54 protein-coding genes and 2 tRNA genes (2 of these 56 running past the window's edge) are annotated in these 55,530 nt (G+C 65.8%); 24 read left to right on the forward strand and 32 right to left on the reverse strand.

The genetic code is table 11. From position 1 onward, the window contains the following. Both gyrA and gyrB read right to left on the reverse strand, forming a co-directional pair. A protein-coding gene (gyrA, locus tag D3D02_RS12915) for a DNA gyrase subunit A (RefSeq protein ID WP_121570411.1) crosses the window boundary here: on the reverse strand, window positions 1-1,710 show its 5' portion. 846 nt of this gene lie to the left of the window's left edge; the window shows 1,710 of its 2,556 coding nt (coding positions 1-1,710); its start codon is at window positions 1,708-1,710; its stop codon lies beyond the left edge, outside the window. Then, window positions 1,711-3,660 (reverse strand): DNA topoisomerase (ATP-hydrolyzing) subunit B, encoded by a 1,950-nt coding sequence (gene gyrB / locus D3D02_RS12920; RefSeq protein ID WP_121570412.1) that lies wholly within the window; start codon window positions 3,658-3,660, stop codon window positions 1,711-1,713. A 295-nt stretch (window positions 3,661-3,955) separates the two neighbouring features. On the opposite strand from gyrB, the gene D3D02_RS12925 reads away from it, so the two are divergent. The 3 genes from D3D02_RS12925 (at window position 3,956) to D3D02_RS12935 (ending at window position 5,531) form a co-directional block, all read left to right on the forward strand. Further along, window positions 3,956-4,303, forward strand: coding sequence for a ferredoxin (locus D3D02_RS12925; RefSeq protein ID WP_121570413.1), 348 nt, complete (start codon window positions 3,956-3,958; stop codon window positions 4,301-4,303). 75 nt (window positions 4,304-4,378) lie between these two features. Beyond that, window positions 4,379-4,463, forward strand: a tRNA-Leu gene (locus tag D3D02_RS12930). A 240-nt stretch (window positions 4,464-4,703) separates the two neighbouring features. Beyond that, on the forward strand, window positions 4,704-5,531 hold the full coding sequence (locus D3D02_RS12935) for a PKD domain-containing protein (protein ID WP_121570414.1): 828 nt from the start codon (window positions 4,704-4,706) through the stop codon (window positions 5,529-5,531). A gap of 88 nt (window positions 5,532-5,619) precedes the next feature. On the opposite strand, the gene D3D02_RS12940 is transcribed toward D3D02_RS12935, so the two are convergent. After that, window positions 5,620-6,054: a universal stress protein gene (locus tag D3D02_RS12940; RefSeq protein ID WP_121570415.1), complete on the reverse strand. Its 435-nt coding sequence runs from the start codon at window positions 6,052-6,054 to the stop codon at window positions 5,620-5,622. Window positions 6,055-6,240: 186 nt separating this feature from the next. Between D3D02_RS12940 and D3D02_RS12945 the strand changes: the two genes are divergently transcribed. After that, window positions 6,241-7,902 (forward strand): TraB/GumN family protein, encoded by a 1,662-nt coding sequence (locus D3D02_RS12945; RefSeq protein ID WP_121570416.1) that lies wholly within the window; start codon window positions 6,241-6,243, stop codon window positions 7,900-7,902. Between the two features lie 114 nt (window positions 7,903-8,016). Continuing rightward, entirely contained in the window at window positions 8,017-8,652 is a 636-nt protein-coding gene (locus tag D3D02_RS12950; protein ID WP_121570417.1) for a metalloprotease, read from the forward strand. Window positions 8,653-8,673: 21 nt separating this feature from the next. Here D3D02_RS12950 and D3D02_RS12955 read toward each other — a convergent pair whose 3' ends face one another. Next, window positions 8,674-8,946 (reverse strand): hypothetical protein, encoded by a 273-nt coding sequence (locus D3D02_RS12955; RefSeq protein WP_121570418.1) that lies wholly within the window; start codon window positions 8,944-8,946, stop codon window positions 8,674-8,676. Between the two features lie 292 nt (window positions 8,947-9,238). Here D3D02_RS12955 and purM point away from each other — a divergent pair, with 292 nt between their 5' ends. Further along, a complete protein-coding gene (gene purM, locus D3D02_RS12960; RefSeq protein ID WP_121570419.1) occupies window positions 9,239-10,255 on the forward strand; it encodes a phosphoribosylformylglycinamidine cyclo-ligase in 1,017 nt (338 codons plus the stop codon). A 31-nt stretch (window positions 10,256-10,286) separates the two neighbouring features. Next, window positions 10,287-11,669: a cytochrome P450 gene (locus D3D02_RS12965; RefSeq protein ID WP_121570420.1), complete on the forward strand. Its 1,383-nt coding sequence runs from the start codon at window positions 10,287-10,289 to the stop codon at window positions 11,667-11,669. Between the two features lie 37 nt (window positions 11,670-11,706). Here the strand turns inward: D3D02_RS12965 and D3D02_RS12970 are convergent, their stop codons facing one another. Then, window positions 11,707-12,249 carry a CBS domain-containing protein gene (locus D3D02_RS12970; RefSeq protein ID WP_121570421.1) on the reverse strand — a complete coding sequence of 181 codons (543 nt, stop codon included), beginning with the start codon at window positions 12,247-12,249 and terminating at the stop codon, window positions 11,707-11,709. A gap of 85 nt (window positions 12,250-12,334) precedes the next feature. Continuing rightward, window positions 12,335-12,706: a DUF555 domain-containing protein gene (locus D3D02_RS12975; RefSeq protein WP_121570422.1), complete on the reverse strand. Its 372-nt coding sequence runs from the start codon at window positions 12,704-12,706 to the stop codon at window positions 12,335-12,337. Window positions 12,707-12,995: 289 nt separating this feature from the next. Between D3D02_RS12975 and D3D02_RS12980 the strand changes: the two genes are divergently transcribed. Further along, window positions 12,996-13,181 (forward strand): hypothetical protein, encoded by a 186-nt coding sequence (locus D3D02_RS12980; RefSeq protein WP_199723090.1) that lies wholly within the window; start codon window positions 12,996-12,998, stop codon window positions 13,179-13,181. Between the two features lie 287 nt (window positions 13,182-13,468). Continuing rightward, window positions 13,469-14,200: an archaeal proteasome endopeptidase complex subunit beta gene (gene psmB / locus D3D02_RS12985; protein WP_121570423.1), complete on the forward strand. Its 732-nt coding sequence runs from the start codon at window positions 13,469-13,471 to the stop codon at window positions 14,198-14,200. A gap of 53 nt (window positions 14,201-14,253) precedes the next feature. On the opposite strand, the gene D3D02_RS12990 is transcribed toward psmB, so the two are convergent. Further along, complete coding sequence (locus tag D3D02_RS12990) at window positions 14,254-15,786, reverse strand: hypothetical protein (protein ID WP_121570424.1); 1,533 nt, start codon at window positions 15,784-15,786, stop codon at window positions 14,254-14,256. Between the two features lie 115 nt (window positions 15,787-15,901). Here D3D02_RS12990 and ligA point away from each other — a divergent pair, with 115 nt between their 5' ends. Continuing rightward, on the forward strand, window positions 15,902-17,761 hold the full coding sequence (gene ligA / locus D3D02_RS12995) for an ATP-dependent DNA ligase LigA (protein ID WP_121570425.1): 1,860 nt from the start codon (window positions 15,902-15,904) through the stop codon (window positions 17,759-17,761). A 100-nt stretch (window positions 17,762-17,861) separates the two neighbouring features. Here the strand turns inward: ligA and D3D02_RS13000 are convergent, their stop codons facing one another. The 9 genes from D3D02_RS13000 to D3D02_RS13040 form a co-directional block, all read right to left on the reverse strand. Then, window positions 17,862-18,773 carry a bifunctional hydroxymethylpyrimidine kinase/phosphomethylpyrimidine kinase gene (locus D3D02_RS13000; protein ID WP_121570426.1) on the reverse strand — a complete coding sequence of 304 codons (912 nt, stop codon included), beginning with the start codon at window positions 18,771-18,773 and terminating at the stop codon, window positions 17,862-17,864. Beyond that, complete coding sequence (thiM, locus tag D3D02_RS13005) at window positions 18,770-19,612, reverse strand: hydroxyethylthiazole kinase (protein WP_121570427.1); 843 nt, start codon at window positions 19,610-19,612, stop codon at window positions 18,770-18,772. The genes D3D02_RS13000 and thiM overlap by 4 nt, the downstream gene beginning before the upstream one ends. After that, entirely contained in the window at window positions 19,609-20,295 is a 687-nt protein-coding gene (gene thiE, locus D3D02_RS13010; RefSeq protein WP_121570428.1) for a thiamine phosphate synthase, read from the reverse strand. The genes thiM and thiE overlap by 4 nt, the downstream gene beginning before the upstream one ends. 149 nt (window positions 20,296-20,444) lie before the next feature. After that, on the reverse strand, window positions 20,445-20,750 hold the full coding sequence (locus tag D3D02_RS13015) for a HalOD1 output domain-containing protein (protein ID WP_121570429.1): 306 nt from the start codon (window positions 20,748-20,750) through the stop codon (window positions 20,445-20,447). Between the two features lie 128 nt (window positions 20,751-20,878). Then, window positions 20,879-21,973: a DNA topoisomerase IV subunit A gene (locus D3D02_RS13020; protein ID WP_121570430.1), complete on the reverse strand. Its 1,095-nt coding sequence runs from the start codon at window positions 21,971-21,973 to the stop codon at window positions 20,879-20,881. A 6-nt stretch (window positions 21,974-21,979) separates the two neighbouring features. Then, window positions 21,980-24,388: a DNA topoisomerase VI subunit B gene (locus D3D02_RS13025; RefSeq protein ID WP_121570431.1), complete on the reverse strand. Its 2,409-nt coding sequence runs from the start codon at window positions 24,386-24,388 to the stop codon at window positions 21,980-21,982. 214 nt (window positions 24,389-24,602) lie between these two features. Then, window positions 24,603-25,139 (reverse strand): peptidylprolyl isomerase, encoded by a 537-nt coding sequence (locus D3D02_RS13030; RefSeq protein ID WP_121570432.1) that lies wholly within the window; start codon window positions 25,137-25,139, stop codon window positions 24,603-24,605. 59 nt (window positions 25,140-25,198) lie between these two features. Next, window positions 25,199-25,597 carry a nuclear transport factor 2 family protein gene (locus D3D02_RS13035; protein ID WP_121570433.1) on the reverse strand — a complete coding sequence of 133 codons (399 nt, stop codon included), beginning with the start codon at window positions 25,595-25,597 and terminating at the stop codon, window positions 25,199-25,201. A gap of 71 nt (window positions 25,598-25,668) precedes the next feature. Next, a complete protein-coding gene (locus D3D02_RS13040; RefSeq protein ID WP_121570475.1) occupies window positions 25,669-26,742 on the reverse strand; it encodes an anthranilate phosphoribosyltransferase in 1,074 nt (357 codons plus the stop codon). 127 nt (window positions 26,743-26,869) lie between these two features. On the opposite strand from D3D02_RS13040, the gene D3D02_RS13045 reads away from it, so the two are divergent. Next, the gene (locus D3D02_RS13045) at window positions 26,870-27,916 is read left to right on the forward strand and encodes an Lrp/AsnC family transcriptional regulator (protein WP_121570434.1); all 1,047 of its coding nucleotides are present in this window, start codon (window positions 26,870-26,872) and stop codon (window positions 27,914-27,916) included. 78 nt (window positions 27,917-27,994) lie between these two features. Here D3D02_RS13045 and D3D02_RS13050 read toward each other — a convergent pair whose 3' ends face one another. Both D3D02_RS13050 and D3D02_RS13055 read right to left on the reverse strand, forming a co-directional pair. Next, complete coding sequence (locus tag D3D02_RS13050) at window positions 27,995-28,774, reverse strand: PHP domain-containing protein (RefSeq protein ID WP_121570435.1); 780 nt, start codon at window positions 28,772-28,774, stop codon at window positions 27,995-27,997. Between the two features lie 80 nt (window positions 28,775-28,854). After that, entirely contained in the window at window positions 28,855-29,940 is a 1,086-nt protein-coding gene (locus tag D3D02_RS13055) for an NAD(P)/FAD-dependent oxidoreductase (RefSeq protein ID WP_233560653.1), read from the reverse strand. Between the two features lie 105 nt (window positions 29,941-30,045). Here D3D02_RS13055 and D3D02_RS13060 point away from each other — a divergent pair, with 105 nt between their 5' ends. The 4 genes from D3D02_RS13060 to msrB all read left to right on the forward strand — a co-directional run bounded on the left by D3D02_RS13060 (window position 30,046) and on the right by msrB (window position 32,339). Further along, window positions 30,046-30,621, forward strand: a complete 576-nt coding sequence (locus D3D02_RS13060; RefSeq protein WP_121570436.1) for an HAD family hydrolase — start codon at window positions 30,046-30,048, stop codon at window positions 30,619-30,621. Window positions 30,622-30,743: 122 nt separating this feature from the next. After that, entirely contained in the window at window positions 30,744-31,448 is a 705-nt protein-coding gene (locus tag D3D02_RS13065; RefSeq protein WP_121570437.1) for an ATPase domain-containing protein, read from the forward strand. Window position 31,449: 1 nt separating this feature from the next. Next, complete coding sequence (locus D3D02_RS13070) at window positions 31,450-31,866, forward strand: hypothetical protein (RefSeq protein WP_121570438.1); 417 nt, start codon at window positions 31,450-31,452, stop codon at window positions 31,864-31,866. 65 nt (window positions 31,867-31,931) lie between these two features. Beyond that, complete coding sequence (msrB, locus tag D3D02_RS13075; RefSeq protein ID WP_121570439.1) at window positions 31,932-32,339, forward strand: peptide-methionine (R)-S-oxide reductase MsrB; 408 nt, start codon at window positions 31,932-31,934, stop codon at window positions 32,337-32,339. A gap of 98 nt (window positions 32,340-32,437) precedes the next feature. On the opposite strand, the gene D3D02_RS13080 is transcribed toward msrB, so the two are convergent. Next, the gene (locus D3D02_RS13080; protein ID WP_121570440.1) at window positions 32,438-32,872 is read right to left on the reverse strand and encodes a universal stress protein; all 435 of its coding nucleotides are present in this window, start codon (window positions 32,870-32,872) and stop codon (window positions 32,438-32,440) included. Between the two features lie 180 nt (window positions 32,873-33,052). On the opposite strand from D3D02_RS13080, the gene D3D02_RS13085 reads away from it, so the two are divergent. Further along, complete coding sequence (locus D3D02_RS13085; RefSeq protein ID WP_121570441.1) at window positions 33,053-34,636, forward strand: spermidine synthase; 1,584 nt, start codon at window positions 33,053-33,055, stop codon at window positions 34,634-34,636. Window positions 34,637-34,726: 90 nt separating this feature from the next. Here D3D02_RS13085 and D3D02_RS13090 read toward each other — a convergent pair whose 3' ends face one another. The 6 genes from D3D02_RS13090 to D3D02_RS13115 all read right to left on the reverse strand — a co-directional run bounded on the left by D3D02_RS13090 (window position 34,727) and on the right by D3D02_RS13115 (window position 40,190). Continuing rightward, the gene (locus D3D02_RS13090; protein ID WP_121570477.1) at window positions 34,727-35,482 is read right to left on the reverse strand and encodes a hypothetical protein; all 756 of its coding nucleotides are present in this window, start codon (window positions 35,480-35,482) and stop codon (window positions 34,727-34,729) included. A 215-nt stretch (window positions 35,483-35,697) separates the two neighbouring features. Next, window positions 35,698-35,892 carry a cold-shock protein gene (locus tag D3D02_RS13095; RefSeq protein ID WP_049987241.1) on the reverse strand — a complete coding sequence of 65 codons (195 nt, stop codon included), beginning with the start codon at window positions 35,890-35,892 and terminating at the stop codon, window positions 35,698-35,700. A 232-nt stretch (window positions 35,893-36,124) separates the two neighbouring features. Then, window positions 36,125-36,778 carry a TrkA family potassium uptake protein gene (locus D3D02_RS13100; RefSeq protein WP_121570442.1) on the reverse strand — a complete coding sequence of 218 codons (654 nt, stop codon included), beginning with the start codon at window positions 36,776-36,778 and terminating at the stop codon, window positions 36,125-36,127. A gap of 2 nt (window positions 36,779-36,780) precedes the next feature. Then, on the reverse strand, window positions 36,781-38,235 hold the full coding sequence (locus tag D3D02_RS13105) for an APC family permease (protein WP_121570443.1): 1,455 nt from the start codon (window positions 38,233-38,235) through the stop codon (window positions 36,781-36,783). A 251-nt stretch (window positions 38,236-38,486) separates the two neighbouring features. Next, window positions 38,487-39,317, reverse strand: a complete 831-nt coding sequence (locus D3D02_RS13110) for a ZIP family metal transporter (RefSeq protein ID WP_121570444.1) — start codon at window positions 39,315-39,317, stop codon at window positions 38,487-38,489. 129 nt (window positions 39,318-39,446) lie between these two features. Next, window positions 39,447-40,190, reverse strand: coding sequence for an SDR family oxidoreductase (locus tag D3D02_RS13115; protein WP_121570445.1), 744 nt, complete (start codon window positions 40,188-40,190; stop codon window positions 39,447-39,449). Between the two features lie 136 nt (window positions 40,191-40,326). Here D3D02_RS13115 and D3D02_RS13120 point away from each other — a divergent pair, with 136 nt between their 5' ends. From D3D02_RS13120 to cruF, 3 genes are read left to right on the forward strand one after another with little or no spacing between them, the layout of a single operon-like run. Further along, window positions 40,327-41,829 (forward strand): NAD(P)/FAD-dependent oxidoreductase, encoded by a 1,503-nt coding sequence (locus D3D02_RS13120; protein WP_121570446.1) that lies wholly within the window; start codon window positions 40,327-40,329, stop codon window positions 41,827-41,829. A 2-nt stretch (window positions 41,830-41,831) separates the two neighbouring features. Continuing rightward, entirely contained in the window at window positions 41,832-42,668 is an 837-nt protein-coding gene (locus D3D02_RS13125) for a prenyltransferase (protein WP_121570447.1), read from the forward strand. Then, window positions 42,661-43,599 carry a bisanhydrobacterioruberin hydratase gene (cruF, locus tag D3D02_RS13130; protein ID WP_121570448.1) on the forward strand — a complete coding sequence of 313 codons (939 nt, stop codon included), beginning with the start codon at window positions 42,661-42,663 and terminating at the stop codon, window positions 43,597-43,599. Before D3D02_RS13125 ends, cruF begins: the two co-directional genes overlap by 8 nt. A gap of 106 nt (window positions 43,600-43,705) precedes the next feature. Here cruF and D3D02_RS13135 read toward each other — a convergent pair whose 3' ends face one another. The 3 genes from D3D02_RS13135 to D3D02_RS13145 form a co-directional block, all read right to left on the reverse strand. Then, window positions 43,706-44,740 carry a phytoene/squalene synthase family protein gene (locus D3D02_RS13135; protein WP_121570449.1) on the reverse strand — a complete coding sequence of 345 codons (1,035 nt, stop codon included), beginning with the start codon at window positions 44,738-44,740 and terminating at the stop codon, window positions 43,706-43,708. Window positions 44,741-44,925: 185 nt separating this feature from the next. Continuing rightward, on the reverse strand, window positions 44,926-45,120 hold the full coding sequence (locus D3D02_RS13140) for an HVO_2523 family zinc finger protein (RefSeq protein ID WP_121570450.1): 195 nt from the start codon (window positions 45,118-45,120) through the stop codon (window positions 44,926-44,928). 133 nt (window positions 45,121-45,253) lie between these two features. Continuing rightward, complete coding sequence (locus D3D02_RS13145) at window positions 45,254-48,412, reverse strand: adenosylcobalamin-dependent ribonucleoside-diphosphate reductase (RefSeq protein WP_121570451.1); 3,159 nt, start codon at window positions 48,410-48,412, stop codon at window positions 45,254-45,256. Between the two features lie 502 nt (window positions 48,413-48,914). Here D3D02_RS13145 and D3D02_RS13150 point away from each other — a divergent pair. After that, window positions 48,915-49,127 (forward strand): hypothetical protein, encoded by a 213-nt coding sequence (locus tag D3D02_RS13150; RefSeq protein ID WP_121570452.1) that lies wholly within the window; start codon window positions 48,915-48,917, stop codon window positions 49,125-49,127. Window positions 49,128-49,165: 38 nt separating this feature from the next. Here D3D02_RS13150 and D3D02_RS13155 read toward each other — a convergent pair whose 3' ends face one another. From D3D02_RS13155 to trpD, 4 genes are read right to left on the reverse strand one after another with little or no spacing between them, the layout of a single operon-like run. Then, on the reverse strand, window positions 49,166-49,882 hold the full coding sequence (locus tag D3D02_RS13155; RefSeq protein ID WP_121570453.1) for an aminodeoxychorismate/anthranilate synthase component II: 717 nt from the start codon (window positions 49,880-49,882) through the stop codon (window positions 49,166-49,168). Further along, the gene (trpE, locus tag D3D02_RS13160; RefSeq protein WP_121570454.1) at window positions 49,879-51,621 is read right to left on the reverse strand and encodes an anthranilate synthase component I; all 1,743 of its coding nucleotides are present in this window, start codon (window positions 51,619-51,621) and stop codon (window positions 49,879-49,881) included. The genes D3D02_RS13155 and trpE overlap by 4 nt, the downstream gene beginning before the upstream one ends. Beyond that, window positions 51,618-52,301, reverse strand: coding sequence for a phosphoribosylanthranilate isomerase (locus D3D02_RS13165; RefSeq protein ID WP_121570455.1), 684 nt, complete (start codon window positions 52,299-52,301; stop codon window positions 51,618-51,620). Before D3D02_RS13165 ends, trpE begins: the two co-directional genes overlap by 4 nt. Window positions 52,302-52,305: 4 nt before the next feature. Next, a complete protein-coding gene (gene trpD, locus D3D02_RS13170) occupies window positions 52,306-53,328 on the reverse strand; it encodes an anthranilate phosphoribosyltransferase (RefSeq protein ID WP_121570478.1) in 1,023 nt (340 codons plus the stop codon). 267 nt (window positions 53,329-53,595) lie between these two features. Between trpD and D3D02_RS13175 the strand changes: the two genes are divergently transcribed. The 4 genes from D3D02_RS13175 to D3D02_RS20950 form a co-directional block, all read left to right on the forward strand. Further along, window positions 53,596-53,670, forward strand: a tRNA-Val gene (locus tag D3D02_RS13175). 200 nt (window positions 53,671-53,870) lie between these two features. Next, a complete protein-coding gene (locus D3D02_RS13180) occupies window positions 53,871-54,269 on the forward strand; it encodes a hypothetical protein (protein WP_147435614.1) in 399 nt (132 codons plus the stop codon). Between the two features lie 250 nt (window positions 54,270-54,519). Continuing rightward, window positions 54,520-55,038 carry a hypothetical protein gene (locus tag D3D02_RS13185; protein WP_121570457.1) on the forward strand — a complete coding sequence of 173 codons (519 nt, stop codon included), beginning with the start codon at window positions 54,520-54,522 and terminating at the stop codon, window positions 55,036-55,038. Next, a protein-coding gene (locus tag D3D02_RS20950) for a hypothetical protein (RefSeq protein ID WP_199723091.1) crosses the window boundary here: on the forward strand, window positions 55,035-55,530 show its 5' portion. Its footprint extends 143 nt past the window's final position; only the first 496 of its 639 coding nucleotides appear in the window; it begins with the start codon at window positions 55,035-55,037; its stop codon lies off the right edge, out of view. Before D3D02_RS13185 ends, D3D02_RS20950 begins: the two co-directional genes overlap by 4 nt.

The raw sequence follows: 55,530 nt of genomic DNA on the forward strand, positions 1-55,530 counted from the left end.
ATCGTGAGTGCTCGCGACGTACACCGAGGAGACCCGGTCGCCTTCCTTCAATTCGGTGCCGATGATCCCCTTCCCGCCGCGGTGCTGGGCGCGGAAGCTGTCCAGCGGCATCCGCTTGATGTAGTCGTCCTCGGTAACGACGACCACGACGTCCTCCTCGGCGATGAGGTCCTCGTGTGTGACCGTGCCGGTGTCTTCGATGATCGACGTCCGCCGGTCGTCGTCGTATTCGTCTTTGATCTCCGACAGTTCGTCTGTGACGACGGCGTCGAGTTCGTCGGGGTCCTCGAGGATCGTTTCGAGGCGCTCGATCCGTTCTTGGACCTCCCCGTACTCGGATTCGATCTCGTCGGCTTCCATCGCGGTGAGCGAGCCGAGCTGCATCGCGACGATGTGGTCGGCCTGTGCTTCCGAGAAGTCGAAGGACGGCAGCGGCTCGCCGTCAGCCTCGACGACGTGCTCGCCGCGCAGTGCGGCTTTCGCGTCGTCACGGCTCTCGGAGTTTCGGATGACGGAAACGACGTCGTCGACGTTCTCTAGAGCTTGCAGTCGGCCTTCGAGAATGTGTGCGCGCTCTTTTCGCTCGTCGAGTTCGTACGCCGAACGGCGACGGACGACGTCGCGCCGGTGCTCGACGTACTCTGCGAGCGTCTCTTTCAGCGTGAGGACCTTTGGTTGGCCGTCGACGAGCGCGAGGTTGATGACGCCGAACGTCGATTCGAGGTGGTGTTCCAGCAGTTGGTTTTTGACGATCTCGGCGTTGGCACCGCGCTTGAGCTCGACGACGACGCGGATACCGTCGCGGTCGGACTCGTCGCGCAGATCGCGGATGCCCTCGATCTTCCCTTCGTTGACGTCGTCGGCGATACGTTCGACGAGCCGCGCTTTGTTCTCCTGATACGGGAGTTCGGTGATGACGATTCTGTCTTCCTGGACCTCGAACTCGGCACGGACGCGGACCCGACCGCGACCCGTCTTGTACGCCTTGTGGATCGCGTTGCGGCCGACGATGTTCGCGCCGGTCGGGAAGTCCGGTCCCTTGACGTACTCCATCAGATCCTCGACGGTGGCGTCGGGGTTCTCGATGAGGTGAGTCGTCGCGTCGATCACCTCACCCAGGTTGTGCGGTGGGATGTTCGTCGACATCCCGACTGCGATCCCCGAAGAGCCGTTGACCAGGAGGTTCGGGAACGCCGAGGGCAAGACCTCGGGTTCCTCCAGCCGGTCGTCGTAGTTCGACTGGAAGTCGACGGTGTCCATCTCGATGTCGTCGAGGAGTTCCTCGGCGATGGGAGCCATCCGCGCCTCCGTGTACCGCATCGCCGCCGGCGGGTCGCCGTCGACGGAGCCGAAGTTCCCCTGGCCGTCGACGAGCGGGTAGCGCATCGAGAAGTCCTGCGCCATCCGTGCGAGCGTGTCGTAGATCGCCGAGTCGCCGTGCGGGTGGTAATCACCCATCGTCTCGCCGACGATCGAGGACGACTTTCGGTGCGAGGAGCGGGCGGTGATGCCCGACTCGTGCATCGCATAGAGGATGCGCCGGTGGACGGGTTTGAGGCCGTCCCGGACGTCCGGGAGTGCCCGCCCCGCGATGACCGACATCGCGTAGTCGATGTAAGACTGTTCCATCTCCTGTTCGATCCGTGCGGTCTCGACCTCCGCGGCGATGCCCGCCCCGGGATCGAAGGCCTCTGGTGCGTCAGAACTCATCTATATGTCCACCCATTCGGCTTCGGTCGCTCGGTCTTTGATGAACTGCTTGCGCGGTTCGACGGCGTCGCCCATCAGCACGGAGAACATCTTGTCCGCCGCAGCGGCGTCATCTACGGTGATCTGCTTGAGAACCCGGTTCTCGGGGTTCATCGTCGTATCCCAGAGCTGATCGGGGTTCATCTCACCGAGGCCCTTGAACCGCTGGACCTGCGTGGGGTTGCCGTTGCACTTCTCTTCGATGATGCGGTCGCGTTCGGCCTCCGTCATCGCGTCGTAGGTCTCCCCGCGGTAGCGGACGCGGTACAGCGGCGGCTTGGCCGCGTAGACGTAGCCTGCTTCGACGAGCGGCCGCATATGGCGATACAACAGCGTCAGAAGCAGCGTCCGGATGTGTGCGCCGTCGACGTCGGCGTCCGTCATCAGGATGATCCGCTCGTAGCGGACGTCCTCGATGTCGAACTCCTCACCGACACCCGCGCCGATCGCGGTGATGAGCGCTCGCACTTCGTCGTTCTCCAGCACGCGGTCGAGCCGGTGTTTCTCGACGTTCAGGATCTTCCCTTTGATCGGGAGGATGGCCTGGAAGCGGCGGTCGCGGCCCTGCTTTGCGCTACCGCCCGCGGAGTCGCCCTCGACGACGAACAGCTCGGACTCGGCGGGGTCGCGGCTCTGACAGTCCGCGAGTTTGCCCGGCAGCGACGTCGACTCCAGCGCGGACTTCCGGCGGGTGAGTTCCTCGGCCTGCTTCGCGGCCTTGCGGGCCTTCGCGGCCTCGACCGCCTTACTGACGATCGCTGTGGCAGTGTCGGGATGCTCCTCGAAGTACGTCCCCAGTTTCTCGTGGGTGACGGATTCGGTGATCCCGCGCACTTCGCTGTTGCCGAGTTTCGTCTTCGTCTGTCCCTCGAACTGTGGATCGGGGTGTTTGACGGAGATGACTGCTGTCAGTCCCTCGCGGACGTCCTCGCCCTTCAGGGAGTCGAGGTCGTCCAGCAAGTCGTGCTCGCTGGCGTAGTCGTTGACGACGCGGGTCAGCGCCGTCTTGAAGCCGGTGAGGTGGGTGCCGCCCTCGCGGGTGTTGATGTTGTTCGCGAAGGCGTGAATCGAGCCCTGCAGTTCCTCTGTTGCCTGCAGCGCCACTTCGACCTCGATGTCGTCCTCACTGTCTGCGTAGTAGATGACGTCGTCGTGGAGGACGGTCTTCGTCTCGTCGAGATAGCGGACGAACTCGCGGATACCGCCCTCGTAGCAAAACTCGCGGGAGCGGCCCTCGGGGACGGTCTCGTCGTCTTCGTCACCGACGGCGCCGGGTTCTTCGACGAGTCGGATCTCGACGCCGGAGTTGAGGAAGGCGAGTTCGCGAAGTCGGTTTTCGAGCGTCGAAAACTCGAAGTCGACCGTCTCGAAGATGTCCTCGTCGGGCCAGAAGCGAACGGTCGTGCCCGTCTCCTCGTCATCGCCGAGGTCGCGGACGCGCTCGAAGGCGCCCGCCTCGGGTTCGCCGTGGTCGAAACTGTCTCGCCAGAGCGCGCCGTCGCGCTTGATCTCGACTTCGAGGCGGCTCGACAGGGCGTTGACGACGGAGACGCCGACGCCGTGGAGCCCGCCGGAGACCTGGTAGGATTTGTTGTCGAACTTCCCGCCGGCGTGGAGAACGGTCATAATGACCTCGACGGCAGGGCGATCGTACTGCTCGTGGGTGTCGACCGGGACGCCTCGGCCGTTGTCGGAGACCGACACCGAGCCGTCGTCGTGGAGCGTGACTTCGATGTGGTCGCAGTACCCCGCGAGCGCTTCGTCGATCGCGTTGTCGACGACCTCGTAGACGAGGTGATGTAACCCTCGCGAGTCCGTCGACCCGATGTACATCGCCGGGCGCTTCCTGACGGCTTCTAAGCCTTCGAGGACCTGAATCTGCCCGGCCCCGTACTCAGTATCGCGTGACATTGAACGTGTCTTCGTTAAGCTACCTCCATTCTTAAACCCTCGCACGCGCGGGCGCGAAACTACGTATGATACCACGCCTCGGGAGAGCAGTTTCACAGATCGCTCGATCGAGCGCACCACGGCGGTCAGTAAGGGCATCCTACTGGGGCTGATACTGTCGGACAGAACTGTGTGAAGCGTATCGGCACCCTGTGGGTGCCAACACAGTTCACGAACTGCTGTCCGACAGTATGAGACCGCGTGCCGACCTCGATGAACCGACAGCGCAAAGGCGACCCCGCGGCTACGAGCGGGTATGAGCGACGCCGAGGACGAGCCGCTGAAGCCCAGCGACGTCGGCGACGAGTCGAACGCCCCGCCGATCTCCGAGAAGCCCTACAAGATCATCTTCGAGGGGAACAAATGCATCGGGGCCGGCCGCTGTGCGGAGGTCGCCGACAACTGGGAGATGGACATCAAATCCGGTCTCGCAAATCCGAAATCGTACTTCATCGGCGAGGACGAACTCGAGGAGAACATCCGCGCTGCGGAGGTCTGCCCCGGGAAGAAAGACAAAGGCGTCATCCACGTCGTCGACCGCCGGACCGACGAGGAGATCGCACCGGATCCGCACGGCGACGGGACGCTCAGCGTCGACTGGTAGGTGAACGTCGACGTGCGTTCCGCCCGACAGGCGAAGCGAAACCACTAACCGGCCGTCCGCGGAATGCCCGCTTGCGCGGGGGTGGCTGAGCTAGGCCAAAGGCGGCGGACTTAAGATCCGCTCCCGTAGGGGTTCGTGGGTTCAAATCCCATCCCCCGCACTGCGTGTCCGAGCGTTAGTGAGGACCGCTCGTTTACGGTGGGATTTGAATCAGGGAGCAACTTCGTTGTGACCGTGGTTCAAATCCCATCCCCCGCATTGTGTGTCCGAGCGGCAGCGAACGGCCTGTTTCTATCGTGGAGTTGGACAAGGGAGCACAGCGGTCGTGGGTCAACTGTTCCCGGACCCCGGTTGGAGGTGTTCTCTGAACTACTAAGTCACGGACCTCCGAACGACCGGTATGAACCGGCGCACGGTAATTCGGAGTTTACTCCCTGTTGGGATTGCAAGCCTGGGGGGTTGTGCAGGGCAATCTGGTTCACAAGAAACTGCAAGTGTCTCCGATTCGGAGGCCGGCGAGATACCAATAATTCAGATCAATCCGAACAACCCACGCGTCGGGACACCTGTTGCGTTCACCGCAAACATTGAGGACGGTAGCAGCTACTTTTATTTCTGGGCGTTTGGCGAGGGAGTAACGATCGAGGGTCGGGGGCGCTCTACGACACGAGCATTCGACGGGGCGGGTAGTCACGTGGTCAAGCTATTAGTAGTCGATCCGGATGTCGTCGAGACACATCTGGGGGGCGATCCTTCACGGGCAGATACGTTCGGCGATGTTACTGGCAAAGCAGACTATAGTAGCAACTACGCCCAGCACTCGACCGTCGTAAACGTCGAAGAACTCCCGAGAGAGCAGTTGAATATCGAGACCGGATTCGTGAACATATACCTCCGGGGGAACCGTCGGAACGTGTCAGCGGATGAGCCGGCACGGCTGGAGTTCAGTGCGTCGAACCTCGCCGGCGAGAGACGCCTCGTCGTCGTATTACTCCTGCAGGTGCCCACTGGGTTGGCTGTCCGTGGGACCTCTTTCGACGAGGGAAGTGGCCAGTACACGACACGATACGAGGTCGGTCCCGGGGGAACGAAAGGTGAGTCTATCGAACTCGTCGCGAACGAAAGCGGACGGTACCGCATTCGTGGCCGCGCAGTGTACTACTTCGATGACGCTCCCGACGAGAGAACGAGCAAATCTACAAAGCTGACGCTGAACTTCAGACAGTAAACGACGACTGAACCGCCGCCCACGACGTCGTATGCGTTGATTCAATCCTCGCTTGAGGCTGTCTGCCCCTCACGGCCCTCCGCACTGCTCATTGCTCTGCGGGCGACGTCCGAACCGTGAGGACCGGCACGTCGGAGTGCTGAACGACGCGCTCTGCGACGCTGCCGAGCAGGACGTGCGGGAGGCCCGTGCGTCCGTGCGTGCCGAGGACGACGAGGTCGACGTCGTTCTCGTCGGCGTACGCGAGAATCTCCTGATGCGGCGTCCCATACTGGACCGCGGTGACCGCGTAGATACCGACGTCGACCGCTCGGTCGTGAATCTCCGCGACGGAGGTTCGCCCGGCTTCCTCTACCCCTTCTTGAACGGACTGGCTGTGCGCGTCGAGCGGAACAGTTGAGGTGTCGACGACGTGGAGAACGTGCAGCGTCGCTTCGCTCAACCGCGCGAGGTGGATCGCGTGTTCGACCACGCGCGCCATCCCGTCGCTTCCGTCGGTCGGGACCAGAATGGTGTCGTACATCACCGCTAGTTCGTCGGGTGCACACTAAGGTAGTGAGTCCGTACGGATGCTGAGGAGGGGCTACGGTTGCTCCCGGGGGTACGGCTACTCACGGGGCCACGGCAGGTCACTGCGTCGTATCGCGCGCCGTCGAACCCCGGTCGAATCTCCGACAGGGGTAAAAACCACGGTGCGGTAGAAAGACCAATGAGTCAGGAAGCGGCCGAGAAGGGTCGCGTCCGCGTCGTCGGCACTGCGCACGTCTCCGAGGAGAGCGTCCGCGAGGTGGAAGAGACGATCAAGGCGGAACGCCCCGACGTCGTCGCCGTCGAACTCGACGAGGGACGATACCGGCAGATGAAGGGCGGCGAGCCCGACGATATCGAGCCCGGGGATCTGCTCCGCGGCAACACGGTGTTTCAGTTCATCGCCTACTGGATGCTGTCGTACGTGCAGGCGCGCCTCGGCGAGGAGTTCGACGTGACGCCCGGCGCGGATATGCTCTCGGCGGTCGACACCGCCGAAGAACACGGAATCGACGTCGCGCTCGTCGACCGCGACATCAACGAGACGATGCAGCGCTTCTGGTCGCAGATGGGGATCGTCGAGAAACTCCGGATGGTGGGCGGCCTCGCTTTCGGTATCGGCGACAGCCGCGGCGTCGGTCTCGCCGCGGGCGTCGTCCTCGGTGTGATCTTCGGCCCGCTGGTGGCGATCTTCGGCGGGAGCGTCGGCATCGGGCTTCCGCTGCTCTCGCGTGTCACTGGCGGCGTCATCCTCGCAGTCGGCGTCGCAGCCGCGATCTGGACGTTCGGCGCGTCGCTTCTCTCCGCCGAGGATCGTCTCGTCGCAGCGCTGGCCGCGGGCGTCGCAATCGGCGGTATCGGCGGCGTCGGCTTCGGTCTCGCCGCACCCGCCGTCGATCTCCTGGGATCGTTCGTCGTGCGCGTCGTCGGCAGTATGGCGGTCGGCATCGTCGGCGGCGTCCTCGTCGGCGGCGTGCTCGGGCAGTTCGCCTCGACGTTCGGCTACGGAGAAGTCGAAGACGTCGAGGAGTTCGATATGTCCGAGATGACCGACACCGACGTCGTGAGTGCGATGATGGAGGAGTTCCGGCAGTTCTCGCCCGGCGGGGCGGCAGCGCTCATCGACGAGCGCGACGCGTTCATCGCGCACAAACTGGTCGCGCTCCGGCAATCTGGCGCGAACGTCGTCGCCGTCGTCGGCGCGGGCCACCGCGAGGGGATCGAGCGCTACCTCGAGCACCCCGAGGAACTCCCGCCGATGTCGTCGCTGACTGGGACGGACGGCGGCGGCGTCCCCTGGGCGAAAGTCGTCGGGACGGGCATCTCGCTCGTCGTGGTCGGGTTCTTCGCGTTACTCGCGCTCTCGTCGGCCGGCAACGACACGCTCTTGCGACTGTTCGGCGCGTGGTTCCTCGTCAACGGTCTCTTCGCGGCAGGGCTCGCGAAGGCGGCGGGCGCGCGGTGGTCGTCCTCGCTCGTCGGCGGCGCGGTCGCGTGGATGACGTCGATCAATCCATTCCTCGCGCCGGGGTGGTTCACGGGCTACATCGAACTCCAGCACGACCCCGTGAACATCTCCGACATCGGCACGCTCAACGAACTGCTCGCCGACGAGGAGAAACCGATTCCGGACCTGATGAACGAGATGTTCGCCGTGCCGCTGTTCCGCCTCATCGTCGTCGTCGCGGCGACGAACATCGGCAGCATCGTCGCCTCGGCGCTGTTCGTCGCGTACCTGCTCCCGCTGTTCGCGCTCGATCTCGGGGGGGCGGCGGGCGTGACCCAACTGCTCTTCGAGGGCGCGAAGAACGGCTGGGAGATCCTCTGGAACGCGATCGGGTGACGTGACGTCCTGTGAGTCCGCTCGCGCGGATCGCCTTTCGGGGCCGTCCATATTTCGGCCCGCTCACTGCAACCCACAAGGGCCAACACCCCACGCCCCGTACGCCCAGTCGGAATGAACACGTCTCGAATCTCCTTCAGCTCGAAGGAGCTGCAAGATCTGGCGCTGGCGTGGATCGCCCTCGGCGTCGCCTTCGCCATCTTCTTCGCCGGTGGTGGCCAGCGCGCAGTCGCCGGCATTCTACAGGGCGGCGTCGTCGCCCCCATCCTGCTCAGCCTCTTGACTGCTGGCGTCGGCTTTCTCCTCCACGAAATCGCCCACAAAGTCGTCGCCGTCCGTTTCGGCCAGGTCGCAGAGTTCCGCGCGGACTACGGAATGCTCTTTCTCGCCGTCGTCAGTTCGCTCGCCGGCTTCATCTTCGCGGCTCCCGGCGCGGTCTATCACCGCGGTCGACTGACTTCCCGCGAGCACGGCCTCATCGCGATCGCCGGCCCCGTAACGAACGCCCTTCTCGCCGTCGTCTTCCTGCCGGTGTTCTTCGTCGGCGTGCTCGTCGGCTCCGACTTCCTCGCACTCGCGGGGTCGCGCGGACTCACGATCAATCTCTTCTTGGCGACGTTCAATATGCTCCCGTTCGGCCCGCTCGACGGGAAGACCGTGCTGAACTGGAGTAAAACCGTCTTTGCGGGGTTCTTCGTGCCCTCGCTGTTGCTGACGATCGGCGCGTTCGTGGTCGGATTCGGGTTCTGACCCGGCGGCAGCGTCCGACAGTCACTCGGCGCTCGACGCTGGCTCGTGGCCGTGCCCGAGTACGAACGCGAGCACGTTGAGAGCGACCAGCCCGGCGAAGAGGAGGGCTTCGCCGCCGGTCAGGCCGCCGAAGATGAGCGGGAGGTACGTGAACGGCAGTACGATGGCAGCCCAGAAGCTCGCCGCCGCCGTACTGCGGAGGCCAGCGCGAGTAGCTGCACCGACGACACCGAGACCGCGACGGAGGGCGTCGCGCGCGAGGGTCGGTTCGAGAGAGTGGGGGACACTGGACATCTGTGTTTCCTCACTTCCTCGTAGAACTGGCACCCATATATAACGCGACGAGCGTTCAGTCGTTTCGTGACCGTTTACCGGGGTTCGAGGACGTTTCAGGGACGTTTTATGAGCTATCCAAAAGCGCTTAGACCGTTCATACTCTGATATGTGGGCGTATCTCCAGGTAGCTACTCCCGCGATCGCGGGTGTCGGTATCGCAGTGACGAGGACATCGGGTGGACTCTCTCGTCAAGTGCTGGCCCGCCCGGAGACCGGACGTATTTTCTTGCCCCGACGCGGGCATTCGGATATGACTGACGACGACTCGGGAGCGGATCCGGATGGGAACGCCGAGCCCGAATCTGACGACGAGGAACTGACGTACGCCGAAGCGGGCGTCGACATCGAAGCGAGCGAGGCCGCGACGGCGGCGCTTATCGGCGCGGTCGGCGAGAGCGAGGGCGACTACGCCGGACTACTCGATATCGGCGACCGATACCTCGCACTCGCCACCGACGGCGTCGGGACGAAACTGCTCGTCGCGGAAGCGCTCTCGGACTACTCGACGGTCGGTATCGACTGCATCGCGATGAACGCAAACGACCTCGTCGCGGCCGGCGTGCGCCCGGTGGCGTTCGTCGACTACCTCGCAGTCGACGACCCCGACGAGACGTTCGCCGAGCAGGTCGGCGAGGGCCTTCGGGCCGGCGCCGACGAGGCAGACCTCGAACTCGTCGGCGGCGAGACGGCCGTGATGCCGGAAGTCATCCGTGGCCTCGACCTCGCGGGGACCTGCGCCGGCCTCGCCGCGAAGGACGCCATCTTCCCCGGCGAAGCGGACCCGGGCGACGCACTCGTCGGCTTCCGGTCCTCGGGCATTCACTCGAACGGCCTCACGCTCGCCCGCACGGCCGTCACGCGCGGCCACGAGTACACTGACGCCTGCCCGTTCGACGACTACGACACGCTTGGCGAGGCGCTGCTGGAACCGACCCAGATCTACACGCACCTCCTCGATCCGATGCGCGAACACGACGTCCGCGCCGCCGCGCACGTCACCGGCGGCGGGTGGACGAACCTCGAACGGATGGGAGACTACCGCTACGTCGTCGAGGACGCCTTCGACCCCCAGCCGGTATTCGAGTTCGTTCAGTCCGAGGGCAACGTCTCCGACGAGGAGATGCACCGGACGTTCAATATGGGCACGGGCTTCGTCTGCGCGCTCGCACCCGAGGACGCCGAAGCGCTCGCCGACGCCACCGACGGACGCGTGATCGGCCGCGTCGAGGAGGGTCAGGGCGTCTCGATCCGCGGTCTCGAACTCTGATCGCGACTCGATTCCACTATCTATCCGGACAATGAGTGATTCCAGCGGCGATCCGTCAGAGAAGCCGCGGGGCGGCGTCGGCGACGAACGCCGCCCACCCGCACCGGCGGGCCTCCCGCTCCTCGGCAACGCCGTCGGGTTCGCGCGGGATCCGTTCGAGTTCACCGTCGACGCCGTCGAGGAGGTCGGCGACGCATTCCGCATCGACCTCCCCGTCGGGGACCGCTACGTCCTCGCGCATCCGGACTATGCAGAGCGCGTCCTCGTCACCGACCGCGACGCGTTCGCGAAGACCGACGACTTCCCGCTCGCGTTCGGTAACAGCGTCATCGCCGTCGAGGGCGACGACTGGCGCGAGCAGCGTGATTTTCTGGATCCGTTCTTCTTCGCATCGCGGATTCAGTCGTTCCTCCCGACGATGCGCGAGCAGGTCGTCCGCCGCGCCGACTCGTGGACCGACGGCCAGGAGATCGCGCTTCTGTCCGAGATGCAAGAACTAACCTTCGACATCCTCGCGACGACGCTTCTCGGCATCGACGCAGGCGCTGACCGCGACGGTTTGCGGGCGGCCGCAGACGATCTGAACGCCTACTTCGAGCCGGTGACGTGGATGCTCCCCGACTGGCTGCCGACACCTGCTCGGCGTCGCTTCGATGCAGCCAAGGCGACCCTCCGCGAGGAGGTATATTCGCTGCTGGAGAACGCCGACAGAACAGCTGCAGACGACCCAGCGGAGGGCGTCGACCTCGTGGCGACGCTCGCGACGGCGCTGAACGCCGACGCATCGGACGACGCCGATAGCTACCCCCGCGAGACGGACGCCGCTATCGATCAACTGATCGGTCTCGTCTTCGCCGGTCACGAGACGACTGCGCTCGCGCTGACGTTTACGCTGTACTGTCTCACAGAGAACCCCGAGGCGTACCGACGCGTGGAAGCCGAACTCGACGACGTCCTCGGTGACGACCCGATTCGGTGGGAACACCTCGACGACCTCCCGACGCTCGCGCGCGTCGTCGACGAGAGCCTCCGCCTGTATCCGCCAGTCCACGCGCTCCCGCGAGAAACGAAGCACCCTGTGAGGTTCGATGACGACGTCGTCCCCGAAGGCGCCGAAGTGCTCGTTTCGGTCTTCGCGATGCATCACGACGAGCGTTTCTGGGACGACCCGACGACGTTCGATCCGACGCGGTGGCGTGACCGAGACCGCTCGGCGGACGCGTATCTCCCATTCGGTGCGGGCCCGCGGCGGTGTCTCGGTGCGACCTTCGCGCGCGTCGAAGCGCGGGTCGCGCTGGCGGAACTCCTCCGGCGGTTCCGATTCGAGCGCGTCGGGGACGGAGCACTGTCGCTCTCGCCGCAGATGACGACCCAACCGGCGGGTGAAGTGCCGATGATCGTTCGTCGGCGCTAGCGCCGGTGGCGCAGCAGAAAACCGAAACGGTGACAGTCTACACGCGGGCCGCGACGTCGGCCTCAGTCACGATGCCGATCGTTTCGCCGCTCTCGACGACGAGGACAGCCGAGTGGTGATCGAGCGCGGCGTCGATCTCCTCAAGCGTCGCCGAACGCTCGACTGTCGTGACCGACTCGCGCATCACGTCGGCGACGGGGAGCGTCCCGACGTCGTCGTTCTCCTGTGCGTGCCGGATGTCGCTGTTCGAGATGATGCCGACGGGGCGGCCATCGCGGATGACGGGCAACTGTGAGAAGCCCTCGTCGAGCATCACGTCGCGTGCGAAGTGGACCGAGTCGTCGGGCGCGACGCTCGTGACGTCCTCGTTCATCAGGTCGTCCGCGCGGACGACGCTGCCTTCGGCCTCTTCGAGCGCGTTCACGATCCGACGGAGCGTCGAGAGCCGCGGATCGACGTCGCCGCCTTCGATCCGCGCGATGAGCGGCTGGGAGACGCTTGCCATCTCGGCGAGCGTGCTCTGCGTCAGGTCCAACTCCGTGCGGCGTTGGCGCAGATCCTGCGGGGTCGGAAGTTCCATAGCACTAATTACCCGAGGTTATAGGAAAGTGTTTCGGGGTCGTCGCCGGGGACCCCAAGTAGGCCAGCGGACGGTCCGGATCGGGTTAGCGGTCGTCGCGGTCGTCCTCGTCGGCTTCGGTCTCGATAACGTCGATGACCGAGAGCGGGACGTCACGGAGCGCGCCGCCGACTTCGCTCTTGGCGATACGCGACGCGTGTTCCTCGCTGTCGGCGTTGAACACGTCGATCTCGAGTAGTAGCCCGACGAGCGCAGTGTTCGCAGCGATGAACGCGGAGTCGAACGGTTCGCCACAAGCCGGACACGGCGTCGCCCCGACTTCGACCTCGACGTACTCTTTGTCTTTGTCGTTGAGTCGCTTTCCGGCCTCGCTGACCGCGACGCCGATAGCGTCGTCGATGTCCTCGACGTCGCGGACCAGCCACGCGGCCTCCATCGCGACGAGATAGTTGCTCATACGCTGAGGACGCACTGCGGGGTTTCGTGTCTTGTGGTTCGCACGCGCCAGTGCGAGTGATTGTCACCGATTCGCCCCGGTGTCGGGCGCGTACGCGACGACAATACTGCGCATAACTTATGCCGACGAACAGTGCGGATGACCGCGTTCGTACGACGTGACCCCGGCTTCGGACAACTGTTCTTGTGGTGTCGCAAAGTCGGCTTGAATCGCACGACAGCGTGGACGTCTACCTCTCCGTCGACGAGGAAGATTTATATACTACCGTCGCCGCCAGCACGCTAAGGCGATGATGACAGACCTGCACCGGGGCGCGGCCTTCCTGCTGTATCAGACGACGCTCCTCTTCGGCATCCTGGCGATGCCGATCGCGCTGTTCGCGCGGCGACTGGGGCTCACCCTGCCCGTTCGACCACTCATCGAGTCCGCCGAGCGGACCTACGAGCGCGCCGAGGGACGCGGCCAGCGCCGCTAAACGGATCGGGATTTTGGGCGTCCAGAACGGTTCTGAGTGGCAACGCGACGCAGTTCTCGCAACGACTATAGTAGCATTTGCACGTCTTCACGCATCGGACCGTACGCTGTCGTGCGATTAGATGAGCAATCAGTTGCAAATGCTACTATGGCTTGGTTGACGGTGTCACGCGGGCGGAAACGACGATCGACACAGAGACACCTGCCGATGTGTCGCCGTCGCGGTCGATACTGGCAACAGCAGTGGGAAGGGTGGCATTTATCAGCGGTGGGCGACAACACCGGGTAATGCGTACTCCTACGAGTGATGACGTTTCGGGGCGTCTCGATCCGCTGAACGGTGAGCACTCCGACGTCTTTTCGCCGGAACTTGGCGAGTTCTCAAACGCCGAACAACGAGCCGAACAGATGGGCGACAAAGAGACCAAGACGGGAACGACGACCGTCGGTCTGAAAACGTCCGAGGGAGTCGTCCTCGCGACGGATATGCGCGCCAGCCTCGGTCGGATGGTCTCCTCGAAAAACGTCCAGAAGGTCGAAGAGATCCACCCGAGAGGCGCGCTGACGATCGCGGGCTCCGTCTCGGCCGCACAGTCGCTCATCAGTTCGATCCGCGCCGAAGTGCGACTTTACGAGTCCCGACGTGGCGAGGATATGAGTATGCAGGCGCTCTCGACGCTCCTCGGGAACTTCCTCCGCTCGGGCGCGTTCTTCATCGTCCAGCCGATCCTCGGCGGCGTCGACGAGGACGGCCCCCACATCTACAGCATCGACCCCGCCGGGTCGATTCTCGAAGAGGAGTACACCGTCACGGGCTCCGGTAGTCAGTACGCCCTCGGTGTCCTCGAACAGGAGTACAACGAGGACCTCTCGATCGAGGAGGCCAAGTCCGTCGCCGCGCGCGCCATCAAAAGCGCCGTCGAGCGCGACCTCGCGTCCGGTAACGGGATCAACGTCTGTGTCGTCACCGAGGACGGCGTCGACATCACCCAGCACAAGGACTTCGACGAGGTCCTGTAAGGCCGAGCGTTCGGGACTCGCCCCCGATCGATCTTCGACCCGTCTCGCTTCTCCTACAACCAGTCCGCGAACGACCCGTCCAGCAGTGTCTCCCGCTGTTTCCGGACGTAGTCGCGCTGCATCTCCGCGACGGCGTCGGCGAATGAGTCGCCGTCGGCGAGGTACTCTCTGACCCGATCGACCTTCCAGTCGGCCGGCGTCGTCTCGTGTTCGACGCGCGCACGGAGGGGGTCGACGTACTTCTCGGCCTCCGCTTCCGAGCAGCCAGCAGCGGTGAGCCCGTCGACCGCGTGTGCGAAGATGTCGTCGTAGACCGTCTCGGGGTCCATCGTCTCGACACCGTCGTTACAGATCCACCGCTGGCCGCTGTCGAGTCCGTCCCGCATCGCCGCATAGAAGTTCTCCCTGGCGGTCGACCACGGCTGATCCGTCGCGGGGTGGCGACGTCGCGGGAGACTCTCCATCAGTCCGGCGAACGTCGCCTGGAACGCGATCGAGTCGCGGACGGTCGGCTGTGCCGCGATCGGTCGGAACTCGATGCGCGCGTTCGCCGAAGACCGCGACGCGCCGTCGAAGACTGGGCGGACCCAGCGCCAGTAGGTGCCGTGCTTGCGACGGAGCGTGGCGAACTCGTCGTCGAAGCGATTCCCTTCGGGGACGGGCATCGGGACCATCGTCGCATCGCTCGCGACCCGGTCGACCGCCTGCTCGACGGTGTCGAGGTCCTCGGGGAAGCACACTTTCTTCACGTCCTCCGTGTTGAGGACGGACTCGAACACGAGGATGCGGTGCTCGGCGTAGCCGTCGGCGAGGATCTTCTGCGCGCCGACGTCGTCGTAGAGGTCCGGCGGGAAGAACGGGGAGTTGACGCCGAGCGCGAGGAGCGGTCCGGCGATCCGGAGCCCGTAGTTGAAGTACGTCGGGAGATCGGCGGCGTGTGCGACCTGGTAGTGCGGCTGAATCGAGGTGATGAGTGACTCCGGCATCACGGTGTCGGCCGAGAGCGTGACGTTGGGTGCGTCGATCGTCATCTGCTCGGGCGACGCCGGGCCGTTCGCCATCGCGTGATACCGGACCGAGCCGCTCATATTCGTCGCGATCCGGATGCCGTCGGCCTCGACGCTGTCGGTGAGGTACTCGCGGGCCGTCTCGCCGGCCGGCGGGATCGTCCACAGGCCGTCGCTCACGAGGCGGATCCCCTCTGCCCCGGTACAGTCGAGCGCCGCGCCCAGTCGCGCACGGACTTCCGATTCCTGCGCACGGAGGCCGTCGGGGTTCAGGGGCTGCGGACTGGTCGTCATCTCGGCGTTGTGGAGGCCGAGTTCCTTCTCGAAGCCGATGAGTTCGAGCAGCCGACGCGGCACGCGCATCAGCGCGTAGACGTCGGCGTCGTCGGAGGCCGCCCATCGGCCGTCGGCGACGGCGTAGAACTCGTACTCCAGGCCCACGATCGACTGGTGGTTGTCGAAGGTTCCCTCCCTGAGTTCGGACTTCACCACCTCGGCGTCCGTCCGCGCCTGCGCCTCGAACTCCTCGGGGTCGACGGCGAGCGCGTCCCGTACCGACGCCGCCAGGTCCTCAGTCATAGCCCACCCTGGGCGGGCGGACGGCTTCAAACCCGTGGCTTCCAGCGGGAACCGGCGCCGACATCTTCGTCCCGAGTCGGCGGACTCTTGTCGGCGTGGCGGCTACGCTCGCCCGATGCAGTTCGCCGAGTTCGCCGCACGCGCTGCCGAAATCGAGGACGAGCCGGGGGATCTAGCGACTGTCGACCACGTCTGTGACCTCCTCGGCGACGCTGGCACGGACCTCCCGGTCGTCGTCCGGTTCCTCCAGGGTCGGGTGTTCCCCGCCTGGGACGCGACGACGCTCGATATCGGTCCGGCACTCCTCCACGAAGCGATCGCCCGCGCCGCGGGGCAGAACGTCGACGCCGACGACGTCGAGGCGGAACTCGCTGACGTCGGTGAGATCGGCGCGGTCGCGGCGACCTACGAGTTCGGCGGCCAGCGCGGCCTCGGCGCGTTCTCCGGCGGCGGGCCGGACGAGTTGACCGTCGCAGAAGTCGACGAGCAACTCCGCGAGATCGCGGCGACGATCGGCGCGGGCAGCGAGCGCAGACGGCTCGATACGCTGTTCGGGCTGTTCAACCGGGCCTCCGCCACCGAGGCGAAGTTCCTCGCCCGGTTGGTCCTCGGCGAGATGCGGATCGGCGTCGGGGAGGGAACGGTCCGGGACGCCATCGCCGAAGCGTTCCTCGATATCGACGTAGAGGACGCAAACGCGGACGGAGAAGAGGTGATGGACGCAAACGCCGACGAACTCACAAACGCGGATCCGGATCCGGACGACACGGATGGCGACGGCGACCCCGCCGATAGTGACACACCCGACAGCACGAGCGGCGCAGGCGACGATAGGGACGACCCCGTCGCTGCCGTCGAGCGCGCCCTCCAAGTCTCGAACGACTACGGGATGGTCGCGCGCGTCGCTCGCGAGGCGGGCCGCGAAGGTCTCGCCGACGTCGGCCTCGAAGTCGGTCGCCCGGTGCAGGCGATGCTCGCGCAGGCCGGCAGCGTCACCGAGGCGATCGACGAGTGGGGCGAGGCGCTCGTCGAGACAAAATTCGACGGCGCACGGGTCCAGGTCCACTACGACGGGGAGACGACAGCGCTCTTCTCGCGGAATATGGACGACGTGACCGACCCGCTCCCGGAGGTCGTCGAGTTCGTCGAGTCGGCGGTCGACGTGCCTGTCGTCCTCGACGGCGAAGTGGTCGCGGTCGACGACGACGGCGCGCCACTCCCCTTTCAGGAGGTACTGCGTCGCTTCCGCCGGAAGTACGACGTCGAACAGATGCGCGAGGAGGTCCGCGTCGAACTGCGCGCGTTCGACTGTCTGCACGCCGACGGCGACGACCTGCTCGACACGCCGCTGACCGAGCGCCACGAGCGACTCGCGGAACTGCTCGACGACACCGACGCCGTCTCCGACATCGGCGCCGCAGCCGACCCCGACGAGGTCGCGACGATCGAGGAAGCGGCCCTCGAAGCGGGCCACGAGGGGATTATGCTGAAGGATCCCCAGTCGACGTACGCGCCCGGCAAGCGCGGCCGGAACTGGCTGAAGCGCAAGCCCGACGTGGAGACGCTGGATCTTGTCGTCACCGGCGCGGAGTGGGGCGAAGGCCGCCGGGCGAACCTCCTGGGGACGTTTCTGCTGTCGGCGCGGGCGGACGGTGCAGACGACCGAGCCGGCGGCGGTACTGCCGGCGACGACGCCTACGTCACACTCGGGAAAGTCGCGACCGGGATCACCGACGAGGCACTCGAATCTCTGACCGAACGACTGACCCCGCATATCGAACACGAAGACGGTCAGACGGTGTCGATCGAGCCAGCGGTCGTCTTCGAGGTCGGTTACGAGGAGATCCAGCACTCGCCGACCTACTCGTCGGGCTACGCCCTCCGGTTCCCGCGATTCGTCGGCGTCCGCGAGGACAAATCGCCGGCCGACGCCGACAGCCTCGGCCGCGTGGAGCGACTGGCAGACGAGCAGTAGTCGCACGACAGACGAACAGTCGTCACGCGGCAGACGAACAGCCGTCGCAGTGGCCGGCCCTCGACTGTCGTTGTCGCGGTGGCCGGCCCTCGACTGCCCGCTAGTCGCGCTGAGAAGCGTCGTCGCAGTCGCCCTCGATGCTACTCCGCGCTCCGCTCGGCGCGAGGTGGTTCACGCTCCCCGATCCGCCGATGGCTGCCGACCGTTCGATGGCGGCGCGGGTGAACGCGACACCCTGTTCGACGGCCTCAGCGAGGGGATCGCCGTGAGCCACCCGCGCCGTGATCGCACTCGCGAGTGTGCACCCCGATCCGTGAGTTTGTGCGTTCTCGATCCGCTCGTGCTCGAACGTCGCTGTCGGGAGGCGGTCGCCCGTTCCCGAGTCCGCCGCCGTGTAGAGGACGTCGCGGACGACGGTACCGCCTTCGTCGCCCTCGTCGGCGTGTCCGTCCGCCGCCTCGTGCACGTGCCCGCCTTTGAACAGCACGGCGTCGGCCCCCCACTCGAAGAACTGCGCGGCGGCGGACGCCCGCGACTCGGGTCCATCCGGCCAGATTCCGGTGAACGCCTCGGTTTCGTCGGCGTTCGGCGTGACGAGCGTCGCGCGAGCGAACAGGTCGGTGTAGGCGTCCACGGCGTCTGCCGCGAGGAGTCGGTCGCCGGCGGTCGCGACCATCACGGGGTCGATCACGACGGGGCCGTCGTAGTCCGCGAGGCACTGATCCACCGTTCTGACGGCGTCCGCTGTCGCGAGCATCCCGAGTTTCACCGCGTCGACGTCGACGTCGCCCGCGACGGCGTCGAACTGCGCGCGGACGTCCGCGGGCGGGAGGACGTGGGTCGATTCGACGCCCTGTGTGTGCTGGGCGGTGACGGCGACGACGACCGAACCGCCGTACGCGCCGAGTCGCGTCAGCGTCTTCAAATCGGCCTGCAGACCCGCGCCGCCGCTGGAATCGCTCGACGCGATTGTGAGCGCGTAGGGGGGTCGCTGCGGATCTGCTCGGGTCATTCGTAATGCGTCTTTGCGGTGGGCACGCGCGCGATGCGGTCCTTTGCATTCGAGAGCGACGCAGGGTCGAGTCCAGCCACGGCGTCTTTGAATGCGACCTCGTAACTCGCCGGCCCCGCGTAGTCGCCGTACTCGCCTGCGGCCGCCGCTTCACCGGCGAGGCCGAACGCGACGGTGCCGGCCAGCGCCGCCGACAGCGGATCCTCGACCGCGCCGCAGAACGCGGCGAGCGTGCCGCCGAGGAGACACCCGGTCCCGACGACCTCACCCATCAGCGAGTGGCCGACGTCGACCTCGAACGCCGCCTCGTCGGTGGCCACGACGTCCGTCTTCCCCGAGGCGACGACGACCGCGTCCGTCTGGCGCGCACACGCCATCGCGGTCTCGGCGATGTCCGCGTGTTCGCCGGTGGATTCGACGCCGCGAACGTCGCTGTGCTCGCCCGCGAGGGCGGCGATCTCGCCGCGATTTCCCTTGATGACGTCGACCGCGAGATCGCGCGTCAAGCGCTCGGCGACGCGCGAACGGGTCGGCGTCGCCCCGGCACCGACGGGGTCGACGACGAGCGCAGACCCGTGCGCTGACGCGGCGCGTCCAGCAGTCACCATCGTCTCCTCGCCGGCCTCGCTGACGGTGCCCATATTGAGCAGGCACGCCTGGGAGGCGGCGACCATCTCCTCGACCTCCCGGACGTCGTCGGACATCACCGGGAGGCCGCCCCAGTGGAGGATGACGTTCGCGACCGCGTTCACGGTCACGTCGTTCGTGATCGCGTTGACCAACGGCGTCGCCGCCTCGACTGCGGCGAGCGCCTCTTTGGGACCGACGGCCTCGCTCATCGCTGCCGGGCCTCCGGGGACTCGGCGGCCGACCGGACGCGCTGGCGCAACTGCCGGGTGGCCGCCTCGGGGTCGGCGGCGGCCGTGATCGCAGAGACGACCGCGACGCCCGCAGCACCTGCTTCGATCACTGGGGCGGCGTTTTCGGGCGTGACGCCACCGATCCCGACGGTCGGAACGTCGACCGCGTCGGCGATCGCCGCGACGGTTTCGGTCCCGATCTCTGCGCTGTCGCCGTCGACGTCCTTCGTATCGGTCCCGTAGACGGCACCGACGCCCAGGTAGTCCGCACCGGCCCGCTCGGCGTCGCGCGCCGCGGCGGGCGTCGAGACGGACCGGCCGACGATGGCCGCCGAACCGAGAACGTCGCGGGCGGCCGCAACCGGGAGGTCGTCGTCGCCGAGGTGGACTCCGTCGGCGTCGAGGGCAGCGGCCAGATCCACGCGGTCGTTCACGAGGAACGGCACGCCTGCTTCACGAGTCCGCTCGCGGACCGCCTGGCCCAATTCGTAGCGCTGGCGAGCGCTCGCGTGCTTCTCACGGAGTTGCACGACGTCGATGCCCCCTTCGATGGCAGCGTCGACGACCTCGATTGTCGACCGGCCAGCGGCTCGATCGGCTTGGGTGACGAGATACGTCCGAAGCGACGGAACCGCCTGAGTAGGTCCTGAACCTGAATCCATTATCTGGTAGTACCACAAACTAATACAAGAAAAAGGTTCTGTGACTTCTCGCTGGCTGGGTACAGCGCGTCGATAACAGCGCAGGGATAGACGCCGCCCACGGGGGGTCAGAGTTCGTTTCGGAGGGTCCGGCAGGACGTGAAAACTGGCTACTCGGCGGTTTCGTCGGCGTCGTAGACTTCGATATCGTCGACTGTGATCACGACCGGGTGGCCCCAGATGATCGTCGACAATGCCACGTCGTCACGGGCCGATTCGAACAGCGCGTCGAGGGCATCGAGGTCGATCCACTCGTAGAGCGGATCGCGTCCCGAGAGGTCGACGTCGAGCGGCGTCGTCGCGAATGCCGAGACGATGGCGTCGACGAAGTTTTCGTCACCGTCGCGGGCGTACGTGACCACCGGCGCAGAATCCGTGAGTTCGGCCATCGTGGTGCCTCGCTTGGTGGTACTCATACGTTGCTCCACCGCGTCGGGTGATAAAAAGACAACCGCTCGAATATCGCATTCGATATTTTACACTCCGGATCCCGAACTCGGTCACGCAGAAGTTCGATCGACCGAGAACGCGAGTGTGACCGACCTTACAGCACGCCCATCGACGAGAGGCGCTCGGGAAGGTACGTCTCGGTGACGAAATCGAGCCCGCGGGCGGCGAGCGCCTGCTGTTCGGCCTTCTTTTCGAGGTCGAGTTGCAGTTCGATCTGCTCGGTCCAGTAGTCCCTCTGGAAGCGCGGGTCCTCCAGTTCGGATTCGAGGGCGTTGATGTCGGAGTCTGCCAGCGGATCGGTCGGGAGGTCGTACTCGACGATGTCCTCCGGTTGGATTCCCACGAACCGCGCCTCCGGCGTCGCGAGGTACTCCGAGAGGTGCGCGGACTTGATCGAGCCGTAGGCGACGGAGCCGTAGATCCGGTAGGACCACGGGTCGCCGTCTGTGAACACCACGACCGGCAGGTCGAGTTCGTCGTGGAGTCGCTTCGTGATCCGCCGCGTCGCTCGCGCGGGCTGGCCCTTCAGGTGAACGACGAGGCAGTTGTACTCGTCGTCGAAGCCGTTCTCCACGAGGCGGTCGCGCATCCCACCGGTCTCCACGCAGAGGACGAAGTCGATGTCGTGATCGAGGAAGTCGATCGTGTCTGGGTTGTTCGGGATCTGATAGCCGCCCTCGCCGACGTCCTTCTGACAGTGGATCTCGCGCTCGCCGCGGCGGGTCTGCTCTCGAAGCTCCAGCGGCCCCATAAGCGTCGCGCCCGACTCCTCGGGCCGCATGTGGAAGTCCTCGCGGGTGACCTCCGAGACGATTTCGAGGTCTTCGACCAGTTGGTTCGACTCGTCTTGGCTCTTGAACTGCGCCTCCTCGTTGTCCCACGACTCAGAGAGGTAGTACAGCTCACGCAGCGTCGAGGAGCGATCCTCCTCTAACTGATTGACGAGGAACTCGATCGTATACGACGCCTTCAGCAACTTCCGAGCGCCGCGGACGCTGTTGGCCGTGCGGGTCGACGTTCGGTCGCCGTAGACCCACACGTTCGAGTCCTCGTCGAAGACGATGTTCGATTTCGTCCGCGTGGGGATGTCCATATGCGGTACCTCGCCCGCCGCGAACTGGTCGTAGAACTCCGCGGCGAGGTCGACGAGGCGTTCCTGTGCGAGTTCGTCGTCCTGTTTCGTGCTCATAGTAGCTTAGGCGTTGATCGTCAGTTTCTCGGTCTCGACGCCGTCGACGTCGACGTCGAACGACGCGTCTCCCGAAACCGTGTATGTCAGTTCGACCGACTCGCCCGCCGGCACCGACGGCTCCCACGAGACGAACCACTCGCCGTCGAGGTCGACGACGCTTGCGTCCTCGGGGAGGTCCGACGGCTCGGCGGAAACGATGTCGGTGATCTCCGGCTCCTCGGTCCGGTCGGAGTGATTCTCGACGACGAGCGTGACGGCGTCGCCGTCGACCTCGCGCTCGACGCTCACGTTGTTCATAATCCGGGCGAGCGCGCCGTCGATGTTCGGCCGCGGCCGGCCCGTGACCTCCGAGAGCTTGTCGGCCATCTCGGGCAGAATCCGTCCGAGAACGTCCTGTTTCTTCCGGCGCTTCTGCATCGAGCGCCGCTTGTTGAGGTAGGATTTGAGGTCGCGGGCGGCCTCCCGAATCGCGAGTTCGATCTCGTCTTCGATCTCGGGGATGTTCGCGATGGCGTCTTTCGACTCGCTCGTGAACGGCACGTTCGTCGAGGCAACGTGGATCATAATCACCGCCGGGCCGTTCGGCATCCCGGAGCCGCCGGGCTGGTCGAGCCCGTAGTTGCGCCAGCCGATGGTCTTCACCACGTCGGTCGTCGCACACGCCCCGCGCTGGTAGACCAGTGGGACGCGGTTCGCGAAGCGGAGCAGGTCGACCGTTCCGTCCTGGAGTTCGCCGCCGTAGGCGATGCCGGCTTCGACGATGAAGGGGTCGCCGCCGTGAACCTCCGCATCGCGAGTCGCCGCCGCGTAGAAGTCGGCGTCGAACTCCTTTTTCAGGCCGGCCTCGACGAGTTCGGCCGTGATCGGCGAGAGGCAGTTCGTCGGCGGTGCGAGGATGTCGGTCTCGCGCATCGCCTCCAACAACTCGGAGGCGACGTCGCGGTCGTCGGCGATCGCCCGTACCTTCGGGACCTCGTCGGGGACGGTGCGCATCGCAGTCCAGATAGCGTCGACGACGTTCTCGCGGGCGGTGTCGCCGAACGAGACGTCCTCGGAGACCAGCCGATCCGCCGAGCGGTCGACGTAGTCGCGGAGTTCTGCGTACGTGGCGCGGTGGCGGGGATCGCCGCCGCGGAATTTGTCGGCCAGCCGATCGGCCAGCCCAGAGACGGTCGCGTCGTCCTTCCGAGTGCTCGTGGCGTCGTCGACGAGCGGATAGAGGTCGGCTTCGAGACCGGAGGTGAGGACGTCCCACGCGGCCTCGACGGCGTTCTCTCGGACTGTGCTCCCGAACGTCGCCCCGAACTCCTCACCGACGTCGTCGGCGACGGTGTCGACGATGTCCGTGAGCTCTGCGTGCGTCGTCCGCTCACGCGAGGTGAGCGTGTCGTCGACGCGTGCGGCGAACGTCGCGGTCGCCTCCGCGCCCTTGTTGGCGACCGCGTCGTCGATCACGTCTTCGAGCGACGTCTCGGGATCCCGCGGCGCGGCCCAGCCCATCTCGCGACCGAAGTGCCGATCCCGGAAGTTGTTCAGGACCTTCTCGGCCGTCTTCGCGCCGACGCGGGTGAACTCCTCCTGTAGGAACCCCGACACCGAGTACGACTCGGTCGCGCCGAGCATCTTGATGAGCGTCCCGAGTTCGACGCCGTGGGGGTGCGGACGGATCTCCTCCGTCTCGGCCGGGAGGTCTGCGCCCTCGACGCGCTCGTAGTGCCGCGGTTCGTCCAGTCCGGGCTCGTTGAGAACGAGCCGCGCGTGGGGATTGACGACGGCCGTGTGCTTCACGTAGTCGTGGAGCTGTTGGCGCGCCCGCATATTCGCCTCCATCTCCATCTCGATGCGCGTCCCGTGCGTCGGCGAGAGATCGGACTCGCCCGGCGCGCGCTCCTCGTCGACCTGGATCTCCGGCTCGTTGGTGTCGGTGTCGATGATGAGCTCGAAGTACTGGGCGGTTTCGGAGCGCTGCGTGCGGGAGGTGATCTTCGCGGGCTTCCCGGAGGTCAACTGCGAGTACAGAACTGCCGCGGAGATCCCGATCCCCTGCTGTCCGCGGGACTGTTCGCGGGCGTGGAAGCGCGACCCGTAGAGCAGTTTCCCGAAGACTTTCGGGATCTGTTCGCGCGTGATGCCCGGGCCGTTGTCCTCGACGATCAGGGTGTAGTAGTCGCCGGATTCGCGGATTTCGATCGAGATGTCGGGCTTGATTCCGGCTTCCTCGGTGGCGTCGAGCGCGTTGTCGACCGCCTCCTTGACGGCGGTGACGAGCCCTCTCGCGCCCGAGTCGAAGCCGAGCATATGTTTGTTCTTCTCGAAGAACTCGGCGATCGAGATCGCGCGCTGGCCTTCCGCCAGCTCCTCGGCGATCCCGCCTCCTTCCTCCTCGCCGAGCGTCGACTGAAACGAGGTCATTCTGTGGACTGTCGTACCCAACGAACGGTTAAGAAGGGTTCGGCAGCGGGGTAAAAGTGAAACGGTCGAGGTACTGCCGCGAGCGCGGTCGCACACGCGGAAAATCGGGGAACGACCCCGTTCGGACGGACCGCCGGCTCAGGAGTGGTCACTGCCTACGCGATCGAAAGAAGAACTGCAGCATAACGAGCCGCCCCAGAGCGGGGCCGACTACTTACTCGACGTCGATCGATTCGATTTCGATGTCTTTGACGGGCTTGTCGTTGCTATCGGTCGGGACGTTTCCGATCTCCTCGACGACGTCCATTCCCTCGACGACGTGGCCGAAGACCGCGTGGCGGCCGTCGAGATGCGGCTGGGCGTCGAGCGTGATGAAGAACTGCGAGCCGTTCGTGTTCGGACCGCGATTGGCCATCGAGAGGACGCCCGCGCCGTCGTGGTTCAGGTCCTCGTGGAACTCGTCGTCGAAGGTGTAGCCGGGGCCGCCGCGGCCCGTTCCCTCGGGGTCGCCGCCCTGGATCATGAAGCCGTCGATGATCCGGTGGAAGATCGTTCCCTCGTACAGGGAGTCCGTGCGAGTCTCGCCCGTCTCGGGGTCGCTCCACTCCTTCTCGCCGGTCGCGAGACCGAGGAAGTTCTCGACGGTGCGGGGCGCGCGCTGCTCGAACAGTTCGAGCGTGATGTCGCCCGTCGTTGTGTGCAGCGTCACGACCGGGTTCTCGGAGTTCTCCAGTTCGGAGTCGTCGACCATACCCACGAGAGGAGCGACTGATACAAAACGGTGTCCTCTCAGTCTGATCCGGGAAGACGTCACTCTGCGAGCGGTCCGTCGGGGACCGCGCTCACGTGCATCCCGACGAACAGCCACTCGTTTCCCTCCCGTTCGAGCGTCCCGCTCCACCGACTGTCGAAGTCGTATTCGCGGTCCGCCCCGACGTCGTGCCACGCCAGCCGCACGTCGTCGGAGAACCACGCGTGACCGTCGCGTTCGACGACCCGGAGGTGCCGGCTCTCGGCGGTCCAGTCTGCGGTCGTCGCCGTCTGCTCGCGAAGTCCCGCTTCGACCTCCTCGTACCCGGTCAACCGCTCGGTAATTCCGAACTTCACGACGTCGGGGCGGTCTGCGAAGAAGGGGTACAGCGGCTCTCCGTTCCGCAGCGCCTCGTAGTACTCGCGGATGCGTGCCTCGGCAGTCGTCTCGGCGGCCATACCGGAAATAACGCGCGTACGAGAAAAACACCTGTCGACGGCCGAAACGGGGACCGACGCCCGAGCCGTGCTTAGAACGCGCGGAGATCTTCGAGGACGGCTTCCGCCGCGCCCGAGTCGATGCTCTCGCGGGCCATCTCCAGGCCCTCATCGAGCGTCTCGGCGTCTTCGCGGGCGTAGATCCGGAACGCGGCGTTGAGTGCGACGGCGTCCGCGAAGTGGTCCTCGCGTTCGCCCGCGAGGATCTCCTCGGTCAACCGGGCGGAGTCGCCGGCGACGTCGTCAGGGTCGACTTCGAGGTCTTCGTACTCGAAGTCCATCCCGTACTCCGGCGTTTCGATCTCGTAGTCGCGGAACTCGCCGTCGGTCCACTCGCCGACCTTCGTGTAGCCCGGTCGGATGTCGTCGTAGCCCTCCATCCCCTGGAACATCACGACGCGGTGGGGGCTCTGGGACGCCATCTGCTCGAAGGTGTCCGTGATCTTCTTCGCGAACGCGAGGTGGTAGAACGAGCCGAGGTGGACGTCAGCCTTCGCGGGGTTCGCGATCGTCTCGACGGTGTTGACGAACGTGCGGACGCCCATCTGGTCGCGGCGCTCCCACAGCGCGTGGACGCGCGGGGCGAACTCGGGCTGGTAGTAGAAGCCGAAGCCGGTCTCGTCGACCATCTCCGCGCTCTCCTTGGGGACGAGCTCGGTACGGACGCCGAGTTCGTCGAGGACGTGCTTGTAGGCGTCCTGTTTCTGCGTCGGGACGCGGTCGCCCGAGTGGGCGACGACGGGCGTGTCCGCGCCGGCGGCGACGATGCCAGCGGCGGCACCGAGGATGGCGGTGTCGCCCTTGCCGTCGTAGTTCGCGCCGCAGTCGACCGGATCGGCGTCGGGTTCGGCGTAGACGACGTCCTCCGCGATTACGTCCGCGTAGGCGGCGAGTTCCTCCGCGTTGTTGTGCTTCCAGCGGTTCGCGAGCCAGAACGCGCCGAGCGTCGTGTGGTCGGGTTCGCCGGCGAGGATCCGCTGCATCGCCTCGGTCGCCTGCTCACGCGTCATATCCTCGGCGGATTTGACGCCCGTGCCGACGACTTCGGTCATCAGTCGTTTCAACGGCCACTCCCCGAATTCGGCGGTTTCCGACGCTTGTGCCATACGTTCCCGTTGGAATGCGAGCATCAAAAGTGGACCGTTCGGTTCTCACGTGAGCGGACCGACGGCGGCTGCGACCTACCCGAGGGAGGCCGAAATTGGTACGTTCGTGCGGGCCGAAGCGCTCCCAATGAGCGCACTGGAAGACGACTGGCGCGCCGACCTCGACGACGTGGACGCCGCGCTCGTCGACGAGTACCAGAGCGGCTTTCCCGTCGTCGAGCGACCGTTCCGCGCCGTCGGCGACGCACTCGGCATCGACGAGACCGAGGCCCTCGATCGGGTCCGAGACCTCCGCGAGCGAGGCATCTTTCGGCGGTTCGGAGCCGTTCTGAACCCGCCTGTCATCGGCAGTTCGACGCTTGCAGCCGTCTCCGCACCCGCGGATCGGTTCGACGAGGTCGCCGAGGTGATCAACGGCTACCGGCAGGTGAATCACAACTACCGCCGCGAGCACGAGTGGAATATGTGGTTCGTCGTCACCGCCGCCTCCCGAGAGAAGCGCGACGCGATCTTAGAGGAGATCGAAGAGCGGACGGGCTGTGCGGTGCTGAACCTCCCGATGCTCACCGACTACTACATCGATCTGGAGTTCCCCGTCGTCAACGACGACGCCTTCGCCCGTGAGAGCGTTGCCTCGACGGACGCGTCGGCGACGCGAATCTCCGAAGAAGCCGTCGGCGGACTCTCGAAACTGGAGGCGGATCTCTTAGTCGAAATCCAGGACGGCTTCCCGCTCTCGGCGACACCGTATCGCGACGTCGCAGACGCCATCGACGCCGACGTCGACGCGGTCGTCGGGGCGATCGAGCGCCTGCTGGAGGACGGGTGTATCAAACGGATCGGCTGCGTCGTCAACCACGTCGTCACCGGCTTCGATTCGAACTGTATGGTCGTCTGGAACGTCCCCGACGACGAACTCGACGAGCGGGGCGAGGCCGTCGGCGAACTCCCGTTCGTCACGCTCTGTTATCACCGCCCGCGACGCCCCGAACAGGACTGGGAGTACAACCTCTTCACGATGATCCACGGCCGGGAAGGCGACGTCGTCGACGCGAAGATCGACGAACTCGCGAGCGAGCACCTCCCGTTCGAGCACGAGCGTCTCTACTCGACGGAGACGCTGAAACAGACCGGCGCGCGCTACGACGAACTCGTGAGCGCGGACGGCGAGTAGCGACTGTCGGCCGGGGAGCGACGCGCAGTGAGAAGGTAGGGCTGCAAGCTCGGATCGACCAGGCCCACTGTCAGTCGCCTATCGCGAGAGCGGCGAGACGCGATAGAGCATCCGCGCGGCTCCGAGCACGCCCGTCTTCGCGAGCGATCCGCTCCGGTAGGCACCGTACTTGGCGTAGAAACTGCTCTTTCGAACGCCAGCCCCGGCGTAGTGGCGCGCGGAGGTCGGCATCGGCGTCCGCCGGCCCTCGACGCCGGTTGCGCCGTCGCGGATCGCATCGAGTACGACGTCGGTCGTCAGTTCCGCGCGGTCGACATCTTCGAGTTCGATTTCGGTGTACGCGCGGCCGACGTACCCGACCTTGTGCGCGTCGCTGCCGGCGACGCCCGGGTAGCCGTACGCGTCCGCGTAGCGGCGTGCACGGCGGTTCTTCCACCCGGTGAACGCCCAAGAGTTGAACACCTCGATGGCGTCGGGGTCGACGCCGCGGAGCCGCCGCTTCCGGACACCGTGTCGACTCCGCTGGAAGGGGTGCGGGACGATCGCAACCCCGTCTCGCTCGCGGATCCACGCCACTGTCTCGGCCATCGGCGCGCGGCGCGGCGGCATCTCCTCGACGCCGAGCGCGAGCAGGTGACCGTCTGCGGTCGACACTTCGACGCCGGGGATCCCCACGAGCCCGTACATCGGGGCGAGTTCGGCTGCGCGTACGGATTCGTGGATGACGTCGTGGTCGGTAACGACGACGGCGTCGAGACCGATCTCGGCTGCCTGTTCTAACAGCAGCTCTGATGGATCAGCCCCGTCGTACGAGGCTTCCGAGTGGACGTGCGGGTCGATTCTGACGGTGAGCGACACAGGAGTCTGTTCGCTCTCCCCGCAGTAAAGCCTGTCTGCACGCGAGCAGTAAGCCGAGCGTGTGATTCGGATGAGTCCGCTTACGGCGTGTCTGATCCGATTCGCTCGCCCACGTCGTAGCCGTTCCAGAGCGCCCGTGGAACGCGGCCCTCGCCGGCGACCCAGTCCCCAGCGACGTAGAGTCCGGCGTCTTCGGTGAGGTGGACGGCGTCGGCGTCGAGACTCGCGTCCGGAAGCGCGTAGCGCCACCCCTGGTCGTCGACCCAGTTGGGGTCGGCGTAGCGATCGTCGCCGAGCAGCGTCGCGACGCGGTCTGCGACCCCCGGTTCGACGTCCGAGAGCGGATCGTCGTAGTGGGTGGTCGACCACTCGGGACCCATCTGGACGATCAGCAGGCTCTCCCCGTCGGGGACGTGACCTTCCTTGCACTCCTCGCGCGACAGCCAGCCGATCGCGTGTTCCTTGTCGGGGTTCACGAGCCCGTACCACGGGTAGGAGTCGCGAAACGGATAGTGAAAGACGAGTGTTCGAATCGTCCGGTAGGGGACGGCGCTGACGGCATCGACGAGCGAATCGAGCCGGTCGTCGTCCCAGTCGGTCGCGCGCAGCAGGTCGGCGGTCTGTGGGGCCGGCGGCGTCAGGAGGAGCGCATCGAACGGGCCGTACCGGTCGCCGTCGGTGTCGGTGAGCGTCCAGGTTGCGGCATCGTCGCCGACGTCATTGCCCTCCTCGCGAGCGACCTCGGCGATCCGGGTCCGCCGGTGGACGGTCGCGTCGGTCGCCGCGAGCAGGCGCTTCGCCAACTGCGTGATCCCCTCGGTCCACGTCCACTTCGTCGACTCCCGGTCGCCTGCAGTAATCTCGCCCGCGGCATCGAACGTCCAGACCGGCTCGTCGATCTCGACGAGGCCTTCCGTCCCGAGTTCCGGGAGTAACGCGGCGGTCCGTTCGTCGGCTTCCGTGACGTAGTTCGCACCGTGATCGTACCGACAGCCGTTCTTGCGGCGGGTCGCCGCCCGCCCGCAGACGCCGCCGCTCTTCTCGACGATGGTCACGTCGACGTCGGCGTCGCGGAGGGCGTACGCCGCGCCAGCGCCCGCTGCGCCCGCACCGACGATACCGAGTCGCGTGGGCGAATCGACCGAAGGATCCACTCGATCAGTCACAGTGGCTCCACGGAGGGAACGGGCTTTACCGTTCGGGCCGACCCGAGCCACTGGCGATCGAGAGCGGTCCGTAACTACTTGACTGCGGCCGCCCCTGATGATCGTATGGCGTACGACGCGATCATCTTCGACAACGACGGCGTCCTGGTCGAACCCGTCACTCTCGATCTGCTCACTGCGGCGGCGCGCGACCGGACGGCGAGCGAGGCGCAGATTCAGTCGATGCGGCGCGGCGAGAAAGACACCTACGCCGACGTCGATGCGCTCGCGGCGATCGACGCCCCGCGCGGGATCGTGAGCACGAACCAGCAGGCCACGATCGACTCGATTCTCGAGTATCACGACCTCGGAGCGCTGTTCGAGACGGCATACGGCCGCGAACCGACGGTCGAGAGCCTCCGTCGCAAGAAGCCCGCGCCGTACTATCTGGAGCGCGCGCTCGACGACCTCGACGCCGAGGCAGCGCTGTTTGTCGGCGACAGCAAGAGCGACGTCGAAGCAGCGCACCGGGCGGGCGTCGATTCGGCGTTCATTCGCCGCGAACACCGCGCGGAGACCGTCCTCGGGACGGAACCGACGTACGAACTCGACTCGCTGTGGGATCTTCACGAGGTCGGCGGCGTGCCGCTCGCGCCGGACGGGCCGGCGAGAAGCGGGCTCTCAACCGACGAGGATGCGTGACCGTAGCCGACCGAGGGTAGGAAGCGGCTACAGCAGCTGAAACGGGCGATTGCGACGGCCAGCGTTATTCGCGCTGAAAATCGCCCCGGAACCGTTATACGGGAGTCCATAGAGGCCAACATATGCGGATACCGAGTGGGGTCAGCGGCTTCGATCACCTGATTCAGGGCGGGTTTCTCCCGGGCCGGTTGTACGTCCTCTCCGGACCACCGGGAAGTGGCAAGACGACGTTCACCGCCCAGTTCGTCGCCGAGGGGCTGAGAAACGGGGAGAACAGTCTGTACGTCACGATGCACGAGTCCCGCGAGGAACTCGTCGACGATATGTCGAACTTCGAGTTCGGCTTCGAGACGCTCACGGCCTCCGAGCAGTTCCGGTTCGTCAATATGGCGAGCAAGCAGGGCAAGCGGCTCCTCAATCAGTTCTCTCAGAGCGGGAATCCCTCGAGCGTCCAGAGCCTGACGGACAAGATCGTCGCCTTCGTCAACTCCCGGGACGTCGACCGACTCGTCATCGACTCGACGATGCTCTTAGAGCTCTTCTTCGCCGACGGCGACGAGGAGATGACGCGCTTTCTGACGGCACTCAAAGACTGTGAAGCGACGACGCTTCTCATCTCCGAGATGACCGACCCGAGCGCGTACTCCGACGAACACTACCTCGCGCACGGCGTCATCTTCTTCCACAACTACCTCGAAGCGACAGGAATGACGCGGGGAATCCAGGTGGTAAAGATGCGCGGTACAGACATCGACTGCGACATCCGATCGCTGCGGTTCACCGACGAGGGGATCGTGGTCGACCCCACGAAACGAGTGGACTTTTGAGATGTACGAACGCGCCTTCGACACCGACTGGGAGACGCTCTCTGGAGAGGGGGCCATCCGTCGGACGTACGCACTCGGTATCGCCGCGGAACTCGGCTACCGGAACGCCGAGGAGCGCGAGCGGATCCGGGCGCTCGCGTCGAGCGCCTACGAGCGGAGCGTCCTCGATCTGGCCTTCGAGGAAGGAAAACGCCAGGTGCAGGACGTCCGCCCCCACCACGAGTCCGACGAGGACACCTGGGAGGCACTCATCGAGAGCGCGGAATCGCCGTCGCCGCCGCCGGATTCGCTGACGGTCGAGGACCGCCCGGCGGAGATTCCCGACGCGGTCGATCGGCCGCCCCTGCTCGACGGCTTCGATGCGGGCGATCTCGAACGCCTCACATTCCCCTCACTTCTCCGACGCGACGAGGAGTGATCGCGGGGGACCCCGCCGGGCGTCCACGGGGCGAAGTTCTTGACGCTCGGGTCCCAACCGTCGGTATGGCGAACGACGCAACCGACGACCTCCCGGAATCGGACGCCGAGTGGCGCGACCGTCTCACGGACGAAGAGTACGAGATTCTGCGCGAGCGCGGGACCGAACCGAAGTTCAGCGGCGAGTATCTCGACCGCGACGACGACGGGACGTACCGCTGTGCTGGCTGTGGCGCCGCCCTCTTCGACAGCGAGACCAAGTACCACTCCGGCTCCGGCTGGCCGGCCTTCTTCGACGCCGCCGAAGGTGCGATCGAGACGCGAACGGACACGCGACACGGGATGCGTCGCGTCGAGGTGCTGTGTCGCAACTGCGGCGGCCACCTGGGTCACGTCTTCGAGGACGGCCCGGAGCCGACCGGCAAGCGTTACTGCATCAACTCCGCCGCGCTCGATTTCGACCCCGAGGAGTAACCCGCGGCGCGATGGTCCGTACTGTCGGACAGCAGTGCGTGAATGATATTGGCACCGACGGGGCGCCGATACGCTTCACAGAGTTCTGTCCGACAGTGTCACTCGTCGGCGGCGAGGTTCGTCGTCAGGACGGGGACCGCCGACCGCGCGACGACATTCTGGGAGACGCTTCCCATCAGATTGTTCGTGTAGTCGCCGCGGCGGGTGCCCATCGTGATGAGATCCGCGTCGACTTCGTCGGCGTACGCGAGGATCTCGTCGGCGGGGTCGCCCTGTCGGATCGCGGTCGTGACTTCGATCCCCGCCTCTCGGAGCCGGGTCGCCGCGCGGTCGGTCGCCGCCTCGCCTTCGCCTTCTAACTCCACGAGCACGTCGGTTTTCATATCGTCTTGGAGCGTCAGGAACGCGCGGTCGTCGATGACGTAGAGAATGTACACCTCGGCGTCGCGTCGCCCGGCGATGTCGGCTGCGGTCTCGACGACCGCGTCCATCGACTCAGTTCCGTCCGTCGGCAGCAAGATACGCTCGAACATATGGCTCTACCGGAGGTATCATCTGCGGCACCCTATATCCTCCTTTCTCGTTCCGCACGAACCGGAACTATTGTGGGGTTCGGGCTGCCGTTTCCCCGGTGCGCTCGGGGCGGCCCGAGTGGGCCCCCAAGACGGGAATAGCCGCGGCGTTGAAGGCGCCCCCGTCCATTCATAGCGGTGATGGAATCGCAGTTATACCCCGAGCGATTGCCGACGCGGCCCGAAACGGCCGTCTTCGTCTCCGGCGTGACGAGTATGGGGCTGGAGATTCTGGCGGGGCGGATCCTCGCGCCCGAGTTCGGCAACAGCATCTACACCTGGGGTGGGATCATCGGCGTCTTCCTCGCGGCGCTCAGTCTGGGCTACCACCGCGGCGGGAAGCGCGCGGCGACGAACGCCTCTCACTCGCGGCTGGTCGCCGTCTTCCTCGTGACGGCACTCTACGTCGCTGGCGTGGTCTTGCTCGGCGACCTCGTCGTCCGGTCCACCGGCGTCCTCCCGCTTCCCAGCGAGTTCGCGTCGCTCCCGGCGATCACGCTCCTCTTCGGACCGCCGACGTATCTCTTGGGATACGTGAGCCCCTACGCCGCGGAACTGGCTGGCGGCGACGTCGGCGCGACCGCGGGCCACGTCTACGCCGTCGGTACCGTCGGGAGCATCGTCGGCGCGTTCGCGACGACGTATCTCCTCGTGCCGCTGCTCTCGGTGCCGCAGATCGGCCTCGTGCTGGGACTCTCGGCCGTCGTCGCCGCAGTCGTCGTCGCCGCGCCCGGACTCACTGGCACGTCCGGTCTCCGCGTCGGGATCGTCGCGCTCGCGCTCGTCGCGGCGACCGCGACCGGTGGCGTCGGTCCGAGCGTCGCCGGCGACGCCGTCTACAGCACTCAGACCCCCTATCAGGAACTCCGCGTCGTCGACCGCGGCGACACGCGGACGCTCTATCTCGACGGGCAACCCCACAGCGCGATGGACCTCGACGACCCGACGCGACACGTCTTCGATTACACCCGGTACTTCCACGCGCCGCTTCTGCTCACCGACGACGTCGACCGCGTGCTGTTCGTCGGCGGCGGCGGGTTCACGGGCCCGCGGATCTTTCACGAGACGTATCCGAACGTCACCGTCGACGTCGTCGAACTGGATCCTGCCGTCGTCGACGCCGCCGATCGGTACTTCGGCATCCCCGACTCGCCGCGGATGAACGTCCACACCGGCGGTGGTCGGCAGTTCCTCGAAGAAACGAACCGCACTTACGACCTGATCGTCCTCGACGCCTACCGGAAGGACTCGGTGCCGTTTCAACTGACGACGGTCGAGTTTATGCGCCTCGCGTCGGACCGGCTCGACGAGGACGGCGTCCTCCTCGCGAACCTCATCTCCGCGCCCAGCGGTCCGGCCTCGGAGTTCTACCGCGCGGAGTACAAGACGATGCAACAGGTCTTCCCGCGCGTCTACAGTTTCCCGACTGCGGGTGGTCCGGTCGTCCAGAACATCGAGATGGTAGCGACCAAGTCGGACTCACTCGTCACGCGCGAGGAGTTCCAGGCGCGGAACGAGCGCCGTGACATCGGCGTCGATCTCGCCCCCGAACTCGCCTCCTACCGGCGGGACGAGCCGACCGACGACGTGCCCGTGCTCAGAGACGACCGAGCCCCGGTCGACAGCCTGCTCGACGGGATGGTCGGACAGCGCTACGTGCGCGTTCGCGCGAACGCGTCGGAAAATACGTCGGACACGACGTCGCCTGCGGCCGCGGCGGGCTGATAGGGATTATCGTAACCGCTCGGAGATTCTCGCCGTATCGTCCGGCGAGAAATCTATGGAGACTTACGAGAGTCCCTATGATCGCCCGAATCAGAACCCGAATCCGCCCCAGCGGATGTACACCATCACGGCGACGATGCTGAGTTGGAGAACGCCCTGAATCCCGGCCAACTTCGCGTTCCGCATCCCGATGGCGCCGATGAGGTCGGCGTTCGGATTTTCCGAGGTCATCTCTAAGTACATCCGCGCTTCACCGGGGAGGATCACGCCGAACCCGAGGATCGTGAGCACGCTGACGATGGCCAGCGCGGCCAGGATCGCCGTACTCGGCATCGCGAACGCCCCGAGGTTCGCAACCAGCGACGCGGCGCCGCCGCCGACAATGACGACGAAGAGCGCCAGCCAGCGCCAGTCGGTGAACGCGTCGAACTGAGAGCCGATGGCCAACAGCGCCGGCCCCATCGCGGCGATAGAGAAGATGCCGCCCCACGCGGCGAGACCGGGGAGCAGTCCCATCTCGCTCGCCAGAACCATCCCGCCGATGATCGTCGTGAACGCGAGCGTCGGCATCAGGAACGTCATTTTCGGCGTGAATCGCTGGAAGACCGCCGCCCGGGTGTCGATGTCGAGACTCCCCAAAACGGGACCGAGGATCATCGCCATAAACAGGTCGATGCCCGTCCAGAGCACGCCCGCCATCACGTGAACGTACGTCAACTGCTGTGTCGTTCCGAACAGCACCGCCGCGACGAAGACCGCGAGCGGGACGACGACCGCTCCCGCCCCGAAGGCCGGGTTCGCTCGGTTGGCCATCCCCTGAATCGTGTTTGAGACACTTACGCTCATCGTCGGCACCGACTGGTTAGAACGCCAATATACTATCGGTTGTCGTGACTACTTGCCGTCATTTCTGTGAGGCGTCGGCCTCGACCGCCGAGCCAGCGGCTCGAACGTCTGTCAGTCGGTCACTCCAGCACTGGAGCTATCGGGTGTAGTACTTCGGAAAATCGCGGATCGTGCGTCGCCCTCGTTACCGCTGGACGGCGACAGCTAGAACCGGATTAGACGCGGACGACGTTCGTCGCGCGGGGGCCCTTGGGGGCCTGTTCGATCTCGAATTCGATTTCCGTACCTTCGGTGAGATCCTCGCCGCCGACGTCTTCCATGTGGAAGAACACGTCCTCGTCAGCGTCCTCTGTCTCGATGAAACCGTAACCGCCCGTGTCGTTGAAGAAGTCAACCGTACCGTTTGCCATTGCAAATAGACGAATGGCCGGTATACGGATAACACTTCTGTATTCGTTTTCAAAATTCCGGGAGCAGTTATACGAATATCTGATTAGTACAGAATCTGGTTAGCAACCGAGTGTACAGTCAGTTCCCAGGAAGATACAGACACAGTCCTTCGGATCCCACGCGGGATCCGATCGAACACCCAATTTTGCCCGAATCTGCGAGTCCTGACCGCGGCCCGCAGAGGCTCCCGTGCTATCCGCGCAGGAGGTTCATCACTTCGTCGACGACATCGGGTTCGACGGCGACGACGTAGCGCTTTCCGGGGTCGAGCGTCGTATCCGGCCGGGCGATGCGCTCGCCCTCGTCGCCGGAGACGACGAGCGTCCCCGCGGGGAAGCGGACTTCGGACAGCGTCTTGCCGGCGGCCGGCGCGCCCTCCTCGACGCGGATCTGCATCACGTCGAGCGAACCAGTCACGTCGGCGAGGGTCTGGACGTCGCTCCCGATGATCTCGTTGGCGGCCGTCCGCGCGCCGGCGTGTTCGGGGAAGACGACGGCGTCGACGAACTGCAGATAGGCCTCGCCCGAGGCGTCTTCGATGCGCGTCACTGTTCGGACCTCCGGTGCGAGTTCCTGGGCCACCATACAGATGGCGAGGTTGAGTCCCGAGTCGCCGGTGAGTGCGGCGATGGCGTCGGCCTCCGAAAGGTTCGCCTGCGCGAGGATGTCGGGATCGGTTGCATCGCCCCGAATGACCGTCGCCACCCACTCGTCGGCGATGGCGTCGACGACAGCCGGGTCCGGTTCGATGATCGATACGTCGTGATCGCGGTTAGCGAGCAACTTCGCGGTCTGGAATCCGACGCGCCCGCCGCCCGCGATGACGATGTTACGTTTGCTTGTCATAGTTAGTCGTCCTCCGTAGTCGGCTCCGCAATCGACGATCGCTCGGCGTCAGCCTCCTGACGCGCTCGATACCACTTGAGTCCGTAGTACGCGACAGCGCCGAGCACGATCCAGCCCACGCTGAGAAGCAGCGCGAGCGGATCGGTCCGGACGAGATACACCACCAGTACCCCGGTCAGGATCAGATTCAATCCGATCCCCAAGAGTGGCGGGATCGGGTAGTAGGGGAGTTCGTAGGGGCGATTCATATTGGGGCGTTCCCGTCGCAGTTTGATCACGGCCCCGTTGACGACGACGAACGAGAGGAGGAAGAACAGACTCGACATATTGCCGGCGCTCTTGGTCGGAAGCGCGACGGACGCGAGCATCACTACCGCACTCGCGACGATGGCGACGAACGGCGTCCCGAACCGGTGGTGCAACTGTCCGAAGGACGGCAGCAGTTGCCCCTCGCGACCCATCGAGAACGCGACCCGCGAGGAGGCGATCACGACCGCGTTCAGCGCCGTCAGCGTCGAGAACACGGCCCCGAAGACGATGATCGCGCCGCCGTTTTTGATGATCGGCAGGCCGGTCGGCATAAACTCCGTCGCCGCTGCGGCGATGCCTGCCTCGCCGGCTTCCGCGAGCCCTTGCGCACCGAGCGTTCCGATCGCGACCGCGACCACGGCCATATAGACTAGCACGGTCGCGGCCAGGCTGAGGAAGATCGCTTTTGGGATGTTCTCTCTGGGGTTTTTGACTTCCTCGGTGACGGTCGTGATGAGGTCGTACCCCTCGAAGGCGATGAACGTCAGCCCCATCGCCGGCAGAATGGCGAACGCGCCCGCAGCCTCCGGAAAGAGTGGCTGAAACTCCGCCCCCGAAAACATCGGCGAGGTCGCGCCGAATGCGACGAAGACGAGCAGGATCGTGACCTTCGTCGCGGTGAAGATCGTCTCGACGCTCCCGCTGGCGGCCGTCGAGACGGCGTTCAGCACCACGAACAGGACGACGGCCGTGAACGCCAGCACGAAGCCGATCGGGAGAGCCATATCGATGACTGGGAGGGCGAGTGCCCCCACCTCACCCGGCGGCGGGACGATACCGTACACGTGCAGCAGTTCCAGGAAGTTGGGCGCGAACCCGAGCGCGTACAGGGCGCCCGCGATCATATACGCGAACCAGAGCATCCACCCCATCAGGAACGACGGGAGCGATTTGAACGTCTCCTTGACGAACGCGTAGCCGCCGCCGCTCTTCGGGATCGCACTTGCCAGTTCGGCGTACGAGAGTCCCGTGAATGCCGTGACGACGCCGTTGAGGATGAAGACGAGGAGTGCGGCCGGCCCCGCGATTTCGGCTGCCAGCCCGGTCAGGACGAAGATGCCTGCGCCGATCATCGCGCCCATCCCGATCATCGTGGCGTCGAGCAGACCGAGCTGGGCCTCGGGTGACCGCTCTTTATGACTACTCATTGCCTCGTCGTCTGCGTCTGTTCGGTCGCCACCGCTGCGTCGGCGGGGGTCGATTCGATCCTGCGCGCAACTGACGTCTCCGCGGGTCGCCGCCCGGACGGCCCTGCCGACACCCGGCGGCGATCGGCACCCGCGTCGTCTCGGTACGCATACACTCACAACAATTGCAAGCGTCCGGTTTTTAAGTACCGGTGCGGATGGCTGGTGGGACGGCCCGACGCACGAGCCGAACCAGCAGGAAAGCGCGACGCTCAGGCGATCACGAGCCACGCGAGAAGCACGGCGAGACCGCCGAGCGACGTGGAGGCGACCGCGTGGATTCTGAGGCGGTCCAGCAGCGCGTGCGCGTCGCCCGTGACCGACAGCAGGTCGTGGATCTCGCTGCCGATCTCACAGCGTGGGAGGAAGTCCATCGCGACGTGGAGGAAGACGCCAGCGGCGAATCCGAAGACGAGGCCGCGGATCGCACCGGCGGCGGGAAGCGCGATCATCGAGGAGGCGATACCAGCGATACCGACGCCCGTCGCGGGAAGCAGCAACACCGAGGCGTCGCGGTCGGCGCTCACGAGCCGTCTGGCGGCCGCGTAGCCGGCAGGACCCTTGTGCGAGACGATCGACAGGCCGAGCAGCGGGCCGAGTTCCGGCATATTCCCGTAGATGATCCCGATGATCGCGCCGGCCGAGAAGGCGTGGGCGGTCAGTTCCGCGACGGTCCGGTCCATCGGGAGATCCATATGCGCCAGTCGGTGCCCGATCGTGTGCGACCCGAACCCGGCCAGCAGGCCGAACGCGACGCCGAAACCACCCCACTGTGGGTGTTGTCCGATCGCCTGCGGCACCAGGAACACCGCGGCGCTCGTCACCATTGCGCCCGCGGCGAGCCCGTAGCCCCACACGAGTACGCCCGCAGTGCCGTCTTTCGTCCGCACGCCCAGCGGTGCCGCAAGCGCCATCGCGAAGAACGCGACCCAGGAGATGCCGACGAGCTTTCCGCTCCCTGCCGTGCCGACCACGACAGCCAGTACGGACAGCGCGGCGAGCACGAGCGTCGCCAGAAGCCCCACTCGAGAGAATCGTCTCATAATATGAATCCGACCGTTTTGGTTAATAACGCTCACGTTGATAACATAGACAACGTATTTAATAACGAGGCGGACTGGGGTGGACGAGTCGAATCGCAGAATCGGAGATTGCCGATCGGGCGCAGGACGCTATCGCGAGCGAGTTGCACGCATCCAGGTCTTCAGATCGACGCGCTCGCCGTCGATCTCCGCCGGCGTCGCCTCGGTCGCGGCCCAGACGAACATCTGGGCCACCTCGGTGGGGTCACGACCACCCGGTGCGCTCAGGTCGGTGTCGACGAGGCCGGGGTCGACGATCGTCGCGGTCTGCTCGACGTCGACGGCCAACTGCCGGACTAACGACTCGACTGCGCCCTTGGAGACGGCATACGCACCCATTCCGGGGTCGTAGTCGACGGCGATGGCACCCGACGGGACGAGGATCCGCCCGTCGTTCGGCATTCGATCGAGCGCCTCTTTCGCCGTGGCAAAGACGCCGCGGAGATTCGTTCGGATGGTGTCGTCGAAGCGGTCGTACGGCTCCTCGTGGATCGGTGCCTCGCCGGACGCGGCGTGTTTGACGCCCGCGTTGGCGACGACGACGTCGATGCCGTCTCGCTCGCCGGTGTCGTCCGCGACGTCGACGAGGTGTGCGACGTCGGACTCCTCGCGAACGTCAGCACGGACGCCTTCGACGGTGGCGGTACTGGCCGAACCGTTCTCGCTGGCGGCACTGGCCGCCTCTCTCGCGTCGGCGAGGGCGTCGTCGAGCGCGTCGGCGTCGCGCGCACACCCGACGACCGCCGCTCCCTCCGCAGCGAACGCCGCGAGCAACGCGCGTCCGATGCCGCGACTGGCACCAGTGACGAGAACCGTCGCGTCGGTGAGGTTCATATCCCGATGTGGCGCCGATCGCAGGTAAAGATACTCGCCGCGTGGCGACGGTCTCGCCACGCGACCCGCGACAAACGCGCGACGACGGCGTCACACGGTCATTCGATTTATAGTTTCCACGCTCTAAGTCGATCCTATGGACTCCCTCTCGGAGCTCCGCTCGCTCGACGGCGCGGACGTTGTCGTCGTCGGGGGCGGATTTGGCGGCCTCTCGACCGCTTGCTATCTGGCCGGTGCCGGTGCCGACGTGACGCTACTGGAGAAGAACGGGCAGCTCGGGGGCCGCGCGAGTCGCCTGGAAGTCGACGGATTCCGGTTCGATATGGGGCCGTCGTGGTATCTGATGCCGGACGTGTTCGAGCGCTTCTTCGAACACTTCGACCACGAGCCCGCCGATTACTACGACCTCACGCGGCTCGACCCGCACTACCGGATCTTCTTCAAAGACGGCGACCGCGTCGATATGGTTCCGGACCTCGAACAGAACCGACAGACGTTCGAGTCCTACGAACCCGGCGCGGGCGACCGCTTCGACGAGTACCTCCAGAAGTCGAAGAAGAACTACGAGGTCGGGATGGAGCACTTCGTCTACGAGGATCGCTCCTCGCTCCGGGACTTCATCGACTGGAACGTCTTCAAGAACGCCCGCGGCCTCTCGCTCATCGGCTCGATGCAAGATCACGTCGAGAAGTACTTCGAGCACCCCAAACTCCAGCAGATTATGCAGTACACGCTGGTGTTTCTCGGCGGCGCGCCGAACAACACGCCGGCGCTCTACAACCTGATGAGCCACGTCGATTTCAATATGGGTGTCTACTACCCCGAGAACGGACTCGGGGGCGTCGTCGACGGCATCGTCGCGCTCGGAGACGAACTCGGCGTCGACTTCCACACCGACAGCCCGGTCGCAGAGATCCGCGGCCGCGAGGGCGCGTTCGTCACCCGGACCGAGGACGGCCGGGAGTTCTACGCCGACTACGTCGTCAGCGATGCCGACTACCGACACACCGAGATGGAGCTTTTACCGCCGGAAAAGCGGCAGTACGACGAGGACTACTGGGAGTCACGGACGTACGCCCCCTCGGCGTTCCTGCTCTACCTCGGCGTCGAGGGCGACGTCGACCCGCTCGAACACCACACGCTCGTGCTCCCGACCGACTGGGACGAGCACTTCGAGCGCATCTTCGACGACCCGGCGTGGCCCGAAGACCCCGCCTACTACCTCTGTGTTCCCTCCGAGACCGACGACACCGTCGCGCCCGAGGGACACTCGAACCTGTTCGCGCTCGTCCCGATCGCCGCGGGACTCGAAGACACCCCCGAGATGCGCGCGGAGTTCCGTGACCTCGTGTTGGACGACATCGAGGCGAACACCGGCGTCGCCCTCCGAGACCGGATCGTCTTCGAGAAGTCCTTCTGTGTGAACGACTTCACGAACCGCTACAACAGCACGAAAGGAACCGCCCTCGGCCTCGCTCACACGCTCCGGCAGACCGCGCTGTTCCGCCCGCCGCACCACTCCGAGGCGGTCGACGGGCTCTTCTTCACGGGCTCGTTCACGACGCCCGGCATCGGCGTGCCGATGTGTCTGATCAGCGGCGAACTCACAGCCGAGGCGATGGCCGAACGGGCGGGCTGAGGATGTCTGGCCGCCTGCGGTATCTGCTGACGCTGTCGCGTCCGCGCTTTTGGTTCTACCTCGCCGGCCCCGTCGTCGTCGGCGTCGCGTTCGGAGCCGACACGACCGGTGATCTGTTCACGGCGGTGAGCGTCGGCCTCTTCGCGTACTTCCTGCTCCCGGCGAACGTCTTCCTCTACGGCGTCAACGACGTCTTCGACGTCGACGTCGACGTCGCGAACCCGAAGAAGGACGAGCGAGAGGCCCGGTGGAGCGGCGACTCGGTCGTCGCCGCCGTCATCGCGGTCTCGACGCTTCTGGGGGCGGTGACGTTCCTCCTCACGTCCCCGCGGGCGTGGCCGTATCTCGCCGGGTTCTTCCTCCTCGGCTTTCAGTACTCCGCGCCGCCGCTGCGGTTCAAGACGACGCCGTTTCTCGATTCGGTCTCGAACGGTCTGTACGTCCTCCCGGGGGCGGCCGCGTACGCCGCTGTCGCGGGGGCACATCCGCCGTTCGCCGCGGTCGCGGGCGCGTGGCTCTGGGCGATGGGGATGCACACCTTCTCGGCGATTCCCGACATCGACCCCGACAGAGAGGCCGGCATTCGGACGACAGCGACGTTCCTCGGCAAGCGGCGCACGTTCGCGTACTGCCTCTGCTGTTGGCTCGCCGCGGCGGTCGTCTTCGGCCTCGTCGACGTCCGGATCGGCCTCTTGCTCGGGGCGTACCCCCTCTTGATCCTCGCAGTCTACCGGTCTGACGTCGACGTCGACCGCGCGTACTGGTGGTATCCGATGCTCAACACGGCCGTCGGGACGCTGCTGACGCTCGGGGCGCTCTGGAGGCTCGTCAATGCCTGATCCGGACGCTCGCTCGTCGCTCGCGAAGCTCGGGGAACGCCTGCCACGGACGCGTGCGGAGTGGGAGTCGCGGCTGGAGCGCCTCGTGCGCGAGAACCGCTTTACGATCTCGGTGTTCTTCCCGCTGAACGGGATCGTGCTCCTCCTCGCGAGCGCCGAGGGACTCCTGCCCGCGCCGCTGGCGTTCAACGGGCTGTTGATCCTCGTCGGCACGGCCGTGATGCGCTCGCCGCTCGTCGTCGGCGTCCTCTCGATCACCGACCGCCGGGCGGCCGTCGGCGTCGGCGCGCTGACGCTGTACGCCTACGCCATCGAGTTCGTCGGGATCCAGACCGGCATCCCCTACGGCGAGTTCTTCTACGGCGTCGACCTCGGGCCGGTCGTCGCGGGCGTGCCCCTCGGCCTGCCCGTCTTCTTCATCCCGCTCGTGATGAACTCGTATCTCCTCTGTCTCCTCTTGCTGGGCGACCGCGCCGCCCACGCGGCGACGCGTCTCCTCGCCGTGATCGCGGCCGTCCTCACGATGGATCTCGTCCTCGATCCCGGCGCTGTCGCGCTCGGGTTCTGGGTGTACCCGAACGGCGGGGCGTTCTACGGCGTTCCGCTGTCGAACTACGCCGGGTGGGTCCTCTCGGCGACAGTCGCTGTCGTCGCGCTCGACTGGGGGTACGACCGTCACGCGCTGCGCGCGCGGCTGGAAGACTGCGAATTTCTGCTCGACGACCTCGTCTCCTTCGTCATCCTCTGGGGCGGCATCAACGCGTGGTTCGGGAACTGGATCCCGGTCGCGCTGGCGGCGCTGTTCGGGCTCGGCCTCCTCCGGACCGACCGATTCGACGTGCCGACCCGCAGTCTGCCGTGGATCCAGAGTCAGACGTCGACGCGGAGCCAGGAGTCGACGCAAAAACAGGAGTCGACGTCGAAGCGTTGAGAGGGATTATCGTCACTGTTCGGAGATTCTCGCCGTCCCGTCCGGCGAGACATCTATGCGGACGTACGATAATCCCTATGAGAACGAACCGGACGGCCTGAACGCCCTATTCGCTCCGCGTGAAACTGCGGAGCCATCCCGAGACTCGCCCGCCCGTCCATCGTGACGCACCCGAACCGGTCGTCCGGCCCGGCGACGGCCCCGAATGGCCCGAATCCCGCGTCGTCTCGCTCTCGTCGGGGTACGGCACGACGCTGACGCGGCGGAACACCGCGACCGGGTCGCGTTCGAGCGCCCAGTACAGGCGCGTCTTCGCCAGTAAGTACAGCTTTCTGGACGTCGACAGCGACGGCGTCGTCGAGAGGACGTCGCAGTCGCGAGTGCGAATCTCGTGGTGGTGGTCGGCGTAGAGCACCGCGGCCAGGAGGACGGCGAACTGGCAGTCCTCGGGGAGATACTGGATCCCCTCGACGCCCTCGCGGTAGAGGGCTTCCGCTCGCTGTAGTTCTTCGCGCATCGCGGCCTGGAAGTTCTCGTCGAACTCGAAGTTCAGTATCTGATCTTCGGTGACGCCGTGTTTTCGGAGCGTCTCCTGGGGGAGGTAGATCCGGCCGCGCTCGACGACGTCCTCTCGGACGTCGCGGAGGAAGTTCGACAACTGGAATGCCTCACCGAGCGCTGTGGCGTGCGGGAGGGCCTGCTCGGCCTGCGGCGTCTCCATAATCTGGGTCATCATCCGACCGACGGCGGCCGCAGAGCCGTCCATATACGCCTCCAGTTCCTCGTAGGTCTCGTAGCGGTCGGTGTCGATGTCCGAGAGCATCGCGTCGATGAAGACGTCGACGTCAGAGGCAGGGATGTCGTGCGTCTCGCGGAGTTCGGCGAACGCGGTCAACACGGGGTCGTCTGCGTCTTCCTCGCCGAGCGCCTGCCGCCGCAACTCTTCGAGTCGCCGTCGCTGTTCCGCCGGCGGAGCGGTGTCGACGGCGTCGACGACTTCGTCTGCGACCCGGAAGAACGCGTACAACACGTACGTCTCGTGTCGGACGCGCTCGGGGAGGACCCGAGTCGCGAGGTGGAAGGTCTTCCCGGTTCGCCGCTGGATTTCCTTGCTCTGTCGGATCTGTTCTTGTTTGACCATCGTTAGGTACCACGTTTCAGGGCGTCCCGTCGTCGTGCCGTCCGACCACGCATCTGTCATTCATAGTACGGACTGGCTTCATATAACGCTTCGTGCCGATTTGAAACCAAATCGAACTCGAAGCAAAAAAACGGCCAATAGACTCATATACCCGTTTTCGGCGGTTCCGAAACCACGGTATCAGATTACCAGAATGTATCGCTACAGTCGTAGACGACTCCGTGCTCCGGACAGACGTACTTGCAGTGGCGATGTGCCATCGGTCGCTCGCAGATCGGACAGGGGCGACCTGGCGGCGTTTCGACGCCGTCCGCGGGGGCGTCCTCGACGGACGCGTCGCTCTGTCCGCTGGCCGTGCTCGGTTCGTTCGCGTCGCTCACGTCACAGTCGGGGGTCGCAGTCGACAAGAAGATTGGCGTTGTCGCACGTCGCGCCGGCGCGGAAACCGAGCGTGAAAGAAGCTGCGGTCAGCCGACCGAATCAATCGTAAACGCTACTATACGTCCGACCGTGTCAGCACTCCGACCAGCCGCAGGCCTCGCAGGTCTTGCAGCCTTCCGAGTAGTACAGCGACATACTGCCACATTCGGGGCACTCGGGGCTCTCGCCGGCCGCGAGCAGGTCGTCGGTCGCGTCGGTGTCGCCAGCGGGTCCGGAGCCGCCCGCGAGATCCACGCTGTCGCCGACGTCGACGTCCTCGACGTCCACGGCCGCGCCGCCGTCGGTCTCACGACCCGGCGAGACGCTCGCGTCCTCGGTCTGCCCCGAGACCTCCGTTAGGTTCTGTTGCTGGGGGTAGCCCTTGTCGATCTCGCCGTCGAGATAGCGTCGCATCGCCGTGCCGATCGCGTCCGGGATGGAGTTGATCTGCTCGCCTTTGTCCCAGGCGACTTTCGGACTGCGGATGCCCTGCAGTTCGCTCGCGATCTCGCTCGGATCGACGCCCGAGCGCAGCGCCGTCGAGACGGTCTTCGCGAGCGCCTCGGTGAAGGAGGCGGTGAAGCCGCCGGAGTTGCCGATGTTCGCGAAGAGCTCGAAGGGCTTGCCCTGGTCGTCCTCGTTGATGTTGACGTAGAGCTTTCCGTAGCCCGTGTCGATGCGCTGGGTGACGCCGTGGAGGACGTCGGGGCGCGGGCGCTTCTTGCCGAGGTCGGTCTCGCCGTCGGCGGCCGACAGCAGCCGTTCGACCTCCCGGTCGAGCGCCGCCTGGACCTCGTCGTTCTCGAGGAAGCCGTCGATGCCGCCGAAGACGTCTTCGATCTGCTCGACGAGCGTCTCCGCGGCCTCGCTCTCGTCGGCGAAGTCAGTGTTCTGCGCGCGCGTGGTGAGCACCTGCTTCGAGCGCGTGCCGTCGCGGTAGACGGTCACGCCCTTCCCGCCGTTGCGGTAGATGTAGCGGTAGACCTCGTCCATATCCTCCTTGCTGGCGGAGTTCGGGAAGTTACAGGTCTTCGAGATGGCGGAGTCGACGCCCTCCTGGGTCGCACACTGCACGGCGGCGTGCTGCTTGCCCGAGAGGTCGCCGGTGACGACGAACAGTTCCGAAATCGCGTCCGGAACCGTCGACAGCGAGGAGACGCCGTCGAACTCGTTTTCGGCCATCTGGGTCTGGGCCTCCTGCTTGACGGCGTCGACATCGATGTCGTTGGCCTCCAGCGTCCGGAGGAAGTAGTCGTCGAACTCGACGAGCATCTCGTCGCCCTGCACGTCGTCGGAGACGTTCTTGTAGTAGGCGACGTTGTAGATCGGTTCGATCCCGCCCGTCGTGTTGCCGACCATCGAGGTGGTGCCGGTCGGGGCCACCGTGGTCGTGTTGTGGTTCCGGATCGGGAAGCCCTCGGCCCACTCGTCGGCGTCGAGGCCGACGTAGTGCTCGAACCAGTCACGATACTCGGTCGGGTCGGCGTACTTCGAGTCCTCCCAGTCGGCGAAGGTGCCGCGGGCCGTCGCGAGTTCGTGGCTGGTCCACTTGGACTCGTGATTGATGTGAGTCATCAGCTGGCGAGCGACTTCGTTGCCCGCCTCGGTGCCGTACTGGATGCCGAGCTGAATGTACAGCTGTGCCAGCCCCATCACGCCGAGCCCGATCTTCCGCATATCCCGGACCTTCTCTTCGATCTCCGGCACGGGGAAGTCAGACATCGTGACGACGTTCTCGAGGAAGTGCGTCCCGCGGTCGATGCGGTAGTCGAACTCCTCCCAGTCGATGGCGTTTTCGAGGAACGCGTCGACGGCGTTCTCGAACTCGTCGTACTCGTCGCCGTGGGCATCGTACCAGGCGCGCCAGTCAGGAGCGTCGAAGTCGACGAGCGTCGAGAGATTGATGTGGCCGAGGTTACAGGCCTCGTACTCCTCCAGCGGCTGCTCGCCGCAGGGGTTCGTCGCCAGGATGCGGTGGTCCGGGTGCTCCTCGACGTCGAACGAGTGGAGTTTGTTCACGCGTTCGAGGTAGATGACGCCCGGCTCGCCGTTCTCGTGGGCGCCGTCGACGATGTGGTCCCACAGTTTCTCTGCGGGCACGGAGAGTTCCTCGCCGACCTCGACGTGCTCGCCCAGGCCGAACATATCGTACAGTTCTTTCGTCTCGGCCGTGGCGATGTGCGGTTCACCCGTCCGCGGGTTGGTGAACGTGAACTCCTCGCCCTCGAACAGCGCGTCCATAAAGTCGTCGGTGATGCCGACGGAGATGTTGAAGTTCGAGAGGTGGCCCTCGACTGCGTTCCGGAGGTGCTTCGGGACGCGTCCCTCCTCGTCGATGAGTTCGCGCGCTTCGTCGAGCGCGTCGGCGAAGGAGTTGTGGGTGAAGTCGTCGGGGTCGTTCAGTCGCAGCGTGTGCGCCAGCGAGACGTCCTTGTTCTTCGCGTGGATGAACTGGATGACGTCGGGGTGGCTGACCCGCATTACGCCCATCTGCGCGCCGCGTCGCGCGCCGCCCTGCGCGATCGTCTCACAGAGCTGGTCGTACGTCCGCATAAACGTGATCGGGCCGGAGGCGATGCCGCCGGTCGAACCGACCGGGTCGCCGTAGGGGCGGAGCCGCCAGAAGGCATAGCCCATCCCGCCGCCGCTCTGGAAGACCTGCGCGGCCTCTTTGGCTGTCTGGTGGATGTCGTCGATGTCGTCGTCGGGAGAGTCGACGAAACACGCCGAGAGCTGCTGGAGTTCGTCGCCGGCGTTCATCAGCGTCGGCGAGTTCGGCATAAAGGAGAGATCTTCCATCAGTTCCTCGAACTCCTCGCGCTTCGTCTCGACGGCCGCTTTGATCTCCTCGGGGAGCTCGGGGACGACGGTGTCGTAGGCGAACTTGTTGGCGTTGTAGACCGACAGCGACGTCTCGGCGTCGGAGTCGGCGTCGACGCCCTTGCCGAACACTTCCGCGGCGAGTTCGTCGCGGCGCGGGTGGTCGGGCTTCAACTGGTCAGGCGTGACCGTGACGTCGACGTCGCGGCGCTCGGCCTCGAAGACGGCCTCCGCGAGCGCGACGTTCTTCGCGACGCGCGGGAAGAGGTCTTCCTGGGACTCGATAGGGTCGCCGTTGGCGTCCTTGCGGAGATAGCGCGCCGGCAGAATGTTGTGGTAAGCGTTGGCAGTGAGCCGCTCTTCGAGCGAGTCGCCGTCGGTACGCTTGACGGGCAGTTCGAGCTCGCCTGCGTTCACGGACTGGTCGCTCATCTACTGTACCTCCCGCCCTGTGCGGTTGCACCGGGCGATCTCGAATCGGGTGACTGACTCAGTTCTGGGCATTTGTAACGATGACTTGTGAGTGTGGCAGGTCGGTTAAGGCTTCGGTATCCGGACTCTACCGTGATAAATATCATATTCTATACCTACACCCTGACCGGCTGCGCCACGCGTTCGACGTGACGAGGAATCGTATGCGCGGAGGGGGTATGAAGGTTGGCAGACCGAAGTGGAAGTGAAAATGCGAATCTGCGAGTCGAGCGCTGTCAGTCGATTATCCAGCGGAACCGAGGGGGCGTCGCACGCCCCGAGCGCGCCGCCGTAGGGGACAGCCGACTGCGAGCCCCCACCCGACCGAGTCTCGTTTAAATGCTTCTTATGCGCCGAATACATCAGTTTCTGTATCAATTCGCCACGGTCCGGACGGTATCGGCAGCTTCAACCGTCGCACTCCCCCACAGACTTATTCCCCCGTCTGGTGATACGATGGGGTATGGTGTTCACACCCGCGTCGATCGCTCCCCTCCAACTCGGTGGCCTGCTGGCGCAACCGCTCGGTCAGGCGCTCGCCGTCATCGTCGCGATCGCAGTCGTGATCATTGTCGGCCGCATCGCGCTGAAGATCGCGTGGCGACTCGTCACGATCGCCGCGCTGGTCGTGGGAGCGCTGCTGGTGCTCTCTTTCTTCGGCATCAACGTCCTGTAGTCCTGCCGCGACGCCCGCTCGCGGTCTGTGGTCCCCGATCAGACCGTCGGGGCCTCGTCGGCCTGCCGGGGGAAGACGCACTCGTCTAAGAAGTTCCGCACGACGTCGTGGCCGACTCCCGTGAGAACCGATTCGGGGTGGAACTGCACCGCCTCGATAGGGTACTCGCGGTGGCGGACGCCCATCACGAGGTCCGTCGTGGTGGTCTCGGCGGCGGCATCGCCGTCCGCGTCATCGTCTGTGTCGTTGTCCGCATTGTCACCCGTATCGCCATCTGTGATCTCGTGCGCTGTCGTCGCGGACACCTCGAACTCCTCGGGGACGGTCGTCGCCACCAGCGAGTGGTACCGACCGGCCTGGAAGCCCTGTGCGAGCCCCGCGAAGACGCCGCGGCCGTCGTGGTCGACCGGGTAGGCCTTCCCGTGAATCGGCTCGGGCGCGTGACCGATCTCGCCGCCGTAGGCGTGGACGGCCGCTTCGAGACCGAGACAGACCCCGAGCGTCGGGATCGTCTGCGAGAGCGACGTCAGGACCTCGGTGGTGACGCCCACGTCGCGCTCGTTCTTCGGATGTCCCGGACCGGGACTGATGACGATCGCGTCGGGATCGAGCTCGCGGAGCTCGTCGATATCGGCGGTGTTCTTGCGGACGATCACGTCGACCGGTTCGCCGTCGACCCGCTGCTCGGAAAAGTACTCCACGAGGTTGTACGTGAACGAATCGAAGTTGTCGACGACGAGCAGCCGGAGCGTCATCGCCGCACCTCCTCTCCCGGGGCGGCCGCACCGGCAGCAGCGCCTGATTCCGAGTCGGTCTCGATTCGCTCGACTGCCGAGAGGACGCCGCTCATCTTCTGTTCTGTCTCCTCGTACTCGGCCTCCGGGTCGCTGTCGGCGACGATACCCGCGCCCGCGCGGACGGAGATGACGTCTTCGTCGACCTCGCGGTCGACGGTCGCCGTCCGGATGACGATCGCGAAGTCGGCGTCGCCGGACCACGAGTAGTAGCCGACGCCGCCGCCGTAGACGCCTCTGGGTTCCAGTTCGAGGTCGTCGACGATCTCCATCGCGCGGACCTTCGGCGCGCCGGTCAGCGTCCCCGCTGGGAACGTCGCTCGCGTGGCGTCGAAGGCGTCGGCCCCGCTCGGGTACTCGCTGTTTCGACTGTCCGTCCCCGCGAGCGTCCCCGTCACGGTCGATTCGATGTGCTGAACGTGGCTGTACTTCAGCACGTTCATAAACTCCTCGACGCGGACGCTGCCGGGTTCAGAGACGCGGCGCACGTCGTTGCGCGCGAGATCGACGAGCATCGTGTGCTCGGAGCGCTCTTTCCCGTCGGCGAGCATTTCGCCCGCGAGTCGCCGATCCTCGACGGGACTCGTTCCGCGCGGGCACGTGCCCGCGATGGGGTTCGAGACGACCCGATCCCCGCGGACGGAGACCAGCGTCTCGGGGCTCGCGCCGACGATGTGGCGGTCGCCGTGACGGAGTAGATACATATACGGCGAGGGGTTGATCTCCCGGAGCGCCTCGTAGAGGCCGACCGGGTCGACCTCACCGCGGAGTTCGCGGGTTCGCGAGATGACCCCCTGGTAGATGTCGCCGTCGAGGACGTGCTCTTTGGTCTCGCGGACGGCCGCCTCGTATTCGGCTTTCGGCCCGGCGGATTCGCCAGTCCGGACGAAGCCGCCCGTCTCTGGCTGGCTGGCGTCCGCGAGCGTCGCCGCGACGTCTTCCGCCTCGGCGACGATGTCGTCGTAGACCGCTTCCGGGTCCTCGTCGGGCGCGACGATCGGCGTGAGGACGAGCGAGACGGACGACTCCGCGTGATCGAACGAGAGGGTCTTCGAGGTGAGGACGAACTGCGCGTCCGGCGTGTCGGTCTCGGCGCGCTCGACGCCGACCTCCGAGAGCCAGAGGTCGTAGACGGCCTCGTACGCCAGAAAGCCAACGAGACCGCCGCGGAGTTGTTGGCGTTCCTCGTCGGGGAAGCCGACGCGCGGCAGATCCGGGAACGACCCCCGAAGGCGGTCGAGCACGTCCATCTCTTGGCTCCCTGCTTCGGCGTCGTTGCCGTCGAATCCGCCAGACTCGACGTACTGCGCCGCGCGTCCGCCCAGCCGTTCGATCTCGGTCCCGTCCGGGTCGACGGTGATGACGGCGTCGGGGTCGTAGCCGACGAACGAGAACCGGGCGTGTCGATCCGTCGTGGCGTGCTCCGGCGCGAACGCGCCCGCCGGATCGCTCGACGGCGTCTTCTCGGCACTCTCCAGGAGGAAGCCGTACTCGCTTTGGCCGGCGAGCGCCGCGTACGCGGTCAGCGGCGTCACGTTCGGCATCTCGGCAGTCACGTGGGCGACGACGGGACGCGTCTCGCCGTCGTCGGTCTCGGGGTCCGTTGCGGCCGCGACGTCCGCGACGAAGGACTCACGGGACTGCGAGAGCGTTACGCTCGCGTCGGTTCGCGACTGGCCGTCCGTTCGGGTGTCGCTCACGACGACACCCCCTCTGCCTGCATCCGCTCGCCGTCGTCGGGGTGCGTCGCGGCGTCGGTCGCGCTCGCGACGAACGAGCGGACGGCGTCGTGGTCTTTCCTCCCGCCGACGCGCTCGACGCCGCTCGCGACGTCGACCGCGTACGGCTGGACGGTCTCGACCGCCTCGGCGACGTTCTCGGGCGTCAGGCCGCCCGCGAGGATCACCGGCGCGTCGAGCGTCGCGGCGACCTCGGCGGTCGCGACCCAGTCGTGGGTCTCGCCGGTCCCGCCGGCGCCGTCGTCGTCGATCGAGTCGACGAGCACCGCGTCGACGGCCGGCGCGACCGCCCGCGCCCGATCCGGTTCCTCGGCGTCGACGACGGCGACCACGGCAGACGAGATGGCCTCGCGGATCGCCCGCAGATCGTCGGCGTCGAACCCGCCGTGAAGTTGGAGTACGTCGGGAGCGACGCGCGTCGCCGTCTCGATCGCGTCTTCGACGGTCTCCGGCATCGTGACGAGCGTCGTCGTGAGAAACGGCGGTGCGGCCTCCAAGAGCGCTTCGGCGTCGCCGAGCGACACCTCTCGTGGAGTCTCGACGGGCACGTCGGCGATTGCGCCGACGGCGTCCGCGCCCGCTCGCTCGACGGCGCGAAGGTCGGTCTCGCTCGTGATCCCGCAGATTTTCACCCGGACCATCTACTCAGCGCTCCACCGCGGCGTCGATCGGCGCACAGAGCGTCTCGAAAGTCGCGGCCGCGTTGCCCTCGTCGATCGCGTTCGCCGCCGCTTCAACGCCGTCTTCGATACTGTCGGCGAGCCCGGCGACGTAGATCGCTGCGCCGGCGTTCGCGAGGATGATGTCACGCTTCGGGCCGGCGACGTCGCCGGTCACGATGCCGCGAAGGTCCGCGGCGTTCTCCTCGGGTGTGCCACCGGCGACGGCCTCGATCGGGGCGGATTCGAGGCCGATGGATTCGGGCGAGAGCGTGTACTCCTCGATCTGGTCGCCGTCGACCTCCGCGACGACCGTCTCGTCGTGCAGCGCGATCTCGTCCATCCCGGAACCGTGGACGACGAGCGCCCGGTCGACCGACAGGTGTGAGAGCGCCCGCGCGAGCACGGGGACGAGGTCGGGGTCGTAGACGCCGACGATCTGGGCGTCTGCCCCGGCGGGGTTCGTCAGCGGTCCGAGGACGTTGAAGATCGTCCGCATCCCGAGTTCCTTGCGCGGGCCGATGACCGCCTTCATCGCCGGGTGAAACACCGGTGCGAGCATGAATCCGATTCCGTCGCGCTCGATTGCCGACTCGACGGCCGGCGGTTCGGCCTCGACGTCGGCGCCGGCGACCTCTAGGACGTCCGCGCTCCCCGACGAGGAAGAGACGGAGTAGTTGCCGTGCTTTGCGACGGCCGCGCCGGCGCCCGCGGCGACGATTGCGCTGGTCGTCGAGACGTTGATCGTGTCGTAGTCGTCGCCGCCGGTCCCGCACGTGTCGACGAGTGGGCCACGATCCGGGTCGATCGTCCGGGCCGCATCGCGCATCCCCTCTGCGAAGCCGGCGATCTCGGTCTCTGTCTCGCCTTTCGCTCTGAGCGCCGCCAGCAACGCCCCGATCTGGGCCTCCGTGGCGTCTTCGAAGACTGCCCGTGCCGCCTCACGAGCCTCGTTCTGTGTCAGGTCGTCGCCCTCGGTCGCGCGTTCGATGTAGGTTTGGAGTGTCATCGTGATCACCGATGTACGAGTTCGTGTTGTAGTGAACAACTTCGTTCATCGGTATAAGACTGTCGGAGCACTCGATCAGTCACTGACCGCGGCTATCGCCACGGGCCGCCAGCAGTGGGGTTATCGACGGAGACCGCGCCGTGATCGGCGTGTCAACGCTGAAACCGAACGACCGCGTCTGGCATCCCCGAAACGAAACCTTCAATTATGTCCCCGGGAAACGACGTAATGCGTTCAGACGAGCGCGGTAGAACGCGAAAGCCAGGCGGGTTGGTGGTCTAGTCTGGTTATGACACCTCCTTGACATGGAGGAGGCCGGCAGTTCAAATCTGCCCCAACCCACTCGTTCTTAAGTAGAATCAACACACGGAGCCACTTCTTTATAACAACCCTTCTCGAAGGGGGGTGGGTCCGTTGAGCAGCGGCGCTGATTCGTCAGAACCAGCAGATACAGGGTCACTAAGGCCGGTTTGCGACTTCTGTGGCGGCCGCTTCGAAGAGGGCGATAAGTGCCCTGCACGTAATAAAGGGAGGTGCCGTCCGTGACGCCGCTGGACTTCGCAGCAAAACGCGACAGCGAGTCGGCCAGCTGGACGCGAGCCGACCCCGAAGCGGCACTGATCGAACGGCTCTCGTGGGACACGTGGCTCGTCACGCTGCCAGACAGCGACGACGTCCACGAAGTCTCGCTGCACCGTGACCACGGCGCGCTCAACGGCGAGTGCAAGGTTCGTGAGACGGGCGAGCAGTGCCCGGCGCGGAAGTACCGCGACGCCGACGAGCCGTGCGCACACCTCTGCACGATCCGCAAGGCGCTCGTCTTCAACGACGAAGCCGACGACGGCACGACGATTGAGGTCTTCGAACGCGACGACGTCGAGGTCGCGGCGGCCGACGCCCACATTGAGGACGCGATGGCTGACGGAGGTGTCCGCCAATGACGACACCACGGTTCAAGTGTTTCAACTGTTCCGTACGGAATCAAACGCCGTCGTACGACACCGATTCTAACGAAACCGTGGCTTCTGAACCGTCAGAGTCCAACTCAGCAAAACCGTACGAACCCCCCCACCCCTCCGCTCGGAGGTCTATTGGCACACGCACGGCGTGTCTGCGCGCCCATCGGAATCGGCGCGCGATGGGGGCGGGCACGCCCACGCACGCGAAGGGCGGCGAGACGGAGGTGGCACGATGAGCGGACGGGTCGCGAAAGCATCGATCGAAGACAACGATCTGCTGGAAGCGCTCGAAGCAGCCGAAGACGAACACGGGTCGATGGCTGAAGCGCTCCGGCACGCGCTGCGAACGACCTACGCCGACGAAGAGGACGCTGACAACGACGTCAGCACGAGTGGACTGCCAAAGGCGGCTCGGGAAGGCTACGAAGCGCTCCGCGAGCACGTCAATCCCGGCGAACGGCTGGCGCTGGACGCGGCAGAAGGCATCATCGCCCAGCGCGTCCAACTGCGGAAGCCGACGGTTCGCGACACGGTCATCCGAAAGCTGCACGCAGCCGGCTGGATCGACGTTGAGCAGGGAATCCACCGGGTCGGCATCATCGTCCGAAGCCCGGTCGCAGCCGATGGCGGGCACGATGACGATCGCGACGCCGACCCGCTCGACGACAACACCGACGACGTCGATGTCGGAGAAGCCGAAGCACGGCTGGACGAACTGGCTGCGGCGACGCCAGGAGGTGAGTCGGCGTGACCCGACTCGTGTCGGTGCGCTACCGCTGCTCAGAGTGCGACGCGACGCACGTCCGACCGGAATATATCGACGATGAAGAACCGGAGAAAACGCGCGAAGGGACGTGCTACGCGGCGCACCCGGCCCGTGACGCCGGCTTCGAGGGCTGTGGCGAAGAAGTCGAACTCGAAGCGATCGCGTGGCGTGAAGATCGCGCCGACGAGTGGGACGCGATCGGCGCAGACGAGCAACTCGTGAGCGACGGCGGCCAGACAGCGGACGAAAGCCTCCTACGCGTCATCAGCGACCGCGACCCGGCAGAGATGTCGCACCACGACCTCTACTACGAGTGGCACGAGGTCGTCGAAGCGACGTACCGCAGCATCACGGACGCGGACGTCGAACGGACGCTCACCGACCGGCGAGAGGAACTCTGGAACGAGATGACGAGCCGCGTCGACGCCGAAGCGCCAGAGTGCCCCGAATGCGGAGCGCAGTCGTGGGGACAGACAC

The organism is Halobellus sp. Atlit-38R, from assembly GCF_003665925.1.
In the GTDB taxonomy this organism is placed as follows: Archaea; Halobacteriota; Halobacteria; order Halobacteriales; family Haloferacaceae; genus Haloquadratum; species Haloquadratum inordinatus.

Excerpts from the sequence above, each read along its gene's own strand:
- gyrB (WP_121570412.1), bottom strand. The coding sequence starts at position 3,660 with ATGTCACGCGATACTGAGTACGGGGCCGGGCAGATTCAGGTCCTCGAA.
- D3D02_RS12925 (WP_121570413.1), top strand. The coding sequence starts at position 3,956 with ATGAGCGACGCCGAGGACGAGCCGCTGAAGCCCAGCGACGTCGGCGAC.
- D3D02_RS12935 (WP_121570414.1), top strand. The coding sequence starts at position 4,704 with ATGAACCGGCGCACGGTAATTCGGAGTTTACTCCCTGTTGGGATTGCA.
- D3D02_RS12940 (WP_121570415.1), bottom strand. The coding sequence starts at position 6,054 with ATGTACGACACCATTCTGGTCCCGACCGACGGAAGCGACGGGATGGCG.
- D3D02_RS12945 (WP_121570416.1), top strand. The coding sequence starts at position 6,241 with ATGAGTCAGGAAGCGGCCGAGAAGGGTCGCGTCCGCGTCGTCGGCACT.
- D3D02_RS12950 (WP_121570417.1), top strand. The coding sequence starts at position 8,017 with ATGAACACGTCTCGAATCTCCTTCAGCTCGAAGGAGCTGCAAGATCTG.
- D3D02_RS12955 (WP_121570418.1), bottom strand. The coding sequence starts at position 8,946 with ATGTCCAGTGTCCCCCACTCTCTCGAACCGACCCTCGCGCGCGACGCC.
- purM (WP_121570419.1), top strand. The coding sequence starts at position 9,239 with ATGACTGACGACGACTCGGGAGCGGATCCGGATGGGAACGCCGAGCCC.
- D3D02_RS12965 (WP_121570420.1), top strand. The coding sequence starts at position 10,287 with ATGAGTGATTCCAGCGGCGATCCGTCAGAGAAGCCGCGGGGCGGCGTC.
- D3D02_RS12970 (WP_121570421.1), bottom strand. The coding sequence starts at position 12,249 with ATGGAACTTCCGACCCCGCAGGATCTGCGCCAACGCCGCACGGAGTTG.
- D3D02_RS12975 (WP_121570422.1), bottom strand. The coding sequence starts at position 12,706 with ATGAGCAACTATCTCGTCGCGATGGAGGCCGCGTGGCTGGTCCGCGAC.
- D3D02_RS12980 (WP_199723090.1), top strand. The coding sequence starts at position 12,996 with ATGATGACAGACCTGCACCGGGGCGCGGCCTTCCTGCTGTATCAGACG.
- psmB (WP_121570423.1), top strand. The coding sequence starts at position 13,469 with ATGCGTACTCCTACGAGTGATGACGTTTCGGGGCGTCTCGATCCGCTG.
- D3D02_RS12990 (WP_121570424.1), bottom strand. The coding sequence starts at position 15,786 with ATGACTGAGGACCTGGCGGCGTCGGTACGGGACGCGCTCGCCGTCGAC.
- ligA (WP_121570425.1), top strand. The coding sequence starts at position 15,902 with ATGCAGTTCGCCGAGTTCGCCGCACGCGCTGCCGAAATCGAGGACGAG.
- D3D02_RS13000 (WP_121570426.1), bottom strand. The coding sequence starts at position 18,773 with ATGACCCGAGCAGATCCGCAGCGACCCCCCTACGCGCTCACAATCGCG.
- thiM (WP_121570427.1), bottom strand. The coding sequence starts at position 19,612 with ATGAGCGAGGCCGTCGGTCCCAAAGAGGCGCTCGCCGCAGTCGAGGCG.
- thiE (WP_121570428.1), bottom strand. The coding sequence starts at position 20,295 with ATGGATTCAGGTTCAGGACCTACTCAGGCGGTTCCGTCGCTTCGGACG.
- D3D02_RS13015 (WP_121570429.1), bottom strand. The coding sequence starts at position 20,750 with ATGAGTACCACCAAGCGAGGCACCACGATGGCCGAACTCACGGATTCT.
- D3D02_RS13020 (WP_121570430.1), bottom strand. The coding sequence starts at position 21,973 with ATGAGCACGAAACAGGACGACGAACTCGCACAGGAACGCCTCGTCGAC.
- D3D02_RS13025 (WP_121570431.1), bottom strand. The coding sequence starts at position 24,388 with ATGACCTCGTTTCAGTCGACGCTCGGCGAGGAGGAAGGAGGCGGGATC.
- D3D02_RS13030 (WP_121570432.1), bottom strand. The coding sequence starts at position 25,139 with ATGGTCGACGACTCCGAACTGGAGAACTCCGAGAACCCGGTCGTGACG.
- D3D02_RS13035 (WP_121570433.1), bottom strand. The coding sequence starts at position 25,597 with ATGGCCGCCGAGACGACTGCCGAGGCACGCATCCGCGAGTACTACGAG.
- D3D02_RS13040 (WP_121570475.1), bottom strand. The coding sequence starts at position 26,742 with ATGGCACAAGCGTCGGAAACCGCCGAATTCGGGGAGTGGCCGTTGAAA.
- D3D02_RS13045 (WP_121570434.1), top strand. The coding sequence starts at position 26,870 with ATGAGCGCACTGGAAGACGACTGGCGCGCCGACCTCGACGACGTGGAC.
- D3D02_RS13060 (WP_121570436.1), top strand. The coding sequence starts at position 30,046 with ATGGCGTACGACGCGATCATCTTCGACAACGACGGCGTCCTGGTCGAA.
- D3D02_RS13065 (WP_121570437.1), top strand. The coding sequence starts at position 30,744 with ATGCGGATACCGAGTGGGGTCAGCGGCTTCGATCACCTGATTCAGGGC.
- D3D02_RS13070 (WP_121570438.1), top strand. The coding sequence starts at position 31,450 with ATGTACGAACGCGCCTTCGACACCGACTGGGAGACGCTCTCTGGAGAG.
- msrB (WP_121570439.1), top strand. The coding sequence starts at position 31,932 with ATGGCGAACGACGCAACCGACGACCTCCCGGAATCGGACGCCGAGTGG.
- D3D02_RS13080 (WP_121570440.1), bottom strand. The coding sequence starts at position 32,872 with ATGTTCGAGCGTATCTTGCTGCCGACGGACGGAACTGAGTCGATGGAC.
- D3D02_RS13085 (WP_121570441.1), top strand. The coding sequence starts at position 33,053 with ATGGAATCGCAGTTATACCCCGAGCGATTGCCGACGCGGCCCGAAACG.
- D3D02_RS13090 (WP_121570477.1), bottom strand. The coding sequence starts at position 35,482 with ATGAGCGTAAGTGTCTCAAACACGATTCAGGGGATGGCCAACCGAGCG.
- D3D02_RS13095 (WP_049987241.1), bottom strand. The coding sequence starts at position 35,892 with ATGGCAAACGGTACGGTTGACTTCTTCAACGACACGGGCGGTTACGGT.
- D3D02_RS13100 (WP_121570442.1), bottom strand. The coding sequence starts at position 36,778 with ATGACAAGCAAACGTAACATCGTCATCGCGGGCGGCGGGCGCGTCGGA.
- D3D02_RS13105 (WP_121570443.1), bottom strand. The coding sequence starts at position 38,235 with ATGAGTAGTCATAAAGAGCGGTCACCCGAGGCCCAGCTCGGTCTGCTC.
- D3D02_RS13110 (WP_121570444.1), bottom strand. The coding sequence starts at position 39,317 with ATGAGACGATTCTCTCGAGTGGGGCTTCTGGCGACGCTCGTGCTCGCC.
- D3D02_RS13115 (WP_121570445.1), bottom strand. The coding sequence starts at position 40,190 with ATGAACCTCACCGACGCGACGGTTCTCGTCACTGGTGCCAGTCGCGGC.
- D3D02_RS13120 (WP_121570446.1), top strand. The coding sequence starts at position 40,327 with ATGGACTCCCTCTCGGAGCTCCGCTCGCTCGACGGCGCGGACGTTGTC.
- D3D02_RS13125 (WP_121570447.1), top strand. The coding sequence starts at position 41,832 with ATGTCTGGCCGCCTGCGGTATCTGCTGACGCTGTCGCGTCCGCGCTTT.
- cruF (WP_121570448.1), top strand. The coding sequence starts at position 42,661 with ATGCCTGATCCGGACGCTCGCTCGTCGCTCGCGAAGCTCGGGGAACGC.
- D3D02_RS13135 (WP_121570449.1), bottom strand. The coding sequence starts at position 44,740 with ATGGTCAAACAAGAACAGATCCGACAGAGCAAGGAAATCCAGCGGCGA.
- D3D02_RS13145 (WP_121570451.1), bottom strand. The coding sequence starts at position 48,412 with ATGAGCGACCAGTCCGTGAACGCAGGCGAGCTCGAACTGCCCGTCAAG.
- D3D02_RS13150 (WP_121570452.1), top strand. The coding sequence starts at position 48,915 with ATGGTGTTCACACCCGCGTCGATCGCTCCCCTCCAACTCGGTGGCCTG.
- D3D02_RS13155 (WP_121570453.1), bottom strand. The coding sequence starts at position 49,882 with ATGACGCTCCGGCTGCTCGTCGTCGACAACTTCGATTCGTTCACGTAC.
- D3D02_RS13165 (WP_121570455.1), bottom strand. The coding sequence starts at position 52,301 with ATGGTCCGGGTGAAAATCTGCGGGATCACGAGCGAGACCGACCTTCGC.
- trpD (WP_121570478.1), bottom strand. The coding sequence starts at position 53,328 with ATGACACTCCAAACCTACATCGAACGCGCGACCGAGGGCGACGACCTG.
- D3D02_RS13185 (WP_121570457.1), top strand. The coding sequence starts at position 54,520 with ATGAGCGGACGGGTCGCGAAAGCATCGATCGAAGACAACGATCTGCTG.